Annotated in this window: 57 protein-coding genes, 1 tRNA gene and 1 pseudogene (1 of these 59 running past the window's edge); 32 read left to right on the top strand and 27 right to left on the bottom strand. The window is 34.4% G+C overall.

Annotated elements, in window-relative coordinates:
• The 8 genes from M2098_RS07605 to M2098_RS07570 form a co-directional block, all read left to right on the top strand.
• Positions 1-719, top strand: the 3' portion of a protein-coding gene (locus tag M2098_RS07605) for a [Fe-Fe] hydrogenase large subunit C-terminal domain-containing protein (protein WP_280683220.1). The gene continues 946 nt to the left of window position 1, outside the view; the window shows 719 of its 1,665 coding nt (coding positions 947-1,665); its start codon lies beyond the left edge, outside the window; the stop codon is at positions 717-719.
• Complete coding sequence (locus M2098_RS07600) at positions 712-1,890, top strand: SpoIIE family protein phosphatase (RefSeq protein WP_280683221.1); 1,179 nt, start codon at positions 712-714, stop codon at positions 1,888-1,890. The genes M2098_RS07605 and M2098_RS07600 overlap by 8 nt, the downstream gene beginning before the upstream one ends.
• 13 nt (positions 1,891-1,903) lie before the next feature.
• A complete protein-coding gene (locus M2098_RS07595) occupies positions 1,904-2,746 on the top strand; it encodes a sulfide/dihydroorotate dehydrogenase-like FAD/NAD-binding protein (RefSeq protein WP_134168198.1) in 843 nt (280 codons plus the stop codon).
• A 2-nt stretch (positions 2,747-2,748) separates the two neighbouring features.
• Entirely contained in the window at positions 2,749-4,134 is a 1,386-nt protein-coding gene (gltA, locus tag M2098_RS07590) for an NADPH-dependent glutamate synthase (protein WP_280683224.1), read from the top strand.
• Between the two features lie 148 nt (positions 4,135-4,282).
• Positions 4,283-4,879, top strand: coding sequence for an RNA polymerase sigma factor (locus M2098_RS07585; RefSeq protein WP_280683226.1), 597 nt, complete (start codon positions 4,283-4,285; stop codon positions 4,877-4,879).
• Complete coding sequence (locus tag M2098_RS07580; RefSeq protein WP_280683229.1) at positions 4,818-5,528, top strand: hypothetical protein; 711 nt, start codon at positions 4,818-4,820, stop codon at positions 5,526-5,528. The genes M2098_RS07585 and M2098_RS07580 overlap by 62 nt, the downstream gene beginning before the upstream one ends.
• The gene (locus M2098_RS07575; protein WP_280683231.1) at positions 5,512-6,396 is read left to right on the top strand and encodes an ATP-binding cassette domain-containing protein; all 885 of its coding nucleotides are present in this window, start codon (positions 5,512-5,514) and stop codon (positions 6,394-6,396) included. The genes M2098_RS07580 and M2098_RS07575 overlap by 17 nt, the downstream gene beginning before the upstream one ends.
• On the top strand, positions 6,380-7,909 hold the full coding sequence (locus M2098_RS07570) for a hypothetical protein (protein WP_280683233.1): 1,530 nt from the start codon (positions 6,380-6,382) through the stop codon (positions 7,907-7,909). The genes M2098_RS07575 and M2098_RS07570 overlap by 17 nt, the downstream gene beginning before the upstream one ends.
• A gap of 49 nt (positions 7,910-7,958) precedes the next feature.
• Here M2098_RS07570 and glgP (M2098_RS07565) read toward each other — a convergent pair whose 3' ends face one another.
• Together glgP (M2098_RS07565) and M2098_RS07560 are read right to left on the bottom strand one after the other, a co-directional pair.
• The gene (gene glgP / locus M2098_RS07565) at positions 7,959-10,313 is read right to left on the bottom strand and encodes a glycogen/starch/alpha-glucan family phosphorylase (RefSeq protein ID WP_280683235.1); all 2,355 of its coding nucleotides are present in this window, start codon (positions 10,311-10,313) and stop codon (positions 7,959-7,961) included.
• Positions 10,314-12,251 (bottom strand): alpha-amylase family glycosyl hydrolase, encoded by a 1,938-nt coding sequence (locus M2098_RS07560; protein ID WP_280683237.1) that lies wholly within the window; start codon positions 12,249-12,251, stop codon positions 10,314-10,316.
• 161 nt (positions 12,252-12,412) lie between these two features.
• On the opposite strand from M2098_RS07560, the gene M2098_RS07555 reads away from it, so the two are divergent.
• From M2098_RS07555 to M2098_RS07510, 10 genes are all read left to right on the top strand, one after another.
• On the top strand, positions 12,413-14,080 hold the full coding sequence (locus tag M2098_RS07555; protein WP_280683239.1) for an alpha-glucosidase: 1,668 nt from the start codon (positions 12,413-12,415) through the stop codon (positions 14,078-14,080).
• A 144-nt stretch (positions 14,081-14,224) separates the two neighbouring features.
• Complete coding sequence (locus M2098_RS07550; RefSeq protein ID WP_280683241.1) at positions 14,225-15,901, top strand: histidine kinase; 1,677 nt, start codon at positions 14,225-14,227, stop codon at positions 15,899-15,901.
• Between the two features lie 4 nt (positions 15,902-15,905).
• Positions 15,906-16,697: a response regulator gene (locus tag M2098_RS07545; protein ID WP_280683243.1), complete on the top strand. Its 792-nt coding sequence runs from the start codon at positions 15,906-15,908 to the stop codon at positions 16,695-16,697.
• Positions 16,698-16,805: 108 nt separating this feature from the next.
• Complete coding sequence (locus tag M2098_RS07540; protein ID WP_280683245.1) at positions 16,806-17,936, top strand: ABC transporter ATP-binding protein; 1,131 nt, start codon at positions 16,806-16,808, stop codon at positions 17,934-17,936.
• Complete coding sequence (locus tag M2098_RS07535; protein ID WP_280683247.1) at positions 17,933-19,579, top strand: iron ABC transporter permease; 1,647 nt, start codon at positions 17,933-17,935, stop codon at positions 19,577-19,579. The genes M2098_RS07540 and M2098_RS07535 overlap by 4 nt, the downstream gene beginning before the upstream one ends.
• Positions 19,580-19,591: 12 nt before the next feature.
• Entirely contained in the window at positions 19,592-20,659 is a 1,068-nt protein-coding gene (locus M2098_RS07530; RefSeq protein ID WP_280683249.1) for an extracellular solute-binding protein, read from the top strand.
• Positions 20,660-20,745: 86 nt separating this feature from the next.
• Positions 20,746-21,405 (top strand): deoxyribose-phosphate aldolase, encoded by a 660-nt coding sequence (gene deoC / locus M2098_RS07525; RefSeq protein WP_280683251.1) that lies wholly within the window; start codon positions 20,746-20,748, stop codon positions 21,403-21,405.
• Between the two features lie 30 nt (positions 21,406-21,435).
• Positions 21,436-22,287: a transketolase gene (locus tag M2098_RS07520; protein WP_280683253.1), complete on the top strand. Its 852-nt coding sequence runs from the start codon at positions 21,436-21,438 to the stop codon at positions 22,285-22,287.
• Positions 22,287-23,249: a transketolase C-terminal domain-containing protein gene (locus M2098_RS07515; protein WP_280683255.1), complete on the top strand. Its 963-nt coding sequence runs from the start codon at positions 22,287-22,289 to the stop codon at positions 23,247-23,249. The genes M2098_RS07520 and M2098_RS07515 overlap by 1 nt, the downstream gene beginning before the upstream one ends.
• A 47-nt stretch (positions 23,250-23,296) precedes the next feature.
• Positions 23,297-23,371 (top strand) — tRNA-Arg (locus M2098_RS07510).
• Between the two features lie 254 nt (positions 23,372-23,625).
• Here the strand turns inward: M2098_RS07510 and M2098_RS07505 are convergent.
• The 11 genes from M2098_RS07505 to M2098_RS07455 form a co-directional block, all read right to left on the bottom strand.
• Positions 23,626-24,333 carry a site-specific integrase gene (locus tag M2098_RS07505; RefSeq protein WP_280683320.1) on the bottom strand — a complete coding sequence of 236 codons (708 nt, stop codon included), beginning with the start codon at positions 24,331-24,333 and terminating at the stop codon, positions 23,626-23,628.
• Positions 24,330-24,671: a hypothetical protein gene (locus tag M2098_RS07500; protein WP_280683257.1), complete on the bottom strand. Its 342-nt coding sequence runs from the start codon at positions 24,669-24,671 to the stop codon at positions 24,330-24,332. The genes M2098_RS07505 and M2098_RS07500 overlap by 4 nt, the downstream gene beginning before the upstream one ends.
• Positions 24,672-24,692: 21 nt before the next feature.
• Positions 24,693-24,902: a helix-turn-helix domain-containing protein gene (locus tag M2098_RS07495; protein WP_134168239.1), complete on the bottom strand. Its 210-nt coding sequence runs from the start codon at positions 24,900-24,902 to the stop codon at positions 24,693-24,695.
• A gap of 310 nt (positions 24,903-25,212) precedes the next feature.
• On the bottom strand, positions 25,213-25,926 hold the full coding sequence (locus M2098_RS07490; protein ID WP_134168241.1) for an ABC transporter permease: 714 nt from the start codon (positions 25,924-25,926) through the stop codon (positions 25,213-25,215).
• On the bottom strand, positions 25,923-26,603 hold the full coding sequence (locus M2098_RS07485; RefSeq protein ID WP_134168243.1) for an ABC transporter permease: 681 nt from the start codon (positions 26,601-26,603) through the stop codon (positions 25,923-25,925). Before M2098_RS07485 ends, M2098_RS07490 begins: the two co-directional genes overlap by 4 nt.
• Positions 26,600-27,445, bottom strand: a complete 846-nt coding sequence (locus M2098_RS07480; protein WP_280683260.1) for an ABC transporter ATP-binding protein — start codon at positions 27,443-27,445, stop codon at positions 26,600-26,602. Before M2098_RS07480 ends, M2098_RS07485 begins: the two co-directional genes overlap by 4 nt.
• A 56-nt stretch (positions 27,446-27,501) precedes the next feature.
• Entirely contained in the window at positions 27,502-28,098 is a 597-nt protein-coding gene (locus M2098_RS07475; RefSeq protein ID WP_280683262.1) for a TetR/AcrR family transcriptional regulator, read from the bottom strand.
• Between the two features lie 253 nt (positions 28,099-28,351).
• Positions 28,352-29,674, bottom strand: coding sequence for a transposase (locus M2098_RS07470; RefSeq protein WP_280683264.1), 1,323 nt, complete (start codon positions 29,672-29,674; stop codon positions 28,352-28,354).
• A 269-nt stretch (positions 29,675-29,943) separates the two neighbouring features.
• Complete coding sequence (locus tag M2098_RS07465; protein ID WP_280683266.1) at positions 29,944-30,291, bottom strand: hypothetical protein; 348 nt, start codon at positions 30,289-30,291, stop codon at positions 29,944-29,946.
• 150 nt (positions 30,292-30,441) lie between these two features.
• Positions 30,442-30,798 (bottom strand): VOC family protein, encoded by a 357-nt coding sequence (locus tag M2098_RS07460; protein ID WP_280683268.1) that lies wholly within the window; start codon positions 30,796-30,798, stop codon positions 30,442-30,444.
• A gap of 2 nt (positions 30,799-30,800) precedes the next feature.
• Positions 30,801-31,031 carry a hypothetical protein gene (locus tag M2098_RS07455; protein ID WP_280683270.1) on the bottom strand — a complete coding sequence of 77 codons (231 nt, stop codon included), beginning with the start codon at positions 31,029-31,031 and terminating at the stop codon, positions 30,801-30,803.
• Positions 31,032-31,085: 54 nt separating this feature from the next.
• Between M2098_RS07455 and M2098_RS07450 the strand changes: the two genes are divergently transcribed.
• The gene (locus M2098_RS07450) at positions 31,086-31,478 is read left to right on the top strand and encodes an alpha-glucosidase C-terminal domain-containing protein (RefSeq protein ID WP_166667524.1); all 393 of its coding nucleotides are present in this window, start codon (positions 31,086-31,088) and stop codon (positions 31,476-31,478) included.
• Positions 31,479-31,540: 62 nt separating this feature from the next.
• Here the strand turns inward: M2098_RS07450 and M2098_RS07445 are convergent, their stop codons facing one another.
• A complete protein-coding gene (locus tag M2098_RS07445; RefSeq protein WP_280683273.1) occupies positions 31,541-32,398 on the bottom strand; it encodes an aldo/keto reductase in 858 nt (285 codons plus the stop codon).
• Positions 32,399-32,540: 142 nt separating this feature from the next.
• On the opposite strand from M2098_RS07445, the pseudogene M2098_RS07440 reads away from it, so the two are divergent.
• The 4 genes and pseudogenes from M2098_RS07440 to M2098_RS07425 all read left to right on the top strand — a co-directional run.
• Positions 32,541-32,636: pseudogene (locus M2098_RS07440) on the top strand (MerR family transcriptional regulator); the annotation flags it as partial.
• A gap of 27 nt (positions 32,637-32,663) precedes the next feature.
• Entirely contained in the window at positions 32,664-32,879 is a 216-nt protein-coding gene (locus M2098_RS07435; RefSeq protein WP_280683275.1) for a hypothetical protein, read from the top strand.
• Positions 32,880-32,960: 81 nt separating this feature from the next.
• Positions 32,961-33,926 carry an aldo/keto reductase gene (locus M2098_RS07430; RefSeq protein ID WP_280683277.1) on the top strand — a complete coding sequence of 322 codons (966 nt, stop codon included), beginning with the start codon at positions 32,961-32,963 and terminating at the stop codon, positions 33,924-33,926.
• A 39-nt stretch (positions 33,927-33,965) separates the two neighbouring features.
• The gene (locus M2098_RS07425; RefSeq protein WP_280683279.1) at positions 33,966-34,727 is read left to right on the top strand and encodes a YdcF family protein; all 762 of its coding nucleotides are present in this window, start codon (positions 33,966-33,968) and stop codon (positions 34,725-34,727) included.
• A 38-nt stretch (positions 34,728-34,765) separates the two neighbouring features.
• On the opposite strand, the gene ugpC is transcribed toward M2098_RS07425, so the two are convergent.
• The 4 genes from ugpC to M2098_RS07405 all read right to left on the bottom strand — a co-directional run bounded on the left by ugpC (position 34,766) and on the right by M2098_RS07405 (position 40,776).
• Complete coding sequence (gene ugpC, locus M2098_RS07420) at positions 34,766-35,857, bottom strand: sn-glycerol-3-phosphate ABC transporter ATP-binding protein UgpC (RefSeq protein WP_280683281.1); 1,092 nt, start codon at positions 35,855-35,857, stop codon at positions 34,766-34,768.
• 65 nt (positions 35,858-35,922) lie between these two features.
• The gene (locus M2098_RS07415; RefSeq protein ID WP_280683283.1) at positions 35,923-36,468 is read right to left on the bottom strand and encodes a helix-turn-helix domain-containing protein; all 546 of its coding nucleotides are present in this window, start codon (positions 36,466-36,468) and stop codon (positions 35,923-35,925) included.
• A gap of 15 nt (positions 36,469-36,483) precedes the next feature.
• Positions 36,484-38,838, bottom strand: a complete 2,355-nt coding sequence (gene glgP, locus M2098_RS07410; protein WP_280683285.1) for a glycogen/starch/alpha-glucan family phosphorylase — start codon at positions 38,836-38,838, stop codon at positions 36,484-36,486.
• Positions 38,839-40,776 (bottom strand): alpha-amylase family glycosyl hydrolase, encoded by a 1,938-nt coding sequence (locus M2098_RS07405; RefSeq protein ID WP_280683287.1) that lies wholly within the window; start codon positions 40,774-40,776, stop codon positions 38,839-38,841.
• Positions 40,777-40,937: 161 nt separating this feature from the next.
• Here M2098_RS07405 and M2098_RS07400 point away from each other — a divergent pair, with 161 nt between their 5' ends.
• The 6 genes from M2098_RS07400 to M2098_RS07375 all read left to right on the top strand — a co-directional run bounded on the left by M2098_RS07400 (position 40,938) and on the right by M2098_RS07375 (position 47,573).
• Positions 40,938-41,909, top strand: coding sequence for a LacI family DNA-binding transcriptional regulator (locus M2098_RS07400; protein WP_280683289.1), 972 nt, complete (start codon positions 40,938-40,940; stop codon positions 41,907-41,909).
• A gap of 181 nt (positions 41,910-42,090) precedes the next feature.
• Positions 42,091-43,347: an extracellular solute-binding protein gene (locus M2098_RS07395; protein WP_280683291.1), complete on the top strand. Its 1,257-nt coding sequence runs from the start codon at positions 42,091-42,093 to the stop codon at positions 43,345-43,347.
• A 59-nt stretch (positions 43,348-43,406) separates the two neighbouring features.
• Complete coding sequence (locus M2098_RS07390; RefSeq protein WP_280683293.1) at positions 43,407-44,327, top strand: sugar ABC transporter permease; 921 nt, start codon at positions 43,407-43,409, stop codon at positions 44,325-44,327.
• Positions 44,327-45,181: a carbohydrate ABC transporter permease gene (locus M2098_RS07385; protein ID WP_067421858.1), complete on the top strand. Its 855-nt coding sequence runs from the start codon at positions 44,327-44,329 to the stop codon at positions 45,179-45,181. Before M2098_RS07390 ends, M2098_RS07385 begins: the two co-directional genes overlap by 1 nt.
• Before the next feature lie 22 nt (positions 45,182-45,203).
• Positions 45,204-46,871 (top strand): alpha-glucosidase, encoded by a 1,668-nt coding sequence (locus M2098_RS07380; protein ID WP_280683296.1) that lies wholly within the window; start codon positions 45,204-45,206, stop codon positions 46,869-46,871.
• Between the two features lie 51 nt (positions 46,872-46,922).
• Positions 46,923-47,573, top strand: coding sequence for a hypothetical protein (locus M2098_RS07375; protein ID WP_280683298.1), 651 nt, complete (start codon positions 46,923-46,925; stop codon positions 47,571-47,573).
• A gap of 63 nt (positions 47,574-47,636) precedes the next feature.
• Here the strand turns inward: M2098_RS07375 and M2098_RS07370 are convergent, their stop codons facing one another.
• Positions 47,637-48,113, bottom strand: coding sequence for a helix-turn-helix transcriptional regulator (locus tag M2098_RS07370; RefSeq protein ID WP_134167495.1), 477 nt, complete (start codon positions 48,111-48,113; stop codon positions 47,637-47,639).
• 150 nt (positions 48,114-48,263) lie between these two features.
• On the opposite strand from M2098_RS07370, the gene M2098_RS07365 reads away from it, so the two are divergent.
• From M2098_RS07365 to M2098_RS07355, 3 genes are all read left to right on the top strand, one after another.
• Positions 48,264-48,710 (top strand): hypothetical protein, encoded by a 447-nt coding sequence (locus M2098_RS07365; protein WP_280683301.1) that lies wholly within the window; start codon positions 48,264-48,266, stop codon positions 48,708-48,710.
• A complete protein-coding gene (locus M2098_RS07360) occupies positions 48,704-48,910 on the top strand; it encodes a hypothetical protein (RefSeq protein WP_134167499.1) in 207 nt (68 codons plus the stop codon). Before M2098_RS07365 ends, M2098_RS07360 begins: the two co-directional genes overlap by 7 nt.
• Before the next feature lie 142 nt (positions 48,911-49,052).
• Positions 49,053-49,592, top strand: coding sequence for an ECF transporter S component (locus M2098_RS07355; RefSeq protein ID WP_280683303.1), 540 nt, complete (start codon positions 49,053-49,055; stop codon positions 49,590-49,592).
• Positions 49,593-49,644: 52 nt separating this feature from the next.
• Here the strand turns inward: M2098_RS07355 and M2098_RS07350 are convergent, their stop codons facing one another.
• From M2098_RS07350 to M2098_RS07315, 8 genes are all read right to left on the bottom strand, one after another.
• Entirely contained in the window at positions 49,645-49,896 is a 252-nt protein-coding gene (locus M2098_RS07350) for a kinase to dihydroxyacetone kinase (RefSeq protein WP_134167513.1), read from the bottom strand.
• Positions 49,897-49,972: 76 nt separating this feature from the next.
• Entirely contained in the window at positions 49,973-50,779 is an 807-nt protein-coding gene (gene zupT, locus M2098_RS07345; protein WP_280683306.1) for a zinc transporter ZupT, read from the bottom strand.
• Positions 50,780-50,941: 162 nt separating this feature from the next.
• Positions 50,942-51,724, bottom strand: coding sequence for a hypothetical protein (locus tag M2098_RS07340; protein WP_280683308.1), 783 nt, complete (start codon positions 51,722-51,724; stop codon positions 50,942-50,944).
• Positions 51,725-51,797: 73 nt separating this feature from the next.
• A complete protein-coding gene (locus tag M2098_RS07335) occupies positions 51,798-52,550 on the bottom strand; it encodes a hypothetical protein (protein WP_280683310.1) in 753 nt (250 codons plus the stop codon).
• Positions 52,547-53,281: a sigma-70 family RNA polymerase sigma factor gene (locus M2098_RS07330; protein ID WP_280683312.1), complete on the bottom strand. Its 735-nt coding sequence runs from the start codon at positions 53,279-53,281 to the stop codon at positions 52,547-52,549. The genes M2098_RS07335 and M2098_RS07330 overlap by 4 nt, the downstream gene beginning before the upstream one ends.
• A 132-nt stretch (positions 53,282-53,413) precedes the next feature.
• Positions 53,414-53,953 (bottom strand): DJ-1/PfpI family protein, encoded by a 540-nt coding sequence (locus M2098_RS07325; RefSeq protein ID WP_280683314.1) that lies wholly within the window; start codon positions 53,951-53,953, stop codon positions 53,414-53,416.
• A gap of 90 nt (positions 53,954-54,043) precedes the next feature.
• Positions 54,044-55,645 (bottom strand): DEAD/DEAH box helicase, encoded by a 1,602-nt coding sequence (locus tag M2098_RS07320; RefSeq protein WP_280683316.1) that lies wholly within the window; start codon positions 55,643-55,645, stop codon positions 54,044-54,046.
• 399 nt (positions 55,646-56,044) lie between these two features.
• Positions 56,045-56,926 carry a hypothetical protein gene (locus M2098_RS07315; protein ID WP_280683318.1) on the bottom strand — a complete coding sequence of 294 codons (882 nt, stop codon included), beginning with the start codon at positions 56,924-56,926 and terminating at the stop codon, positions 56,045-56,047.
• Positions 56,927-57,671: the final 745 nt, after the last annotated feature.

Below are 57,671 nucleotides of genomic sequence, written 5' to 3'. Positions count from 1 at the left end.
TTGATATAGATATACCAAACTTAGAAACAACTTTTAAAAGTCGAAAACAAATGACTTACCGAATCAGCGATCAAATGATTAATGAAGTACTTGCCAATATTGGGAAGTTAAAAGCTGAAGATGAATTAAATTGTGGAGGTTGTGGATATAATACATGTCGTGAAAAAGCAATTGCAGTTATTCAAGGAAAGGCAAACTTAGAAATGTGTTTACCGTATCTTCGTGATCGCGCGGAGACATTTTCTGATAACATTATTCGCAACACACCCAATGGGATTATTGTATTAAACGAAGAATTTGAAATCGAACAAATGAATGAAGCAGCATGTAAGATATTTAATATCGAACATAGCTTCGAAATTATTGGTGATCAAGTAGTCCGTTTGTTAGATCCTAAGTTAATTATGGATACGTATTTTGATGGAAAGAATACATATGACAAACAAATCTATCTTGCTGAATTTGATAAGCACATCAATTTAACGGTTATTGCAGATAGAGCGTATCATATTTTAATTTGCATCATTCGTGATATTAGTGATGATATAAAGCTGCAAAGCGAACAAGAAAACTATCGTAAGTCTACGATTGAAATTACAGATCAACTGATAGATAAACAAATGCGTACGGTACAAGAAATTGCATCTTTACTTGGAGAAACAACAGCAGAAACAAAAGTGGCTTTAACGAAACTGAAGGAGTCGATGGCTCGTGAATAATGTATATTTCGATGTTGGAATCAGTCATGTCAATAAACGCGGAGAACAGTTATGTGGAGACCATGTTGATGTTGTGAAAATGGAAGACGGTAGTAAAATCGTAGTCTTAGCAGATGGCTTAGGAAGTGGTGTAAAAGCGAGTATCCTATCCATTTTAACTGCCAAAATCATTTCCACAATGATGGCAAACCAAATGTCTTTAGAAGATTGTGTACAAACTATTATTCACACGCTGCCAGTTTGCAAGGAACGTCAGCTTGCATACTCGACATTTTCGTTTTTGTATTTACATGCAAATTCAAAAGTCGCAGATATTGTACAGTATGATAATCCTAAAGCACTTGTTTTTCGCGATGGAAAACAACTGGGGTATAATGAAACTGTAGAAATTATCGATGGTAAGCAAATCAGTCGAACACGCATCACCTTACAAGAAGGTGATTACATGTTGTTGATGAGTGATGGGGTTCTATTTGCATCCAAAGGAAAAATCTTAGATTTACAGTGGGATGAAAAACAAATTACAACGTATATGGAACAGTCTTTGCAACTACAAGAAAACTTTGATGCAAAGACATTCAGCAGTTTGCTTTTGCAAGAATGTTTGTCACATTATGATAATCAACCAAGTGATGATATTAGTGTTTGTGCAATTCGTTTATGTAAACGCAAAAATGCAAATATCCTAATTGGTCCACCTAAAAATCCTGATGATGTAGATAAGATGATGCGATTATTTTTCTCGCGTGATGGATACCATGTAGTTTGTGGAGGAACTACTTCACAACTATGTGCCAAGTATTTAGATAAACCGATAAAAATGAATCAGGTATATGCAAATACAAATGTCCCGCCTACATGTAGTATTGAAGGTGTAGACTTAGTTTCTGAAGGTAGTGTCACGATTCAAAAAGTATTAGAATACGCAAAAGATCATACACATATGAATGAGTTGTATACTTACTGGACATATCAAGATGATGGGGCAAGTAAAATTGCAAAACTACTTTTTGATGAAGTAAGCGATATTCATTTCTATGTTGGACTTGCAAAAAATCCAGCACATCAAGAACATCAAAGTGTAAGTTATGGACACAAAATGGAAATGATTGAACAACTTGTTGCAGAATTATTAAAATTAGATAAAAAAGTAAAAGTAAATTACTTTTAGATAAAGGAGACCTATGTATAAAATTGTTGAAAAAGAACGATTAAATCCAACGGTTACGAAAATGGTAGTAGAAGCACCAGCAATTGCCAAAAAGGCAAAAGCAGGACAATTTATTATTCTTCGTTCTCATGAAATGGGAGAGAGAATTCCCCTAACTGTTGCAGATTATGATCGTGAAAAAGGACTTGTTACGATTATTTACCAATTGGTAGGTCGTAGTACGATGTTACTAGATAACCTAGAAGTGGGAGATGCCATTCTTGACTTTGTAGGACCACTAGGTGTACCAAGTCATGTAGAAGGTATGAAACGTGTCTGTGTAGTTGGTGGAGGAGTTGGTTGTGCAATTGCCTATCCAACCGCAAAAGCACTATATGATAATGGCACAGAGGTAACTGTAATTACTGGATTTAGAAATAAAGATTTAGAAATCTTACGTGATGAATTTGAAGCAGTTAGTCATCATATGTATACGATGAGTGATGATGGAACTGTAGGAGAGAAGGGTTTAGTCACAAATAAACTACAAGAACTACTTGATGCAGGTGAAGTATTTGATGAAGTCATCGCAATTGGACCACTAGTTATGATGAAGTTTGTCTGCCAACTCACAAAACAATATGATGTGAAAACAACGGTCAGCATGAACCCAATTATGATTGATGGAACAGGAATGTGTGGATGCTGTAGACTAAGTGTAAACAACGAAATGAAATTTGCTTGTGTAGATGGACCTGATTTTGATGGACATCAAGTCGACTTCGATGAAGCGATCGCAAGATCTAGACAGTATGCAGACTTTGAAGCCAAAGCACGTGAAAAAGACTGTCACTTATTTCACAAGGAGGTGCGCTAGTTATGCCAAACATGAGTCCAAATAAAGTACCAATGCCACATCAAGAGCCAAATGTACGAAATAAAAACGTTGCAGAAGTAGCAACAGGATATACCTTAGAAATGGCACAAGAAGAAGCAGAACGTTGCTTGCAATGTAAACACAAACCTTGTGTAAATGGATGTCCAGTAGGTGTGCAAATCCCAGAATTTATTGCTTTGCTTAAAGAAGGGGATTTGGAAGGTGCCTACGATAAGATTAAAGAAACCAACGCATTACCAGCGGTTTGTGGTCGTGTATGTCCACAAGAAGACCAATGTGAAAAGCTATGTGTAAGAGCCATTAAACATGAAGCAGTCGGAATTGGAAGACTGGAGAGATTTGTCGCTGATTATCATATGGCAAATGGAGAAAACAAGATTCCAACAATTGAGAAAAATGGACATAAAGTAGCGGTAGTAGGAGCAGGACCTGCAGGATTAACTTGTGCAGGAGATTTAGCGAAAAAACGATATGAAGTTACTGTCTATGAAGCATTACATAAAGCAGGAGGAGTACTTGAATATGGAATTCCAGAATTCAGACTACCAAAAGCGATTGTAAGTAAAGAAGTACAAGCACTCAAAGACTTAGGTGTTCACATGGAAACCAATATGGTTATTGGAAAAGTGTTTGATATTGATGAACTATTTGAAGATGGAAATGAAGCTGTATTCATCGGTAGTGGAGCAGGACTTCCAAACTTTATGAAAATACCTGGAGAAAACTTAAATGGAGTATTCTCTGCAAATGAATTTCTGACACGTTTTAACTTAATGAAAGCTTATGATGTAGAAGCTGACACACCAATTTTCAAAGGTAAGAAAGTAGCAGTTGTTGGTGGAGGAAATGTTGCAATGGATGCTGCAAGATGTGCAAAACGTCTAGGAGCAGAAGTCTACATTGTGTACCGTCGAGGAACTGAAGAATTACCAGCAAGAAAAGAAGAAGTGGAACATGCAATGGAAGAAGGAGTTATCTTTAAGACATTGAATAATCCAGTCCAAGTACTTGGTGATGACAAAGGAAATGTAAGAGCGATTGAATGTGTACAAATGGAATTAGGAGAACCTGATGAGAGTGGAAGAAGACGACCAGTAGTCAAAGAAGGAAGTAATTTCACACTAGATATCGATTGTATGATTATGTCGATAGGAACTAGTCCAAACCCATTAATTCACAGAACCACAGAAGGATTAGACACCAATAAGTGGGGATGTTTAATCGCAGATACAAAAACCGGAGCAACAACACGAGAAGGTGTATTTGCTGGAGGAGATGCAGTAACTGGAGCTGCAACGGTAATCCTAGCAATGGGAGCAGGAAAAGAAGCTGCACAAGCAATGGATGAGTACATTCAGAATAAATAATCTTAGATAAGATGGAAACCAAACGGAATCCATCTTTTTTATTTAATGATATTTGAATTCTTTGTTTTCTTATGAAAACATGAAATAATGAAAAGAAAAGTAAACTATTTTACTAGCTAAAACGTTATATAGATGAGAGGAGGAAATTATGAATGAAAAAAGAATAATAAAAAAGATTCGTAAAGGTGATCAGGAATCACTAAATCAGTTCATTGAGTTTCTCTATCCTCAAGTATATCGGTTTGTATATCGAAAATTACAAGGTGATGCTGAGTGTGCAGATATTACACAGGAAACATTTGTTCGTTTTATAAGTAATATAACGACTTATAAAGTACAAGAAAAAGTAATTCATTATCTATATCGAATCGCATCGAATTTATGTATCGATTATTGGCGCAAACAAGAACGGATGATGTTTCATGAACTAGAAGTAGAACGTATAGAGGATACGAATATACAACCACATGAATCGATATTGAAAAAGTTAGAAAGTGAAGAATTATTAAAGTGTATTGCAAAGTTGCCAAGTTTTCAACAAGATGTCATACTCTTACGGTATTTTGAACAACTTAACTTTCGTGAGATTGCTGCAGTATTGGAAGTAAATGAAAATACGATTAAAAGTCGACATAAATTGGCATTACACAGGTTAGAAATTATTATGAAAGGAGATCAGTCAAATGAAAAGAGAAATCATAATTCCAAAAGAAAAGATGCAAGAAACAAAGATTGCTTGCACTAAAGTACTTTATGAAGTGCAAGCTAAAAATGAGAATAATCCTTATAAAATTGCTTTTGAATTTCTTCATTATGAATTACATAATTATGTACGATTAACATTCATTGGACTTTTTCTTTTATGTGTATCTAGTTGTTTAGAGATATTTCGAAATATGCTTATTCCGATTATAGTTATATATTTACTCATGATTATTTTGATAGGATTATTTGAAACATATAGAAATTCGTATTATCAAATGGATGAATTACTTGCAACAACAATGATTTCACCAATGCATGCTATTTTATATAAGGTAAGTGTAATCCTAATAATAGAATGTGCTATGTTTGCTTTTCTAGGAATACTTACAAGCATACTGAACATTGATTACTATTTCCAAATTGTAGCAATATTATTATTTCCATTAGTAATTACTAGCTTATTGTGCTTGATATACATGAAAATATTCAAACAGCCAGTTTTATGCATTTTAGCTAGTTTAGTTAGTTATGCAAGTCTATCAATCGCGTGTTATTGGGTATTGTATTTTTCATGGTTATTAGAACAACAACTTATTTTGTATAGTGTGTTCGCACTTGTTTTATACATCATTGTATTTATTAAGATAATGAGAAATAGTAAAGGAGGATCCTATGGAGTATATTATTAAAAATGTGTCCAAAACGTTTAAGAAGCGCTTAGTTGTTAGAGATGTAGAAATAAAACTACAACCAGGAATACATGCTGTACTTGGTGCGAATGGCAGTGGAAAAACAACTCTATTTCGTATTCTTTGTGGTGTATTGAATGCAGATAGTCAGCCACTGATTTCGCTAGATGGAATTCTTTTACACAAACAGCGTGAAAACTATTTATCTTCAATTGGATATCTTCCTCAACAATTTGGATATTATCCAAATTATACAATAGATCAATTCTTATATTATATGGGTGTGGTGAAAGGTTTAAAATCTGAATACATTAAGAAACGAATGGAAACTTTATTAATACAACTTCGCCTAGAACAACATAGAAAAAAGAAAATGAAAAACTTGTCTGGTGGTATGTTGCGACGAGTGGGTATTGCACAAGCATTATTAAATGAACCAAAAGTTTTAATACTTGATGAACCTACAGTAGGATTGGATCCAAAGGAAAGAATCAATTTCAAAAATATACTTACATCACTAGCACAGGATACTATTATCTTGTTATCAACACATATAGTGAGTGATATTGAAAATATTGCAGATGATATTATTGTGATGAAAGAAGGTTCAATTATTTTTCATGACAAAGAAGATCAATTGTTAGAATCAATTCAAGGAAAAGTATGGGAGATACAAATTCCAACAATGCAAACATCTAGTTTACTTGAGCAAAATAATATTGTCGAAAAACATACAATGCAAGACAATACAATCTTGCGAGTTGTAAGCGAAGACACTCCGCATCCACAAGCAAAAGTAATAAAGCCAAAATTGGATGATTTTTATTTGTATCATTTTAGAGAGGTATTAGATGCTAGCACTTATTAGAGAAGAAGCAATAAAACTATTTCGAAAGAAAACTTTATGGATTATATTTATCGTTTTGCTTGGGTATGTTTCGTATGCAACATACGATAATTATCAAGAAGTGATACCCAAAAATCATTACCTACTTAATGAAAGTGGAGAACAACTAACTGGAATTGAGGCGATTCGTTACATTGATGAGAAACGACACGAGCTTGCTGGTAATGTTGATAAAGTCTTCATTCAAAAATACAACGAAAGGTATGATGAAGCGTTAAGGAAAGCTGGATACTATAATCTTGAAGAAGATACAGAACGTATGGATCAACTATACACAGATGAAAATAAAAAAATGCTTGAAAGATATATTGAGGCATCAAAAAACTGGAATTTTGATGATGAATTGCAGAAATGGATTGGTACGTTTGAAATGTATATTTATTGTACAAATGAAAATGAATCGGACATGACATGTTCATTTTTACCATTGTACAAACAAGAAGCAGAAGTACAAACTGTTCATGCAATTTATGATCAAGCAAATACCTTCTTTCCGTTGATAAAACCACAAACTAGTGAGAAACCAACAGATTCAAAGACTTTTTTAGATATTGGATTACAGTATATGATTGATAAGGATACTCATATTATTTTAAAGTGGGGAGATATCGATGGAGTAAATTATCAACAATTCTTTGTGCCTATGAAACCAAACAAAGAAATTGGTCAGTATTTAGATACAAGTCCGTATTGGCAGCAAATGAATAAGGAATATTTACAAACAAATACTTACTATGATTCACTGATCGGTACAGAATTGTACATGAAAGACTTAGGGGAGATAGATAGTGTATTTGGGGTTTCCTTATTATTGTTTTTTGTGCTTTTATTTGGAGATTTGTTTTCATATGACTCACAAACGAAAACGGATCAGATTATTTACTCAAGTGCATATGGTGGAAAACAGTTACGTTTTGCTCGTTGTATAACTGCATGTATTTTCGTCGTCATGACTGTTTTGATTAGTGAACTACTCATATTGCTCATTAGTCATGCAATTGTACCAATTCGTGGACTGGATCTTGCTGTAGTCATGCAGGATGGATTGTTTAATATATATCAAAGTCATTTAAATGTTCAATACGGAACGATGGTATTAGCATCAATTGGGTTGTTTATAATGGCGTGTATTGCGGTTAGTTCATTGACTATGATGTTTTCATACTTGCTAAAAAACCGAATTGTTACAACCATAATAATGTTTATGTTCATCATTATTACATTCTTTTATGTATTTCCATTAGACATATCACTTACAGGGATGCAGTCTTTTCTTCCAAGTGTGATGCTTAAATTTGAGCAGTATTTTCAATATAATGCATCTGGAAGTAATGGGACTTTCTTACCATACATAACAGTATTTGGTCATGTGTTTGGACGCTATCAATTTGTTATTGGATTTTGGATTGCAATAAGTACGATACTTTGTTCAATGATTACATTTGTAAATGTCCATAAAGAGATATCGCATTAATGAAAAAAGTTGAGATCAAACGTCTCAACTTTTTTAATAGAAATTAATGTTAATTTTCAAGTTTCTTTAGTTTCCAAATATCATGTACATATTCTTCAATGGTACGATCACTTGAGAAAAATCCAGAACGAGCAATATTGATTAATGCTTTTTTAGTCCAATTTGTTTGATCTTTATAAAGTTGTTGTACATGCTCTTGTGCTTTGATGTAAGCCTTGAAATCTTTAGCGACTAAGTAGTAGTCATTTTCTTTTTCAAAGTAATCAATGATTGGTTGGAAATCTTTCAACTTCTCAATAAAAGCAAGGATATTTTGAAGTTCTGTATCAGCTTTGATATCATCTTCCACTTTATAATCAGAAGCATGGATTGCAAATACATCATCTTTATGTAAACCAAAGATTTCGATGTTTTCATCTCCAACAAGATCATAGATTTCCACATTTGCACCATCCATGGTTCCAAGTGTGATTGCACCATTCATCATGAATTTCATGTTACCCGTTCCACTCGCTTCAAATCCGGCAGTTGAAATCTGTTCGGAAATATCAGCAGATGGAATAAGTTTTTCTGCATAACTTACGTTGTAGTTAGTTACCATAATAACTTGTAGTTTATTTGAAATACGAGTATCTGCATTGATGATATCGGCTATAGTGCGTATGAGATGAATCGTGTTTTTTGCTAGAACATAACTTGGAGCTGCTTTTGCCCCGAAGATAAATGTTTGAGGATGAAAGTTTTCTCTAAATGTAACATCATCAAGTAAGCGATGATACAAATAAATAATATGGAAAACATTCAATAACTGACGTTTATATGCATGAAGACGTTTGATTTGAATGTCTAGGATAGAACTCTCATGAATCGAAATGCCTTCATGTTCTTGAATATAAAGATTCAATTGGTGTTTGTTTCTTGCTTTTATCTCTTTCAATTGTGTAAGCACATCTTGATTATCCACTTGCTTTTCAAATTCTTTAAACCAAGCAATTGGTTGACTAGAAAGTGCATCATCACTATATTTTTTTACGAATTGATACAGCTCTGGGTTTGCATATTGGAACCAACGTCGATGTGTGATTCCATTTGTTTTATTATTGAATTTGTGTGGGTAATGATCTGCCCATATTTTCATTTCTTTTTCGACAAGAATTTTTGTATGTAAGGCTGCAACACCGTTCACACTAAAACTTCCAACGATGGCAAGATTTGCCATACGTACTTTCTTGTTACCTATAATAGCCATTTTCTTTATTTGCGATTTCGGATAGTTGTATGCTTTTAGTGAATCTAAGAACATATCATTGATATCTTCAATCATTTGATAGATACGAGGTAGTAGTTTTTTCATCATCTTTGCATCCCAAGTTTCTAGTGCTTCTGCAAGTATGGTGTGGTTTGTATAAGCAATACATTTTGATGTAAGTGCATAAGCATCTTCAAGACTGTATCCATGTGTATCTACAAGTGTGCACATTAATTCAGGAATAAGTAATGTAGGATGTGTATCATTGATTTGCATCACTACATAATCAGCTAAGTTATCTAATGTTCCATGTTTTGCTAGATGCTTTTTAAGGATGTTTTGCAGCCCAGCACTAACAAATAAATACTGTTGTTTTAAACGTAATTCTTTTCCTTTGGGTGTTGAATCATCTGGATACAAACAACTCACGATATCCATGATTTCTTTTTCATAAACATCGAAATTCTTTTGGTTTTCTAAAGGTAATACATCATACATCCGTAATGTGTTTGTTGTTTGTGATGCACCAACGATTGGCATATCATATGGCATTGCTAAAACATCAACAGTATCGGTTAATGTATATCGACCATCTTCAGTTTTTATTAGTTTTCCATAGTATGAAACGATGGCAGAATCTTCACTGATTTTATTTTCCCAAACATTTCTGTTATTTAACCAAAGGTCAGGTAATTCGACTTGTTTGTTATCCACAAAGATTTGTTTGAAAAAGCCATGACGATAACGAAGTGTGACTCCATGTCCTGGATAATTTAGTGACGCTATAGAATCCATGAAACAAGCAGCAAGTCGACCTAAACCACCATTTCCTAATCCTGCATCTTCTTCTTCGAATTCGATATCCTTAATTAATATGCCATAGGGTTGTAGAACATCGTCTACTGCTTTTAGTAGTTGCATGTTTTGTAAGTTATTAATAAGTAGTCGACCCATTAGAAATTCCATGGAAAAGTAATACAATTGCTTAGCATCTTGCGTATCTATTTTCTTTGTGGTTTGTGCAACACTGCTAGCAGCCATATTTTGAATCATTGACGCTAGTGCGATATACATTTCATTTTTACTTAGTTCTGAAAAGTCTTTTGAAAATAGTTGTATTGCGCTTTGTTGAAGTTGCACTTTGATCTGATGCATTTAGTTTTCCTCCCAGATAATACGTAAAGCTAAAGGTTCTAATGTCAATGATGTTGTTTCTGTAGTGGAATACAACACCTTATAGTTGTGTAATGGTAAATCAAAGGTACATGCATCTTTCAAATTTGCATTTGCTAGAATGTACAAGTGTTGCTTATCATCTTGATAATGGAAGATGATTTCATCTTTATTTGGTGTAGTTAAATAGGCAACATGCCCTTTTTTTGTAAGTAAGTCACGATAGGTATCTTTAATTGTTGCGATTTGCATAAGCGTATCCATAAATCCTTCGTAATCATTTAGATAATGAAATTCATATTTATCAAACAATGCGAGTTTCTTATAGTATGGATCATGTTGTTCAAGTGCATATAATGTATGTTCATCTACGTCAACACCAGTGTTCATCGCTTGCTTTTCTAACAATTCTTGTCCCGAATTCATAAAAGGAGCAAAATTGTAGGCAAATTGATTAAGAATACTAATAAGCATACTTGTTTTATATCCACCTTCACGTGAGATAAGTCGTGGGGTATCGTGTGTTTCACCTGAGGCAAAAACCAAAGTAGGTAAACTCATACCATTGTAATAGAAATCACGTGTTAATTGCTCATCAAAACGATGGGTGTGATAAAATCCATCACCAATAATAAGATCATAACCAAGACGTTTTGCTTTTGTTGCACTGTTTTTATTTGCTGCTAATTCCTCTGCAATGAAGTAAAAATCAGACTTGCATGCTTTGGCTTTCTTGATAATCAACTCTGTTAGTGGTTCAGGAAGTGCATGTCCCATATCAATTCTAGCCCCATCCAAACCAAAGTTTTCGATATAGTAAGGAAGGATATCACTTAATACATCCCATAATGGTTGATTTGGAATTTTGCCTGGAAATAGATTGGCTTTTATTGTGTCAAAAAGAATGTATGGTGTTGTAATGTCTGTTAAGTGTTTGTCCTTTACAATTTTTGGTTGGTCCATATACATTCGAAAGAATGTTACATCACTCCATGCAGGTTGCACATCATTCAGTTGATCACTAAAGGCAGGCGCAACAGTCATTTGAAATTCTTGACGAATCAATTCCAGTGGATTGTCTTGTGGATTTGCATTATATGTAGCAACAAGTTTTTCCCATTTTTTTGGATTGCGAATACTTGGTGCTTCTTTAAATTTTGCAATATGTTCATGCGTTTCTTTAGCAGCGTATAAAGGCTCGATATATTTTTCTTCAATTGGTGTAGTTGGTGGAATTCCATCAACTCGTGGTGGTTTGTAATCATCTAAATCTTGTAGATCAATCCAATAAAACCAATCTGGATGTGATATAAGCAAAGTTGTATTTACAGAGTTTGTTCGTGGAATAATATCAAGTACAACACGCATACCAAGAAGATGACATGCTTCAATAAATGCTTTGAACTGTTCATCCAGTGTCATTTCCTCTTTTGTGATAGGATCAAATAAATCTTTATCAATGGTAAAGAAATCACTTACTCCATAAACCGAACCAAGTTCACCTTTTTTATCCATGCGTGAATACTGCATGATAGGTAATAAATAGATCACATTGATACCCATTGCTTTTAGTGTTGGTAAATAGGCGATCATTTTAACAAATGTACCAGTTTCCTTAAAACCTTCGCGATTCATTACATCAAGTTGCTTATCTTGATTGTGATCAAAAGTTGTTGATGTGCGTATCATTGTTGAATAGTAATATGCATCTTTATAATCTTGGATTTGTGGTTGTGGATGACTGATAATATAGTCAATTTGTTCCTTATAGTATTGATATGGTTGCACACAAAATACTTTTTCATTTTCATGTTTGTGATGGATATATGTCCATGCTTTAGGAACATAATATGGAGAACATGTTTCATGTTCGTGTGTTTGTAATATATTTCTTAATTTTGTTAGAGCAGTATGTTTCATAGGATAACCTCTTTATCTATTATATAAAAATGGTAGGCTATTCACTGCTGAATTGCAATCGAAATAAATCAAAGTTGAAAGGGTATATATCATTTTATGCAATGAACTTCTTTTTCTATTGATGATATACTAAGTATATTGGAACATGAGGGGTTATAATTATGGACAAACATACAACGTATAAATGGTGGAAAGAGGCAGTTGGATATCAAATTTATCCAAAGACGTTTTATGATGCAAATCATGATGGACATGGGGATATTCAAGGGATTATTGAAAAGCTACCTTACTTTCAAGCACTAGGTATTGATTTTCTTTGGATTTGTCCATTCTTTGATTCACCATTAGATGATAATGGTTATGATGTACGTGACTACTACAAGGTACATGAAAACTTTGGAAGTATGCAAGATATCAAAACGTTGATCACAACAGCAAAAAAATATAATATTCGAATCATTGTGGATTTAATTTTGAATCACACATCAGATGAACATACTTGGTTTATGGATGTAAAAAACAATCCAGATAGTAAATATCGAGATTACTATATTATTCAAAAAGCAAATCAAAAGATGCCACCAAATAATTGGGGAAGTTTCTTTGGTGGAAGTGCATGGGAAAAACTAAATGATGATGAATACTATTTAAAAATATTCTCTAAAAAAATGCCGGATCTAAACTGGGCAAATGAAGAACTAAGAAGTGCACTGTATCAGATTGCTTTGTGGTGGTTAGACCTAGGTGTTGATGGGTTTCGTATTGATGCAATTGCCCATATCGCAAAAGATACAACATATAAAAACTCAACACTTGAAAATGAAACAATGTTTGTCTCAGATTGGTCAAAGTTTTCAAACTTGCCGCAGGTACATACATACATTCGTGAATTTCACGAAGAAGTTTTGGCACCAAATGATGCATTTGCAGTCGGTGAAGTGGGTGGTGATCCAAGTATTGAGGATGTCTTAAAGTATTGTGCGTTTGATCGTAAAGAATTAGATGTTACATTTACATTTGATCATATGTGGTGTAATAACATTGACACAGCAACATCACTAACTGATCTCAAAACAAATGTACAAGAATTAAAAGAGAAACTGGAGTATTGGCAAATATCTTTGATTAAGAAAGCTTGGTATCCATTATATTGGAATAATCATGATTTTAATCGTGTCGTTTCAAATTATGGAAGTCAAAAATATCCGCAACAATCCGCAAAAGCACTAGCGACACTTATGTATGGAATGTGGGGAACCATGTTTATTTATCAAGGTGAAGAAATCGGAATGGAAAACTATCCATTTACGTCAATTGACCAATTTGAAGATGTGCAAGCTAAAGGTCAATATGCAGCAACACCTGCATCACAAAAAGAAGCATTTTTAAAGAAACTCATTATGACATCTCGAGATAATATGCGAACTGCTATGCAGTGGGATGATACAGTAAATGCAGGGTTTTCAGCAGTAAAGACAGATATCTTAGTACATCCAAAGTATAAAGAAATAAATGTTCAACAACAAATGCAAGATCCAAACTCTGTATGGCAATATTATAAAAAAATCATCAAACTTAAGAAATCGAATACAACATTCATCTATGGTGATATTGTTTTTAAAGATGTGATTGATGAACAAGTCATTCAATATGAAAGATTTAATGATACCAACTGCTATCTTATTGTTGTCAATCTAGGTGAACATGATTGTGTAATTGAAATACCAAAAGTAATATCGATTGTACTAACAAATACAAGTGTAACTGCAATTAGCGAAACAACACTTACATTAGCAGCTTATGATTCCTACATTTTAAAAATCAAATAGTAAAATGCACACCTAATAAAAGTAAAAAATACTATAGAAGTATACTACAAATATGTTCATGACATTATGCTTGAGATTCATAGAATACATTTGTACATTACATAATTCATGCTATACTTTTTTTGAAAGTGTAGGGAATAGAATATGGCTGGAAGCAAATTTAAAGAACGTTTGCTTCGTAGTTCCTTATTGAAAATTATTCGATTACTTGTAATCGTTTCTATTATTTTTGCTGTTGGATTTTTGGGAGTGACGATGGCAAAAAATGAATTTAAAGCGGATCATAATTTAGATATGATGCGTGATTTTTTTCAATCGAATTACGATAATGCAAAAGAGTTCTTAACCAATGATGCGCAACAAGAAATATTTAGAGAAATATTAGAAGATGAGACATCACAAATCGTTTTAGAAGGTAAGTTAAATCAATACAATAATAAAAATGATCTTACAGCAAAAGCGATATTGTTTGATTTGCATGGAGAAGTTAAGTATTCAACATATAGTGAACATGAGCTATCAAGAGCTTTATTATCACATAGTATCCTTGTAAGTAATAATGCACGAGGATTAAAAAAGGAAGATGTTTATACTTCTACGTATTTTAAACAATCACGCGGCTTTTCAGATTACATTATGATGAAAGAAATCGCAGATGAACAAGGGCAAACTCTTGGGTTTATGACGTTGTATTTGTCTGGTGAAGACTGGAGTTATTATATGTCATTTTATAACTGTGATGGAGTGATTACGGATAGTAATGATATTGTCATATTTTTTAATGAACCAAAAGTACTGCAAAATGATTACTATTTTTACACAAATAATAAAAGTGTAAAGATTCGTGATGATCGCTATTGGGTAATAAAGAAATACTCGCAAAAATATGATGTGAATTTCTATTCTATGGTATTTAATCCAACAAGTTATGAAATTCCTTTTGCTTTGATGATGGTCGCTATCATAGGAATTTTGTGGTATCGTGCAATTAAAGATATGGCAAATACAATGGCAGATAAGAATTCTAAATCCATTAGTTTGCTTGCTAGTGAGATTGATATTATTAAAGATGAGAATCCTGAACATCGTATTGCAATTTCAACACAAGATGAATTTGAAGCGGTCGCAAACCAAATCAATACATTGCTTGATAGAGTACAAGAATTACATAATGAAAATACACAATTACTGGAACTAAATAATATGGTCGAGATGAAACAACTGACAGCTCAGTTTAATCCCCATTTCTTATATAATACACTAGAGATTTTAAGGAACTTATGGGCAGTGGACAAAGAGCGAGCAGATCACCTGATTTATCAGTTAACACAAGTATTACGATACAGTATCAATAATGCAAAACGCGATGTACAACTTGCAGAGGATATGATTTATATCAATCACTATTTAGAAATACAAAAATTACGTTATGGTGAACGATTTGAATGCAGTATTGATATTGAAGATGATTGCTACACATGTGTGATTCCAAAGTTACTATTACAACCAATGATAGAAAATAGTATCAAGTATGGATATTTAAAAGTAAAGAAACTCAAGATTCAAATTCGAGCATATATGAATGATAATGTGCTATACATTATGATCAAAGATAATGGGCATGGAATGGAACATGATCGAGAACTTGAAATGCAAAAATATATTAAGGGGACACAAGAAGCTGATGAATCTTTTGGATTATATAATGTAGCTAGACGTTTAGAATTGCAATATGCAGGAGTCAGCGGAATTGAACTTGTCAATGAACAGGGAATTGGCTTAGAAGTATGGATAAAAATAGAACAATCAAAATTGGGGTGAAAATGTGGTATATAAAGTATTAGTAGTAGAAGATGAAGAAATTATCAGAAAAGGGTTAATCTACAATACAAACTGGGCAGCATTGGATTGTGTTGTAATTGGTGAAGCAGGAGATGGTGAAGAGGCAATTGAAGCAATCAAAAGTAAAGAACCAGATATTGTGCTTGTGGATGTAAATATGCCTGTAGTGAATGGATTAGACATGTTAAAGGCAACAAAAGATTACTCATATGTGGCAATTGTACTTTCTGGATATGCTGAGTTTAGCTATGCACAAGAAGCAATACGACTTGGAGTCACTCGCTATTTAACCAAACCTGTGCAGGAACAAGAATTGGTTGCAGCGATCAATAGTGCAAAAAAGAAAATTCAAAAAAATCGTTTCGTATCAGAGAATCAAGAAGAACTACAAAAAGTAAAAGAAATGGAAGTTATAGCAATTCCAAAAGCTGCACACAAGGATGAATTGGTAGAAAAAATGCTCAACTATATTGATATGTATTATCAGGACCGTATTCAAATGCGTGATTTAGCAGATGCATTTAATTACAGTGAGGTATTTCTTAATAAACGCTTTAAACATGTAGTAGGGACAACCTTTATTGATTTCTTAAATAAATATCGTGTCCAAGTTTCATTGAAGTATTTAAAGGAGAAACAATACACACTTGAAGAGATTGGTGCATTTGTTGGTATACCTGATCCAAAGTACTTTCGTGTTGTATTTAAGCGCTATGTAGGATATAGTCCACGCGAGTTTATTACAATTTTAGAACAAACAACAGAAACAAGATAGGTGCCCCTTTCTTGTTTTGTTTTTTATCCAATTGTTATTTATTTTGAGTGTAAACGCTTACAAATTGTTGGTAAGATACAAACAGTTAGAAAGTAAGAGGTGGATTTTATGAGTGTTGAGATTTCAATTAGAAACGCTGTAAAAAGATATGGGGAGAATACAATCATTGAGGATTTATCATTAGATGTAAAAAATGGGGAGTTTTTTACCTTACTAGGTCCTTCAGGATGTGGAAAAACGACACTGCTTAGAATGATTGCTGGATTCAATACGATTGAAGGTGGAACGTTTAAATTTAACGATACCTTAATCAATACAATGAATCCAGAAAAAAGAAATATTGGGATGGTATTTCAAAACTATGCCATCTTCCCAAATATGTCTGTAAGAAAAAATGTTGAATTCGGATTGAAACATAAGAAGAATTTGAAAGTGGACATCAAAGAAGAAACAAATAAATTCTTAAAATTAGTAAAAGTTGATGGATATGCAGATCGAATGCCAGATCGTTTATCGGGTGGACAACAACAACGTGTTGCACTTGCTAGAGCTTTAGTTATTAAGCCAGATGTATTGTTGATGGATGAGCCATTATCAAATCTAGATGCAAAACTTCGTGTAGAAATGCGTACAGTAATTAAGGAGATTCAAAGAGAAGTTGGGATTACAACGATTTATGTAACGCATGATCAAGAAGAAGCGATGGCGGTATCTGATCGAATTGCAGTAATGAAAGATGGAGTGATTCGTCACTGTTCGACACCGCAAAAGATTTATCAAAGACCTGCAGATGTATTTGTTGCTACATTTATTGGAAAATCGAATTTACTACAAGCTAAAGTAGTTAAAGAAAATGATACACAATATGTAGAATTTCTAAATGGATATAAAGTTGTATTCAATGATATGAAAGATGCAAACCATGAGGAAAAGGTTACAATTTCTGCTAGACCAGAGGAGTTAACTGTACACAAAGAAGTGCAAAAAGATGGAATCAAAGGAATTGTAAAAGATAGTGTATTCCTTGGGTTGAATACACATTACTTCGTTGACCTTGAAACAAATGAAGAAATTGAAATTATTCAAGAATCAGAAATTGGAGAAATTATTCAACCAGGTAGTGAAATTACATTAACAATCAATACCAAAAAAGCGAATGTATTTAGCGAAGATGGAAGCAGTCTCATGCATGGTGTAGATAACATCACTACAAAAGAACAGGCGGATAAAGCGCTATGACAAATACAAAGAAACGAGATATATGGACGTATGTGTCCATTGGACTAGCCGCTTTATTTATTTTATTTCTAGTATTTCCATTAGGTAAATTATTAAAAGAAGCAGTATATACAAATGGGGAGTTCTCACTAGATGCATTTGTGAAGTTCTTTCAAACACCGTACTATTACACGTCGATATTCAATAGTACGAAAGTTGCATTAACTGTAACTGCACTAAGTTTACTATTGGGGATTCCATTCTCCTATTTCTATACCTTCTTTAAAATGAGAGGGAAGAAAATACTCTTTGTGCTTGTCTTATTATCGACAATGTCTGCGCCATTTATCGGAGCCTATGCATGGGTATTATTGATGGGAAATTCGGGATTAATTACAGAATTTCTAGCAAAAATAGGAATTACGGATTTCTCAATATATGGATTTGGTGGAATCGTATTTGTACAATCGATGAAGCTTTTCCCATTAGTTGTTATCTATATGAATGGAGCATTTAAAGATATTGATAACAGTTTACTTGAAGCAGCAGAAAGTATGAATTGTACAGGACTAAAAAAATTCAAAGAAGTTATTATGTCATTGACTATGCCAACCATTTTAGCTGCTGCATTACTTGTATTTATGCGTTCATTTGCTGATTTTGGAACACCGGTTTTAATTGGACGTGGGTATTCAACATTCCCAGTATTGATTTACCAACAATTCTTAGGTGAGAATGGTACGGATTATCACTTTGCATCAGCAATTAGCGTTATTGCAATCTTAGTTACTGGATTAATCTTTATTATTCAAAAATACGCGACAAACAAATTTAAATTTACAATTAATGCAATGCATCCAGTGCATCCAAAGAAAGCAAAACGTTTTCAAAATATGTTTATGCATGGATTCAACTATATGTTAGTTGCATTAGCGATGTTGCCACAATTTTATGTCATTAACATGTCATTTAGAAATTATCGAAATTCCATCTTACAACCAGGATATTCACTAGTGAATTACCAAAAAGCGATGGAAAAAGATTTATTTAGATCACTTGGTAATACATTACTGATTAGTGTAGTTACATTAACTGTTGTAATTATTATTGCTGTTCTTATTGCATACTTGGTAGTAAGACGTAAAAATGCATTTAACAATGCAATAGATGTTGTTTCCATGTTGCCATATGTAATGCCAGGAGGAGTTATTGGTATTGCAATGATTATTGCCTTTAGTGGAAAACCATTCTACTTAACAGGAACAATTGCGATTATGGTTATTGCTTTGGTGATTCGACGAATGCCATTTACCAGTCGATCCGCAACTGCCGCTATGATGAAAATACCTGAGAGTATTGAAGAAGCTGGAATTAGTTTAGGAGCTTCAAAATTACAGACATTCGTTAAAGTTACCATACCAATGATGTCGAGTGGAATTATTGCTGGTGCGGTATTGAGTTGGGTATCTATTATTACTGAGATGTCATCAGGAGTTATGTTATACAACAATAAAACGATTACATTAACATTAAGTGCATATGCTGCCATTAACAATGGTACATATGGAGTTGCAGCGGTGTTTGCGACAATAACGACAATCTTTACAATTATTAGTTTAGTGATTTATTTGAAATTTGCCAAAACCGAAGATGTTTCGGTCTAAAAGGAGGACATTATGAAAAAATTAAAAGGATTATTTTTAGTAGCAATGCTGTTATTAGCAGCATGCTCAGGAAGTGGAGGAGATGGTGATTCAAGTGATAAATCAGATGAAGCAAAACGTCCAGAATGGGCGCGTCCAGTTGATGAAATAACTGGAACAATCACGGTTTACACGACAATGGAAGAAACACAACAAGAAGCATTAAAAGAAATTTGGAATGATATTTATCCAAATTCAAAAATTGAAATTCAAACAGATTCATTAGGAACACTTGCAACTCGTATTCGTAGTGATGAAAAAAATGATGCAGATGTAATCGTAGGGGGATTGTTCCAAGCAGATGGTGATACATACCACGATATCTTAGAAAAATATACATCTCCATTAGATGAAGAACAAGGGGACTATGTTGATCCAAATGGATACTACACATACTATGATGTACAAGTAATGAGTTTGGTTGTAAACCCTAAACTTGCAGAAGACTTAGGTGTGGAAATTAAAGGATACAAAGATTTATTAGATAAAAAATTAAAAGGAAAAATTATTCTTGCAGCACCAGATGCAACTTCATCAGGATGGCGTCAAGTACAAACGATGTTAGCTGTTATGGGTGATGAGTTTGATGATGGCAAAGCTTGGGAATACATTGAACAATTAATGCCACAAGCATTCAGTACAACATCATCAAAAGATGTGTACAATTTAGTAACAAATGGTGAATATGTAGTTGGATTATCATACGAATCAACAGTAGATGCATTAATTCGTGATGGTGCACCAATCGAAAATGTATACATGGTAGAAGGAAACACAGCAATGGCTACAGCTGGAGCAATTGTAAAAGATGCACCAAATAAAGATGCAGCTGAAGCAATGATGGATTTATTAGCATCACGTGAATTCCAAGATATCCGTGCGGAAAGATCATCAGGTAGAGGAACAAACGTTAACAGTAAATTAGTTGATTTACCAGAAGAAAAAGAATTGAACTTAACAAAATTAGACTTCGATTACCTTATTGAAAATAAAGCAAAAATCATGGATCGTTGGAACACACTTTGGAATGAAACACACTAGTTAAAAATTAACATATGAGGTGATGTAAAAAACTAGGGGTATACAATCTCTAGTTTTTCTTTCATCATCTATCAAGGAGAAAAGAAATGAATAAATTAATTGATCACACATTACTAAAGGCAAATGCAACAAAAGAACAAATACTAACATTATGCAAAGAAGCAAAAGAATATGACTTTGCAAGTGTTTGTGTCAATTCCTATTGGGTGCCTACGTGTAAAGAAGCACTAGCCAATTCTAATGTAAAAGTATGTACTGTTGTGGGATTTCCGTTAGGCGCAATGAGTAGTGCAGCAAAAGCAGAAGAAACAAAAATTGCCATTGAACAAGGAGCGCAAGAAATTGATATGGTATTAAATATCGGTGAATTGATTGCAGGTAATGATGAAGTAGTACGTAAAGATATCGCAGCAGTAGTCGATGCAGCAGATGGTCACATCGTAAAGGTTATATTTGAAACATGTTTATTAACAGATGAGCAAATTGTAAAAGCATGTCAGTTATGTGTAGAAGCAAAAGCAGGATATGTAAAAACAAGTACTGGATTTAATAGTGCAGGTGCAAATCCTCGAGTTGTTAAACTTATGAAAGATACAGTAAAAAATCAAGCGTTGGTGAAAGCAGCTGGAGGGGTTCGCTCAATTGATGATTTACAGGAAATGGTAAAAGCAGGAGCAAGTCGTATTGGAACAAGTTCTGGAGTTGCCTTAATGAAAGGTGCAAATACAGATCCAAGTTCTTACTAAAAAGAAAGTTAATCTGGGGAGGAAAATAAGATGAATGAAATGGAAATGCAAAAGGTACAGTTATTAGCAGATAAAACACGACTTGATGTTCTAAGGATGTTAAAACATATTGGATATGGACATGTTGGAGGCTCATTATCCATTGTTGAAGTGTTAGCTGTACTTTATGGAAAACAAATGCACTATGATCCAAAAAATCCAAATTGGTCTGAGCGTGATATGTTTGTTTTATCGAAAGGACATTCGGGACCAGGATTATATAGTGTACTAGCAAATAGTGGTTTCTTTGATAGAGAAGAGTTATTAACACTTAATGCAGGAGGAACAAATCTACCTTCGCATCCTGACCGCTTGAAAGTTGTTGGAGTTGATATGACGACGGGTTCTTTAGGACAAGGTATTTCTGCTGCGGCTGGAATGGCAACAGGTTTAGCCATGCGTAAGAAAGATCAATATGTATATGCAATTGTAGGTGATGGTGAATTGAATGAAGGGCAAGTGTGGGAAGCTTTTCAATATATTGCACATCATGCATTGCATAATTTAATTGTATTTATTGATGCAAATAAAAAACAATTGGATGGAACTACAGATGAAGTAATCAAACAATTTGATATTGCCAAGAAAATGGAAGCTTTTGGATTTTATACACAAACGGTTAAAGGTAGTGATATGGAAGCAATTGACCAAGCAATTGAAAAAGCAAAAGCATATGAAGGTAAAGCATTATGTATTGTACTTGATGGAATTAAAGGGGCAGGCGTTCCATATTTCGAGACATTAAAAGCAAATCATTCCGTTAAGTTTACAAATGATGAAATTAATCAAGCAACAGATGATGCAATTGCTAAACTAGAAGCAAAAATAGGGGGAGCAAACTAATGTTTACACTGGATAGAGAAAATAAAAAACCACGACGTGATTTACGCATGGCAGTGGTAGAAACATTAATTGATGTTATGGATACAAATCCAAATGTAGTTGCATTAGAAGCGGATTTAGGTGATGCAAGTGGATTCAATAAAATCAAAGCTATCCATCCAGAACGTTTTATCAATGTGGGGATTGCTGAAGCAAACATGGTTGGCGTAGCTGCTGGACTAAGTCTTATTGATTATGTACCTTTTATTCATTCATTTGGACCATTTGCTTCACGACGTGTATTTGATCAATTGTTTCTTTCTGGAGGGTATGCAGATACAACAATTAATGTATATGGTTCCGATCCCGGATTTAATGCAGGACCAAATGGAGGAACACATACGACATTTGAAGATGTAGCACTTATTAAGATGATTCCAAATTCGATTATTTGTGATGCAGCGGATGATGTACAAATGGAATGGATAGTTCGTGAATTAGCAAAGTTAAAAGGTGTACACTATATCCGTGGAAATAGAAAAGCGGTAAGAAATGTATATGCGCAAGGGTCTACATTTAATTTAGGAAAAGGAAATGTTGTAAAAGAAGGAAGTGATGTCTTATTAATTACTGCTGGACAAATCCTTTCAGATGCACTTGATGCAGCAGAATCACTTCAAGAACAAGGGATTTCTGTAGAAGTAATTGATATGTTTACAATCAAACCATTTGATACAGATCTCGTATTAGAAAAAGTAAAAAATAAAAAAGTGATTGTTACATTCGAAAATCATTCAATCTATGGTGGAATAGGAAGTACAGTTGCAGAAATTCTAGCTGAAAATACAGTGAATGTACCACTCTATCGAATGGGAGTAGATGAACGCTTTGGACAAGTTGGCAGCCAAGAGTATCTACAAAAAGAATTCAACTTAACTGCAAGTGATGTAATTGATACAATAAAACGTGCATTAAGTTTATAAAAAGATGAGAAAAATATATCCATTTGTAGTATGATAATATAGGTCATGCCTCCGTAGTTAAATGGATATAACCCGCCCCTCCTAAGGGTGAATTGTGAGTTCGATTCTCGCCGGGGGTGCCAGTAAACAACGCTGTAAGCCTTTATTCGTAAGGGTTTGCAGCTTTTTTGATTTTTGGAACAGAGAAGCTGACTCACAATTAATAACGGATAAATCTGTCCCCTATTCTGTAATGCTTCGTTCATATTTGCTAATTAGATTCGAACACTTTCCCACATTCTTGCTAAGAAAAATGCTTATTTGCTAATCCCAGAATTTTGGTTAATCAGAGCTGCCAACGTGGTTGCCAGTTCGGGGGACTTCTGAAGCTGCTCAATCAGGGCATTGATATCCAGTGCTGGAGCCTGTGTTTTTTTTCCGGTGGATGCACATTTCTCAAATCAGGATTAGAATAGAAAGCGGTTTCAAATTTTAGAGCATTCACTTTTCTATCTTCATCCAAGATATGAGCGTAGACTTTGGTAACCATATCAATCTCAGCATGTCCGGTATCGCCCTGAGTGGCTTTCAGGTCGCCGTGGTTGAGCTTTAACTTGTAAGTGGTACTAGAATGTCTAAGCGAGTGAAAAACCACGTTAGGAAGCCCTGCACGTTCTTTGAGCTCTGCAAATGCTTTGTGAATCAACCGTTCATCACACGGGCGCCCATTCGGCAACGCAATCACAAGATTATAATCCTGATACTCTTCACCTAAGAATCCTCTTAGCTCATCCTGTACCGATTTCCATTCTCGCATGATGTAGGCAACTGTTTTAGGCAGCCATATTTTCCGGATGCTAGAAGTTGTCTTTGGCTTTTTCAAAATTACCCGTGTGCTTGTATTTGGCATAAGCGGTGTAAAAATGTGGTAGATATCCTGCTCACCAATCATTTCAATTGCACGCTTTGAGCAACGAGTGAGCTCCTTATCGATATAGATATAAGCATTATCGTCAGCAATATCTTCATCTGAAACATGAACATTATCCCACGTCAAACCCAGACATTCACCCATTCGCAAGGAACAAGCAAAGGCCAGGTTCATTGCAATATAGAGTTTCCCGTCACGGCATTCATCCAAAGCAACCCGAATCGTGTTTGCATCCCATATATCACGTTTTTATATTCAACCTTTGCTAGAATTGTGTGTTCAAACGGATTCTTACCAATCATTTCCCAACGCACTGCCTGATGAAAGGCGCAGCGTAAAAGTTTGTTGATTTGTGAAATGGTTGAATTGGTGACATACTGAGTTTTTGCTTTTCTTTTCATGGCTTCTTTATGGGTATGCCATGTTTCCCATTTTTGTTTTGTTTCGCCTTTTTCATCCACATAGTTATACACCAGTGAATACGATTTTTTTCTTTTTATAATTGAGGCCATACGTCTTTCTTCCTTTCGTGACTATAGATTTTGTTTATCTAGCCAATCATCAAATGATTTTTTTGAAATTCGTATGGCAGTACCGATGCGTACTGTTTTGAAATGCCCCTCCTTGACCAAGGTATAAGCGGACGTTCTGCCGATATTCAAAATTTCAGCAATATCCTCTACTTTATATGTTCTGGAGTTTGAGGCACAATTAGCATTTACGCATTGCAATGTGCTGTCCATAATGTCCTCCTTTCGGACACAGAGCAGTGCGTGTAAAATAACTTCCATTTATACTTTACCGCGTCTCTACTCAAATGTCTGCTAAAAAAGTAATCGAATTATCCATAAGCATAAAACGGACAGCTACTGGCATACCTAAAGGTATTTCCTTTGGGCACAGCTCCACGGGAATTTCACCCCTCCGGCGGTCTGATACATTTCAGATTCAGCCGCCATAAACCCATACTTTGTGTAGAGAAAAACGAAAGCCACTACCGTCTAAAGTGCGGTTCTGTGCTTACAAATCTGAATTATAGGTGTATTTTTCGACTCAAGCTATTTTCTTATTAAATCGTTTTGTCGGTAATACCATCCACATAAGAACTGCGAATAGTGCAATCCCTATCAATATATAATCACTTTCCTTGACGGCTTTCGCTAGCCAGTATGACGGAAGCACCGAAAAAATACACTGCGCTTTTTCGTTTATGAAAAAAGGTGCTAAAGCTCCAAGCGTAAACAGCATTGTAAACTTGCCCACCGCCATTCCCTCAACTTTATTTGCGGAAAACGCTACAATTAGCAAAGCTGAGCAAACACCTTGCACCGTGCTTACGATTGCCAATCCAATTAACATTGCCGTATTCATGCTTACATGGTGGAAAAGTGCAAACACAATGACACTCATAACCATTGAGATAATTCCTGTTAGACCAAACCGCGATAATAAATATCCTGTTTTCCCCAATGGCGTTACTGCCAAATAGGATATTAGCCGTTCATCAGCTTCCTCTAAAACCACCATTGCGATAACAAAATTATACATTGACGGTGTGAGCATAACTAAAAATAAATCCAGTAATCCGTAGTATGGTGATATGATGTGTTCTATAGCCAGATAGTTAATAAGCTGCATTTCGACTAAGGGAATACCAAACCGAAACAGTAGTCCCACCAAAACCGGCACAAATGCAATAACCAAGAGCATAGGGTCTTTTTTCATCTGCCGGAGCATTTGGGAATAACTCAGTAAAATTGCTTTCATAGCTTTACACCCCCAAGCCTTTTCCACATTTTCTCTGTTGAACCATAAGCAAGAACAAGTAAGAGCGTAAATACAAGTGCAAGGATAGCTATATCATAACCGGCACCGTGCGTACTCCCTGTAATTAAGGCCATGCTACTACTCAGCGGATAAAATCGCAAAATATCTGCCGGATAAAATAGATAAATAAGCGGCGGCACAAAGCATATAATTTCTACAGGTACGGTTGCCATCAGATACCCATTCAAGCTACTTATTCTCGTGGCTACAATCAGTCCCAACAGTGTAAAAATGCCCGAAGTTAAGGCGACAGAAAGCAAGAGCATTGGGATATTATTGCTATCCGCCACTACTGCCAGCACCAAAGAAACCAACACGGATATAACGGCGAGTGAAAGCACTTTAGATAAAATATATTCTATTGTCGTTACAGGGGATACAGCCAGTGCGTTTAATACCCGCTCACTCTTTTCCAATAGCACAATCGCACCCATAAAGAACAGCCCAAGAGCCGCCGGGTCGGAATATATCATCACACTTGCAGCCTTTTCTCGCCATGCTTCGGGAAAAAACAATAGCAACATAATATAGACGACTGAAAAAGTCACATAAAGAAAGTAGAAGCCATACTTTATTTGAAATCGCATATCCCCAAGCAGGAGCTTTATAAACCTCATTTTAGCGTCCTCCCGGTAATTTCAATGAAAATGTCATTCAACGTAGGTTCGCTGCTGTGAATAGACTGTATGCGATTGCTTTTCAGCAATTCTATCAATCTATTGTCCGCCGATGTCTGTGCCAATGGACATTCGGCGGTATGCTCTGTACCATCATGGAATGTGTACTTTACGGTTGCCGCCCCTTTCCGCATTATCAAATTGTGGGGTGTATCCAAGGCTTTAACGTGACCGTCAACTATGAAGGCAACCCGATCACAAAGCTCGGTAGCATCCTGCATATTGTGCGTTGTGAGCAGAATGGTCTTTCCGTGTTTCTTTTCGTCCAATATCAAATCTTTCATTATGCGACTGTTAGTAGGGTCAAGGCCGCTTGTCGGTTCGTCAAGGAATAAAATATCGGGGTCATGTAATAGGGCTTTAATAAAATTTAGCCTTGATCGCATTCCTTTGGAGTAGTCCGACACCTTTTTATCACCGTCGTTTTGAAGCCTCACGCGCTCTAAGAGGGTATCAATGTTTCGGGGCGGCTTTGTATATAGAGAGGCAAAGAATTGTAGGTTTTGGCGTGCGGTCAATTTTTCATATAAGGTCGAATATTCAAAATCAACACCAATGCTTTCATAGAAAGATTGCTTATGCGTTTTGCATTCAACGCCATTAAGTATTGCGCTTCCGTTATAAGTTGTTATTAAGCCGGTCAATATTTTTTGGAGCGTTGTTTTGCCTGCCCCGGACGGGCCGAGGAATCCGAATATTTCGCCCTTTGCTACATGAAAACTCATGTTTTCGATAAATGGTTTATTTGTATAGCTGAAGTCTAGCTTTTCAACAGTTATCATAAATACCTCCCGTATTGACTGAATAAGTCTTTTTGGTCAAATAAAAAGCAAATTTTTTACTTTCCCTGTATTAGCTGTATAACAAGCCCCTTAATTGTCAGCTTTAATGCTTCATCAAAATATTTCTCGCCCACTCCACGCTTGTATACCATAGCGATAAAAAGATTTCGCAATGCCGTTGAAAGTGCATCAATATTATCATTGCCCGGCAAAGAAAGTATGTTCATCACATCTTTAACAAGATCGCTATCGTGCCCAAAATGCTTCTGCATAATTTCTTGTGGTAGCTTGCGATACAACAATTCTATTTCGCCAGTTGTCAAGAGCTTTAGAACACCGGAATCGTCTACGGACTTATAATACCGATAAAGAATGTTGGTCAATCCATCAACTGACACTTTTCCTTGAAGTCCACGCATTTCATCCAAAAGCTGTTTTTCAAGCATATCGTGCTGGTCTTGCAATACTTCAAACAATAGCAATTCTTTTGTCTTGTAGAATAGGTAAAAAGTGCCTTTCGGTATTTTTACACGGTCAATTAAATCATCAACAGTTGTACGCTTCACGCCGTAATTCAGCAGACAATATGTCGCCTCTTCTTTAAGCCTCTTTTTGATATAGGAACGTTCATCATCAGAATATGTTTTTGGCATATATGCACCTCTTTTTGACTAAGTTATTCTTCATAGTCAAAATAGCACTTTTCCATTATTTTGTCAATATATTTGCTGAAAAACGAGCAGATTCGTTTGCAAGGTTTTTCATGGGTCAATGAATATTGCTTGTGCATTTGAAAACGAAAATGACGAATACACTTTTGCTTAGTCATTTGAAACTGTCCAAACATCATGCATATCGTCATTTTTTGCATTATAAAAAAACTTATATCCTTAACCTCTTTAGGTTCTAGTTAAAATTATACATACTCATATAATTTGTTTGTTTTTTCTCGACATGAGTCTTCGCCATCGATAGCATTACTAGATTTGCTAACTGAACTCTCACTCTAATTGTATCTAAGTTTCGCAAATAATGATGCTCAAATCCATAATCACAATCCAACCTTGCATTATACCTTTCAACTGCGGTACGCCCTTTATAGAGTCTTTTAAACTTCTTTGATCCTCTTGCTACTTCGTTGAATATACGCTCATCATCTTTTAGATATAGTCGATATACTTTTCCATTATGCTCATATCTCATGGCTTTTCTTGTTTTGTCATAGCCTAAGTATTTCATAGAATCCGCTTTACCTGTTTCAGGATTTGCGTAATATATATCACCATTTTCATAGTAGTATATGTTCGTATCTTTGTATTGTGTTCCATCTTCATCTTTTCGCATTTTCCTTGCATCAACGATAGGTCTAATCCCTAACCCTCTTGCTTGATTGAATAATTCCTTTCCATCATATCCTTTATCAAGCATTAGATATTTAGGCTTGTGACTTAACTCTTCTACCATTTCCTTCATTACCATACGTTCACTGATATTGGCTTTATCAATATGTACGTTAATTGGGAGTCCAGTTAATACATCCACAATTACGTGCGCTCTAAACCCAAAGAAACTATGTTTTTTAATCTTTTCTTTTCCATTTTTATCTGTAATGAAATTTTCTTTAATAGATACCGATGCATCATTCTCGCTACGGCGCTCTCCATCTGCATGTTCATTTACTCGATTCGCATAACTCTGAATATATTTTCCATCTCCTGCTAACTTTTCTCCAAATCCTTCCACATTCTCATAAAAATACTCTACCAGATTCTTTTGAATAGAATCTAGTTCCTCTTGATAATTTTCCAACCTTTGGTAGAATCGCGTAAAGACTGCTTCTCCAGGAACTTTCTTTTTAATCCCATCAATATAATCAATATCTCTTAACCAACATATCTTTCGCAAATCTCTATTTCGGTTTAATTCTCTTATAAATGAAGCAGTAGAATTATGTCCTAATACAATTTTTGCGAGAGCTAGATTCAATATCACTTCATTTGGATAATCATTTCTTCCTTTTCCACGCTCACGATTCGGAGCAGTTACCAATGTAGAAACATCTAGTCCCTTGAAACAATATTCTAAACGCAAAAAATCATCACTTACTTCAAGATCTAAACACTCAAAGATATCCATTTGAGTATGTTGCCTTCGGAATTTCTTCAAAAGTGATTTTTCTTCAGGAATTAGTAACGATTTTGGTTGTTCTTGTGGTACAATTGTTTGCATAAGAGGTCTCCTGTATTATGTATTGTTTGGTACTTATATTTTACCATGGATTGGCCTCTTATGCCTTTAAATAAAGGGTTTTTGAACCTTTTTTCAATTTGATACGTAAAAACGATGGATTTCACTCATTTCAGAGATAATCCATCGTTTTCTTTGTGGTTTTGGTGCGAAACGAATTTCTCACGTCTCATTTCAACCTGTATTCATCGTGATTATTTAACTAACGAATTGACTCTTTGTGAATGTTAATCTAGAAGAATTAACTATAATCAAACAATATTCTCTCCAAGTATTATTTTTGGCATCGTAGTTAAACATCTTGTCCATCTTTTGTAAAACTGTTCTATTCCTAATTTTGAAACTCTTGCGTGAGTTTCTTCATCCTCAACAACCCAGTATAGTACATAGGTCACTTTACCTACATATCGTGTTAAAGGGATGGGATTTTCGCCAGCTTTTACAGCATTAAAGTCTTTTTGCCTGTGAGTACGCTTTATGTACTTTACCTCGATAACACCTTTTTGTTGCAAATAAAATTGCGCAACCTCTTTCATAAGTTGTTCGATTTCATCTTGTTTGTTGATTTTTGCTTCATATATGCATATCTCATTAAACATATTTGCTCTCCCTTTAGAAAATAATCATTACATATATTATAAAGCGCAGTAGATCTTATAGCAACATGGAGCATATTGCACATTATGTCATTAAAGAGTTTCATACAGCAATCTCTGATTTTGTTAGAAATTTTAGGTTATACTTTACTTTTAGTTGCAAAATTCAACAACAATGCCTGCAGGATCTGTAATTCTAAAGTTAGTTGGCATGGGCCCTTTGTCGTGAATTGGACCAGGTTGATATCCAAGTTCCATTGCTTTCTGATGTAAGGTAGATAAGCTGCCTTCATAAGCAAATGCGATTACCATACCTTCACCAATAAAAACAGATCCATTTTTAAACTGAATGAGTTCAATCATGGTTTCACCATTTTGATTTGCAAGAAAAACGGTTTCTCCTACTGGTGGATGAATTGTAAACTGTACAGATAAACCAACAAGTTTTGTATAGAATGTTATAGATTCCTCTATATCAGGGACAAGAAATGTAATGTGTTTTAGTTTCATAATTACCTCCATGGTTGTTGTGATGATTGCAATGTAGATGTTGTGCTTTGTACATCAGAAATAGGAATAATAGATGTTTTGTATACATCTTTCAAAATAAATTGGCTTACAAAAGCACTAAGTGTATATGCAACAGGAAATGCTAACCAAACGAATTCGACTTGTCCGCTTAAGGATAAGAAATACACAAGTGGTACAATCAATATGTCGTTGTTGATAAAACGACCAGTCATGAATATATGATGCGCTACTTGAATAAATCAAGTCGCGATCAAGGAAGAACACCCATGCAGTGGAATACAGAGATACATGCAGGATTTTCAACCGCAGAACCATGGTTGAAAGTAAATGATAATTATTCACAAATCAATGCAGAAAATCAAATGCAGGATGAAAACTCCATTTTCAATTACTATCGAAAACTAATTCAATTTCTAAAAGAAAGTGATATAATTGCATATGGCTCATATGTAGAATACTGTGCAGATCATCCAAGTATTTACGTATATGAACGTGCATATAAAAATGAGAAAATCTTTGTGCTATGTAATTTCAGTGCAAATGAAATTACATATGATCCATCTTTATTCCCAAAAGAGAAACATACGATTTTAGCAAACTACAAAGATCAAAAAGGTGGTATCCTTCGTGCATATGAAGCAATTGTATGGAAAGCATAGAGAAAGGGCAAGACGAGTTTTGATAACTTGTTTTGCCTTTTTGCAACTCATAATATTTGAATTTATTGATTTTTTCTAGCATGAATGAGATTTATGAACATATCTACAGCTTCAGGTGTTTGATGGTTAAAAAATAAACTTTCATTGGTATCGAGTGTACTGATTGTATGCATATCATCATCGGATAGGACAAAATCAAAAATATCAATATTTTCTTTCATTCGTTCTTTATGTACTGATTTTGCTAAAGTCACGACGTTTCTTTGAATTAACCAACGTAAGATGACTTGGGCAATACTTTTTCCATATTTCTTTGCGATTGTTTCTAAAGTTTCGTTTGTAAATATATCATTTTTTCCTTCACCAAAAGGTGCCCAAGCTTCTATTTGCACATTGTTTTTTATCATGTTGGATTGTGCGTCGACTTGTTGGTGAAAAGGATTTACCTCAACTTGATTCACTTGTGGTATCACCTGATTAAAAGCACAAATATCGGAAAGTCGATCTGGATAAAAGTTACTAACTCCAATTGCTCGGACCTTTTTCTGTGCATATAAATCCTCTAACGCACGATACGATCCATAATAATCACTAAAAGGTTGATGTAATAAGATAAGATCAATATAATCAATCTTTAGTTTCTTCATTGACTCATGAACGGATGCGATTGTCCTTTCATATCCGTAATTATCAATCCAGACTTTTGTAGTGATGAATAATTCTTCTCTTGGAATACCACATTCTTGAATTGCTTGTCCAACTTCTTCTTCGTTGAAGTACGCTTGTGCTGTATCAATTGAGCGATATCCAACTTGAATTGCATCTAGTACAGCTTGTTTTGTTTCTTCTTTAGGAATCTGAAATACTCCAAAACCTAATATTGGCATTTTCACACCATTGTTTAATTCTACATAGTTCATCTTATACCTCCTTGACGATTATCGTTTGATTCGATATATTTACTATATATTCCGGTAGTTACAACCGGTCAAGAAGGAAATGAGGGAAATATATGTACACAATGAAAGAAACTTGTCAAAAGGTTGGTATGACTTATGAAGCATTAAAATTCTATTCAATCAGGGTTTAGTACCAAATGTAAAAAGAAATGAGAATAATCATAGAGTATTTGATGATAAAGATGTTGCCTGGATATCAAATCTATCATGCTTGAAGGAATGTGGAATGACCATTCAGGAAATGAAAGAGTATGTGGAGTTATGTCTTGAAGGTGAGAAATCAATTCCAGTACGAAAAGTAATTTTGGATGATAAACGAAGAGAATTAATGCAGAAGTTAGAAGCAATTGAAGAAAATATTGCATTTATTGATACAAAACAAAAGTTTTATGATGATGTACTTGATGGAAAGATTGAATATGTAAGCAACTTAAAAAAATAGAAAAGTTGCTTTTTCTTTTTGATTTTGCTTGACCGGTTGTTGCAACCGGGTGCTAGAGTGAGTGTAGAAAAGGAGATTCAAATGGAATATTTTACAATTGGAAATTCAAATAAAGAAATATCAAAATTATGTTTAGGTTGCATGACTTTTGGTGATGTTGAAAGTGGATTTCATAGTTGGACATTAAACTATGAAGACTCTAAGGACATGATAAAACATGCATTGGATTTAGGAATCAATTTCTTTGATACTGCAAATGTATATTCAAAAGGAACAAGTGAAGTATACTTGGGAAAAGCATTAAAAGAACTGAATGTTGATAGAAAAAAGGTGTTTATTGCTACTAAAGTGTATTTTAATGATGGAAAACTCTCAAAAGAAGCAATCCTTCGAGAAGTTGATTTATCCTTAAAAAGACTTGAGATGGAATATCTTGATTTATATATCATTCATCGTTTTGATAAGGATACACCTATGGAAGAAACGATGGAAGCTTTAAATGAATTAGTTACATCAGGAAAAGTGAGACATATAGGAGCAAGTGCAATGTATGGATATCAATTCCATAATATGCAAGAAATTGCAGAAAAGAATGGATGGGCAAAATTTGAAACGATGCAAAATCATTACAATATGATTTATCGTGAGGATGAGCGAGAACTTATTCCTGTGTGTAAGCAGTACGGGACTTTGTTGACTCCATATAGTCCATTAGCAGCAGGACGTTTAGCACGTAGTGAATGGCATACAAACACATTACGAAGTAAAACAGATGAAACTGCAGTAGGTAAATATGATGCATTTGAAGAAGCTGATAAAAAGATTGTTCAAAGAGTTATTGAATTATCAAAAACGCATCATTGTACAATGACACAGATTTCATTAGCTTACTTATATGCAAAAGGTGTATCTGCACCAATCATTGGAGCAAGTAAGGAAAAATATATAGATGATGCCGTAGGTGTCTTTGATGTTAAATTAACTCCTGAAGAGATTGCATACTTAGATGAATTGTATGTGCCTCATAATGTAGTAGGTGCGCTATAAAATATTCGTAAACACATGATTCTGTGATATATTAAATGTATGAATAACAAGAAGCAATTAGATGTATTCCAAACTGCGAAATACAGATTTTATTTTGTTGTAGGTATACTATGCATAGTGAATACCATTTTGTCGTTTAACTTATTTACCATTTTATTGGGACTGGGTGGTATCGCCTTAGTATTGTATGCATATACCTGCTTACACAAACAAAAAAATATACTTAAAGATTTACCAAAGCCATTTCAATACATATGTCGAATGGTTGTTGTATGTTTTATGGTAAGTTTTCTATGTATTGAATCACTTGTAATCTATCAAGGAATGCAAACAGATGATATAAAAACGGATTATATTGTCGTACTAGGAGCAGCGATTAAGAACGATCAACCAAGTACTGCACTTCGCTATCGTCTAGATGAAGCTTATGAGCAATATAAAAAGAATCCAAGTGCGAAGATTATTTGCAGTGGTGGTAAGGCAAAAAAAGATGCATATAGTGAAGCAAAAGTAATGCAAATGTATCTAGTGAAACAAGGTGTTCCAAAAAGTAGCATTTTGCTTGAAGAGAAATCTAAGAATACTTCACAAAACTTACAATACTCGTATAATCTAGTTCATGATGCGAATGCAACATTTCTAATTGTGACAAACAATTTCCATGCATATCGAGCAAGTATTCTTGCTAGTAAAATTGGAATGCATGCGTATAGTGCACCATCGCAAAAACTCATAAACGGTTTTACTGCCAATTATATACGAGAATATTTCTCCGTCATAAAATCGGTTATATTAGATTAAAAAACCAAAACCCTTGAAATTGGGTTTTGGTTTTTATGTTATACGATACGGTTTGTTGTTTCTGCGTCGTAAAAGTGGATTTTACTTAAGTCAAATGAGATTTTAATATCGCTATGTGCTTTAATTCCTAAGCGAGTAGCTACTTTAGCAATTACGTTTTCTCCATTAATGAGACCATGTAAAATACTTTCGTGTCCAAGTAACTCACTGATATCCACGTGGAAATCAAATTGTGTACTTGGATATGTATCTGCTACGATATTATCACAGTAAATGTCTTCTGGACGAACACCCATAATAACTTCTTTACCGTTGTATGGTTCTAAGTCTTTGACCATACTGTCGAGAACTTCTATTTTGTGATCACCGAAGGTAAAGTGTCTGTCTTCATAAGTTCCGGTTAAGAAGTTAGTTGCTGGTGCTCCAATAAATCCTGCGACAAATATATTAGCAGGGTTACTATAAATTTCTTTAGGCGTTCCAATTTGTTGAATGTATCCATCTTTCATTACAACAATACGAGTTGCCATTGTCATGGCTTCTGTTTGGTCGTGGGTAACATAGACTGTGGTTGCATCTACGCGTTCGTGTAGTTTAATAATTTCTGAACGCATTTGCACACGTAATTTTGCATCTAAGTTACTTAAAGGTTCATCCATTAAGAATACTTTTGGATTTCGAACAATTGCACGACCTAGAGCGACACGTTGTCGTTGTCCACCTGAAAGTGCTTTTGGTTTACGATTCAAGTACTCTGTTAAACCAAGAATTTCTGCTGCATGATTTACTCTTTTTTTGATTTCTTCTTTGTCCATTTTTTGAAGTTTTAAGGCGAATGACATATTGTCAAACACACTCATGTGTGGATATAGTGCATACGATTGGAATACCATTGCAATGTCGCGATCCTTTGGTTCAACGTTATTCACCAACTTTTCATCAATGTATAAATTACCTGATGTAATCTCTTCAAGTCCTGCAATCATTCGAATCGTTGTACTTTTTCCACATCCTGAAGGTCCAACGAATACGATGAACTCATTGTCTTCAATTTCTAAATTAAAATCGAATACTGCTTGTACGTTATTATCATAAATTTTATTAATATTTTCTAGTTTTAATGTTGCCATATTATGTATCTCCTATGTACTTTTATTATAACTTTAACAATGGAGAACGACTATGTGCACAGTGACTAAATTTTTAAAGCAACAAGCAAATATGCCAGCGCATGGATACTTTTTGCTTCGTTGAGTTCTAAATCAAAGTGCTGTTCCAGCTTATGTAAACGATATGTCATCGTATTGCGGTGTACATAGAGTTCTTTTGCGCTTCTCATCGTATTTCCATTATTTTTGATGTATGTATGTAAGGTATTTCGCTCTTCGTAATCCAATTGTATGATTTTATTTCTCATCATGTTACATAAGGCCTCATCCTGTTGAAAAACAAGGCAATGAAACAAATAATCAGAAATTCCATAACTTCCTAGTGGCTGTTGTTTTAAGAATGTTAGCACACTAGTTGAATCAAATGGGTTGCTTGTATTCGTAAACAAGATTTTTACATTGATTGAAAAATCAAGAACCAAGTTACTGACCAGTGTCTTTGGATCATCAATGAAGGAACTGCGAAGGATTAGTAGCGCATGCTCCGCAGTTCCAATTCTTTGACAATCATATAGAGATAAAAGAGCTTCTTCCACAAATTTTTGATTTGGGTAAATATAAAGTGTTGTCATAACACAAGTATATCGTTAATCTACTAACTTTTCCAATTTCCAAATATCATTTACATAATCTTCAATTGTACGGTCGCTTGAGAAATATCCAGATCGTGCAATATTGATTAGTGCTTTTTTTGTCCAAGCTTGTTGATCTTTGTAAAGTGCATTTAGATGTTCTTGCGCTTTAACATATGCCTTGAAATCTTTAACAACCAAATAATAGTCATTTTCTTTTTCAAAGTAGTCTAAAATTGGTTGGAAATCTTTTAGCTTTTTAATGTAATCCAAGATGAACGTAATCGTTTCATCATCTTTGATATCATCTTTCACCTTGTAATCTGATGCATGGATTGCAAACACATCATCTTTTAATAGACCAAATATTTCGATGTTATCATCACCAACAAGTTCATGAATTTCTACATTTGCTCCATCCATAGTACCTAAAGTAAGTGCACCATTCATCATGAACTTCATGTTTCCTGTTCCACTCGCTTCGAATCCTGCAGTAGAAATCTGTTCAGAAATATCTGCAGCTGGAATCAGTTTTTCTGCATAACTTACGTTGTAGTTTGTAACCATAATTACTTGTAGTTTGTCAGCGACACGTTCATCTGCATTGATGATATCTGCCATCGTACGAATCAGTTGAATTGTGTTTTTTGCTAATACATAGCTTGGAGCAGCTTTTGCACCGAAGATAAATGTCTGTGGATGGAAGTTTTCTTTGAAAGTTTCATCATTAAGTAAACGTTGGTACAGATAAATGATATGAAAAACATTTAGTAGTTGTCGTTTATATGCGTGAAGACGCTTAATTTGGATATCTAATATGGCATTTTGATTAATAGAAATTCCTTCGTGTTTTTGGATATATGAGCTTAATTTCGTTTTATTTGCTGCTTTAATATCCATTAGTTGTTGAAGGACTACTTCGTTATCTAGTTGTTGTTCAAATGCTTTAAACCACTCGATTGGTTTCTCCATTAAACGATCGTCACTGTGACTTTTTACAAGTGATGATAAGTCTGGGTTTGCATAGTGGAACCAACGACGTTGTGTAATACCGTTCGTCTTGTTGTTGAATTTTGTTGGATAGTGATCAGCCCAAATTTTCATTTCTTTTTCAACAAGGATTTTTGTATGTAGAGCTGCAACTCCATTCACGCTAAAGCTACCTACGATAGCTAAGTTTGCCATGTGAACTTTCTTTTTTGCAATAATTGCCATTTTTTCTACTTGTTCCTTTGTGTAGTTGTATGGCTTTAATGATTCTAAGAACATATCATTGATATCTTCAATCATTTGATAAACTCTTGGTAATAGTTTTTGAAGCATTTTTGCATCCCATGTTTCGAGAGCTTCCGCCAAGATGGTGTGGTTTGTATATGCAATACACTTGGAAGTAAGCGCAAATGCATCTTTAAAATTGTATCCATGTTGATCTACAAGCACACACATCAATTCAGGAATTAACAAAGTTGGATGTGTATCATTGATTTGCATCACTACATGATCAGCTAGATTATCTAACGTTTGGTGTGTTGCTAAGTGCTCTTTTAGAATGTTTTGTAGTCCAGCACTTACAAACAAGTACTGTTGTTTCAAACGTAATTCTTTTCCTTTAGTTGTTGAATCATCAGGATATAAACAGCTAACAATATCCATAATGTCTTTCTCATATGTATCGAAGTTTTTTTGGTTCTCAAGTGGTAGTACGTCATACATACGCAAACGATTTGCTGTTTGTGAAGCACCTACAATTGGCATATCATAAGGCATTGCCAATACATCAACTGTATCAGTTAGTGAATATGAACCATCTTCTGCTTTATGTAGGTTTCCGTAAAATGACACGGTTGTTGCATCATCACTGATTTTGTTTTCCCAAACGTTACGGTTGTTTAACCATAAATCTGGTAATTCAACTTGTTTATTGTCAACAAATGTTTGTTTGAAAAAACCATGACGATAACGTAAGGTAATTCCGTGTCCTGGATAATTCAAAGAAGCGATTGAATCCATAAAGCATGCAGCAAGTCTCCCCAGACCTCCGTTACCTAAACCAGCATCTCCTTCTTCGAACTCAATATCTTTAATTGAAACACCGTATGGTTTCAGTACTTCATCAATTTCATCAAAGATATTCATGTTTTGTAAGTTGTTAATGAGCAAACGTCCCATAAGAAATTCCATTGAGAAGTAATACAGTTGTTTAGCATCTTGTTTCTTCGTTAAAACTGATGTGTTTTCGATTTCTTTTGCCGCTAAGTTTTGTGTAAGTGTTGCAACTGTAATGTACATTTCATTTTTACTTAGTTGTCCAAATTCCTTCGAAAAAAGTTGTGTGGCAGTTTCCTGCAGTTGATCTTGAATAGTTAGCATTTAATTTTCCTCCCATATAATTCGTAACGCTAAAGGTTCTAGTGTTAATGAAGTTGATGTCGTTGTTGAGTATAAAACTTCATATTCTTGTATTTGCAAATCAAATGTCTTTGATTCATGCATGTTTGCATTTGCTAGTATATATAAATGTTGATTCGCATCTTGGTAATGAAAGATCACTTGATCTTTGTCTGGCGTTGCAATGTATGCAACGTTTTCTTTGTTGCGTAAAAGATTTTTATATTTTGTTTTGATCTTAGCAATTTGAAATAAAGTTTCCATGAATGATTCATAAGCACTGTCATAGTGAAATTCGTATTTATCAAACAATGCAAGTTTCATATAATACGCATCATTTTCATCAAGTGCATACAGTGTATTTTCATCGACATCGACTCCTGTATTCATGGCTTGTTTTTCAAGCAGTTCTTGACCCGAGTTCATAAATGGGGCAAAGTTGTATGCAAATTGATTCAGTATCGTTATCAATAACGTTGTTTGATATCCACCTTTACGAGAAATGAGCCTTGGTGTATCGTGGGTTTCACCCGCAGCAAATACCATTGTCGGAAGACACATACCGTTGTAATAGAAATCACGTGTTAACTGTTCGTGAAAGCGATGTGTATGATAAAATCCATCACCGATAATTAAGTCATAGCCAAGTGCTTTTGCTTGCTCGGTACTTTTTTTAGTAGCGGTTAGTTCTTCTGCAATAAAATAAAAATCTGATTTACATGCTTTTGCCTTTGTGATAATTTTTCTTGTTAGTGGTTCTGGTAAGGCATGTCCCATATCCGTTCTTGCCCCATCTAAGTCAAACTTCTCAATGTAATACGGTAGGATATTACTTAAGGTATCCCATAAAGCTTCGTTTGGTATCTCTCCAGGAAATAAGTTTGCTTTGATTGTATCAAACAAGATATATGGAACCTTTGTGTCCGTAAGTTGCTTTTCTGTAACGATTTTTGGTTGGTCCATATAAAGACGGAAAAATGTAACATCACTCCAAGCAGGTTGTACATCATTAATTTGATCACTGAATGCCGGAGCAACTGTCATATTGAATGTTTCGCGAATTAACTCCAATGGATTCAATGACGGATCTGCTTGATAGCGTGCAACAAGTGCATCCCATTTTTTTGGATCACGAATATTAGGAGCTTCCTGAAACTTTGCAAGATGTGCTTTTGTCTCCTTTGCAGCATACAGTTGTTGTAGATATTTTTCTTCTATTGCAGTTGTCGGTGGAATTCCATCAACTTTTGGTGGTTTATATCCTTGCAAATCATCAAGTCCAATCCAGTAAAACCAATCTGGATGAGACATAAGAAGGGTTGTATTTACAGAGTTTGTTCTTGGAATGATATCAAGAACAACACGCATTCCTAAAACATGACATGCTTCAACGAAGGCAGCAAATTGCTCGTCCAGACTTAATTCATCCTTTGTAATTGGATCAAATAGTTCTTCATCAATAGCGAAAAAGTTACTGACTCCATAAACGGATCCTAATTCACCTTTTTTGTCCATCCGAGAATATTGCATGATGGGTAATAAATAAATGACATTGATACCCATCGCCTTTAATGTTGGTAAGTATGCAATCATTTTCACAAAGGTACCAGTTTCCTTAAACCCATCTGTATTTATTAGCTCAACTTGTTGATCTTGATTATGATCAAAGGTCGTTGAAGTCCGGATCATCGTGGAATAATAATATGCATCGCGATAATCTCTAAGTAGTGGTTCAGGATGATCTAAGATATAGTCGATTTGCTCCTTGTAGTATTGATAAGGGTTTACTTTGACAATCTTCTCATCAGTTTTTTTGTGGGCAATATACGTCCAAGCTTTTGGTACATAATAGGTTTGACAATCGTCTTTTTCATACATTTCTAAGACATTTCTTAGCTTTCTTAATATGGTTTGTTTCATCGTTTTTCCTCACTAATTCAAGTTCATTATACAAAAATGGTAGGGTTTTCATAGGATAAATACGTTGGAAACAATTCCAAGTTTTTGTTTTGCATGAAACTTGTAGAAATGAAGCCATTTTAGAAATAATTGATGTTATACTATAACTATAGGAGGTGTTTATGGCTAGTATAAAAGATGTTGCAAAGCATGCAAATGTAGGAATTGCAACGGTTAGTCGTGTGCTAAATGAATCGGGATCCGTCTCAAAAGAAACACGTGAACTTGTCTTGCAGTCCATTAAGGCACTTGGTTATGTACCAAACGAACTTGCTCGTAACTTTCAAAAAAGACAGACAAACTTTATTGGTGTAATTGCACCAAGTTTAACACACCGATTTACTTCGGAATTGCTGTCTCAATTGGAACGTGATCTAAGCGACCTTGGTTATTTTCTTTTGTTATTTGTGTCAAATCGTGATGTGAATAAAGAAATTGACTATCTTGAACGTCTTAAGTCGCAACAGGTTGCTGGGACAATTATCGTTGCTCCATTCATTAGCGTGGAACGTTCGTATCAGTTCGCCGATTTACCACTAGTTGCTTTTGATCGAATCATCAACCCCAAGATTCCTTGTGTCCATGTAGATAACTACAAAGCAGCAAATGATCTAAGTGTACGCTTACTATCCAAAACAAAAAAGAAAGTGTGTTTTGTAGGGTTTGCCGCTGATCCAAAAAGTGATGCGCAAAAACGTTTGCTTGCATTTAAGGATGTTTGTAAAAAAGCAAATCGTGAATTTACCGTGTTTGATATGATTGGTTATGCAAGTGACTTTGAATTTTTAAGTGAGGTCTTTCAACAAACAAAAGACTGTGATGGATATTTTTTCGCATGTGACTATCATGCACAGTTATTTTTAAACATTGCACTAAATCACGATATAAAAATCGGTAAGGATATTTTTGTGGTTTCATTTGATGGTTTAAAAGGAACGAAAAACATTCGCCCATTGTTGACAACAGCAGTACAAGATATGCCTGCTATTTCACAGGCATTAATCAGTGCTTTGATGCGTCGTATCAATAATGATCAAGATGTTCCTGAAGAAATCGAAGTACCATATTACATTCAAAAAGGAGAGACTTGTTAACGTAAAACAAGCTCTTTTTTTTTGCTATATAGATAATAAGGGGTCATTTTTTACAAGATTTTAACACAGTATAAGTTGGAAACTTTTCCATGAGTTTTCGCGTTGACTGGTAGCGCTACCAATGCTATATTGTGGATGAAAGAAATTTCAAAATATTCTAAATCTAGGAGGAGAGAATGAAATGAAGATCAAAAAACTTATTAAAACTTCAATGGCTGCACTGATGACATTGTCACTGGTAGCTTGTGGAGGGGGATCAGATGATGGTGGTAGTGATAAGGCAACAATTAAAGTCTTAAACTTAAAACCAGAAATTGATGAAGCTTTAAAAGACTATGCAAAATTGTATAGCGAAAAGAATGATGTAAAAGTTGAAATCGAAACATGTGGTGGGTCTAACTGTGATTATGCAGGAAAACTTGACCAATACATCTCAGCAGATAAAATCCCTGACATCTTTGTCTTAGAAGGACGAGCAGGATTTGAAGACAATAAAGAAATTCTTGCTGACATGGAAGGTGAAGAATGGGTAGCTGATACTGACTACGCTTACGAAATGGACGGTAAGGCTTACGGATTCCCATTAGGTGTTGAAGGATTTGGATTAACGTACAATAAAGACATTCTTGATAAAGCAGGAATTGATCCAGCAACATTAACAAGTTACGATGCTTATGTTGAAGCATTCAAAACATTAGATGCGAAAAAAGATGAGCTAGGAATTACAGCTCCAGTTGCAATGGCAACAGGAAGTGGTATGTACTGGGTAACTGGTAACCACAGTTTTAACTCATATTTAAGTGGAAACTTAGAAATTGGAGATACACATGTTCTTGATGAATTAAATGAAGGAACAGTTGAAGCAGATCGCATGTCAGATTATGCAGATATGATTGAACTTATCTTCAACAACTCTGACAAAACAGTATTATCTGCTGCTGGTGACCAATACGCAAACCAAGTAAAATTATTTACAGATGGAAAAACAGCATTTATTCACCAAGGTAACTGGATTGAAGGTGACGTAGCCGATATGGAAAACATTGGAATTTCTCCAGCTCCATACGGAGATGACAACGCGATTTATATCTCAGCACCAAGCTACTTTGCAGTATCAAACCGTAGCAAAAATGTAGATGCAGCAAAAGCATTCTTAAACAGTATTTATGCAACTGAAGAAGGACAAAACTTTATGTATGTGGAAGCAGCTTCTGTTTCACCATTTAAATCAATTGATATTACACCTACAACAAGTCTAGCTAAATCAGTACACGAATCACTAGTTTCTGGAAAAGGATGTCCATGGAACCAAAATGATATGCCAGCCGATTTCGGTATGCAAAAATTAGGACCTGTTCATGAAGCCTTCGCAAAAGGCGAAATCACAAAAGATGGATTTGTGGAACAAATTACGAAGTTAATTGTAGGACTTAAATAATACGTATATGACAATGAGATAGGCTATCGCCTATCTTGTTGTTTATAAGGGAGGTACATATGTTACAAACAGTAAAAAAATTAATGAATAAATCAACCTCGTTTTGGTTTTTATTACCAACAGTGGCCATGTTTATCTTAATCATTATTGTTCCATTTTTAAGAGGGATTTACCTGTCATTTACAGATTGGAACAATGCAGTACAATCTACATTTAACTTTGTAGGTTTAGACAACTATCTTGGGGTCTTAAAAGAACCACAATTCTTATATTCAGTACAGTGGACATTTATTTACACAGCAGTAAATGTCATCGTTGTGAATGTGATTGCAATAGGATTGGCAATACTCGTTACTCAAAAATTAAAACTAACCAATTTATATCGTGCAGGATTCTTTATTCCTAACCTCATTGGTGGAATCGTTCTTGGTACGATCTGGATGTTTATTTTCAATTCAGCAATCCCGTATATCGGGGAGGCACTTGGCAATAGTTTTCTAGCAGAGTCATTTTTAAATAATGCAGGAACTGCTAAATTTGCTTTAATTCTTGTTGGAACTTGGCAATACATTGGATACATTATGATGATTTATATTGCTGCAATTCAAAATATCCCTAAGGATTTAATTGAAGCAAGTAGTATTGATGGAGCAAATGCATGGCAACGCTTTCGTAATGTAGTCTTACCAATGATTCGTCAATCCATCACAATTGGGACATTCTTGACATTGGTAAATGCGTTTAAACAATATGATTTGAACTTAATGTTAAGTAATGGAGGGCCTGCACAATTTGGAGCAGGTGGAAGTATTCAAGCAACACAATTATTATCATTAGACATTGTAAAACGTGGGCAATTAGGAACCATTGAAAACATGCGTGCATCAGCACAATCAGAAGCAATTATTTTCTTCTTGATTCTATTCGTGATTTCGATGCTTCAAATGCACTTTACAAAAAGTAAGGAGGTAGAAATGTAATGTCAAAAAAGATGAGACGAACGTTCCTTGAAGGAACTGCAATGATACTATTCTTTATTTTTATCATTCCATTTATTCTACTTGTGATTAACTCATTTAAAAGTAAAGATGCAATCCTGGACAATCCCTTTTCGTTGAGTGGAATTTTGGAAACTGGATTTGATAACTACATCAATCTATTCTCTGATAGTACCATCAATATTGGAAGTGCATTTCTTACAAGTGTATTTGTGACAATTGTTGGTCTAGTACTTGTTGTCTTGTTTTCTTCGATGGCAGCTTGGGTGCTTGTGCGATCAAAGAAATGGTGGAGTAAGATTATCTTCTTGATGTTTGTTGGATCGATGGTTATTCCATTTCAAGTAATTATGTTTCCTTTGATTTCAACGCTTTCTTCATTTTCGAAAGCAACAGGAATCGAAACATTGGGGAATGTGTTCTTCCTTCCAATCGCTTATTTGGCATTTCAATCGTCATTATCAATTTTCATGTACCATGGATTCATCAAAGGAATTCCAAAGGAATTAGAAGAAGCAGCAATGATTGATGGGTGTAGTCGTTTTCAAACATTCCGTTTGATTATTCTACCCATCTTAAAACCAATTACTGTAACCGTGGTTTTATTGAATGGAATATGGTTGTGGAATGATTACCTTTTACCACAAATGTTGTTATTAGGTAGTGACACGATTACTTTACCGATTGCCATTAACCGTTTGGCTTCACAATCATACGGAACAAATTACGCAGTTTTATTACCTGCAGCAGTATTAACGATCTTACCAATTATTTTACTGTTCATTAAAGCTCAAAAACATATCATCAAAGGGATGGTAGAGGGAGCAGTAAAATAAAAAAATAATAGGAGATGGACTTATGGGTGAACATAACACATATAAATGGTGGAAAGAAGCTGTTGGATATCAAATTTATCCAAAAACATTCTTTGATGCAAATAACGATGGATATGGGGATATCCAAGGTATCATTGATAAACTTCCATATCTCCGCGAATTAGGCATCGACTTTATCTGGATTTGTCCATTCTTTGATTCACCTTTGGATGATAATGGCTATGATATTCGTAATTACTACAAAGTACATGAAAACTTTGGGAATATGCAGGATATCAAAACATTGATTGCAAAGGCCAAAGAAATGGATATTCGAATTATTGTGGACTTGGTCTTAAACCATACATCAGATGAGCATGAATGGTTTGTGAATGTAAAAAAACATTCAAATAGTATGTATCGAGACTACTATATTCTTAAGGAAGGTAAAGCAGGCAAACCACCAAATAACTGGGGAAGTTTCTTTGGTGGAAGCGCTTGGGAAAAACTAAATGATAAAGAATACTATTTAAAATTATTCTCAAAGAAAATGCCAGATTTAAACTGGTCAAATCGCAAACTTCGCACAGCATTATATCAAATCGCATCATGGTGGTTAGAATTAGGTGTAGATGGTTTTCGCATTGATGCAATTGCACATATTGCAAAAGATACTAGCTATAAAGATTCGACATTAGAAAGTGATACAGAATTTGTCTCCGACTGGTCAAAGTTTTCCAATTTACCACGAGTTCATGAATATATAAAAGAATTTCATGAAGAAGTCTTAGAACCCAACAATGCGTTTGCTGTGGGAGAAGTGGGAGGAGACCCCAGTGTTGAAGATGTTTTAAAGTATTGTGCATTCGATCGTAATGAGTTGGATGTAACCTTTACTTTCGATCATATGTGGTGTAATAACATCAACGAAGCATCCTCTTTAACAGAATTAAAAACCAATGTGAAAGAATTAAAAGAAACACTTGAACACTGGCAAGTATCCTTGATAAAGAAAGCATGGTATCCGTTGTATTGGAATAATCACGATTTCAATCGTTTGGTTTCAAACTATGGAAGTGTGAAATATCCACAACAATCAGCAAAGGCACTTGCAACGTTAATGTATGGTATGTGGGGAACCATGTTTATTTATCAGGGTGAAGAAATTGGTATGGAAAACTATCCATTTACTTCGATTGACCAATTGGAAGATGTGCAAGCAAAAGGTCAATATGAAGCAACACCGTTACCACAACGTGAAAAGTTTTTAAGAAAACTGTTTATGACTTCACGAGATAACATGCGAACAGTAATGCAGTGGGACGATACAAAGAATGCGGGCTTTAGCAGTGCTAAACCAAGCATGCTTTTAAATCCAAATTACAAACGTATCAACGTAAAGCAACAAATGAGTGATCCAAATTCTGTTTGGCATTATTATAAAAAAATCATTCATTTAAAAAAATCAAACATGACCTTTATTTATGGTGATATTGTGTTTGCTGATGTGATTGCTGACCAGGTTATTCAATATGCAAGATTCGATGATCATAATCGATATCTTGTAGTTGTGAATTTGGGAGAGAATGATTGTGAAATTGAAATTCCAGACATTCAATCGATTATTTTATCAAATGTTAAAACAACAAAACCAATGGGAAACATATTGAAGTTATCTGCTTTCGATTCATATATATTTAAAGTAAAGTAACATATGTAAAGCACATCGAAAGGGTGTGCTTTTTAAATAAGGATAATCAAAATGAAAAATATACAAAACATTGATGACAATAAATGGAAAGATATTTCCATTGAAGCATTTGTCTCACTGATCAAGAAAACAGGTGAGCGGCCACTGGTTTTGATTGATGGACTAGCTGGTTCAGGTAAAAGCACACTTACTGCCATGCTTGCTAGTCACCTGGAAGCTAGTATTGTTGCTAGCGATGATTTAACATGGCATGCAGATCCAATCACCTGGAGTGAGATGTGTGTACGTGAGGTAATAAAGCCGTGGCAGGCAAGTAAAAGTGTACGGTTTAAGCCAAATGCGTGGCATACACATCACCGACCAGGATGTATCTTTGCCGATGGAAAGAAACCATTACTTATTGAGGGTATGTCAGTGTGTAGAAAAACACTTAAGCAATTTGCAGATTACACCATTTGGGTATACGCAGATGAAGTCGTTGCACGTAATCGTGTTATTTCACGTGATCTTGCAAATCAAAGTAATGGTACAACTCGAAAAGAAGTTGAAGAATTTGCAGCTTGGTGGGATGCGCAAACACACCCATTTTTAATGATAGAACAAGCTTGGAATCACGTTGATGCAATAATTAAGATAAAGCAAATACAACCAACGGTAAAACTCCAAATACAACAAAATCCCAAGCATGTCGCTTCATTATAACTAAATGCATATACGAAAAAGAGGAATTATAGAAAATAATTCACATCTCATACTTTTGCTTTTTTAGTTGTCTTCGTTAGCAATTGAAGTTTTCTCTATCCATAAGTTCAAGGAATCTACAATAAGTGACATTTTGTGTAGGTTTTCTTTAATCGTGTTAAAATCTTCCATCTCATCGTGTGAGATCACTTCATCAGCAACGATATTGATAAAACGTTCTTTATTGTTTGATAGTTCATTAAGTGTCGATAGCATTTCAAGCGATATCTGTGATAATGATTTCTCTTTAATTTCAGCAACTTGATCTTTACCTATTTCACAATCATGTGAACAATAATAATTGCATAATGATGGATTTTTATAACATGTTGCCATTGCCTTAGCTTCTTCAGGATATGGCAATGATTTATCATATTCTATTTTTTCTAAACGACTTTTTGATATTCCTAATGTATCTGCAGCTACTTCACGTGTAAGGTTTGCTTTCTCACGACTTTGAAAGTAGTAATTTTTATTCTCTTTGATTGAACGTTGTCCCATAATCCCTCCACTAGACACACTCTAATACGTTTTTGTGAAAGTGTTAGAATGCGCTAATAACTACAATTGCAAGTTTCTCTTCTTTTGTATTCATTATAGACTATTTGTATATCAAAACAAGGTATTGTTTGGAGGGGATTGATTATATACATGACAAATCCAGAGTTAAAAAGAGAAATCAAGGAAGCTAAAGATGCCGGAAATAGAGCACTTACTAGTTTAGAGAGTGCGCTTAAACAACTAGAAAGTGCAAGTTCTTGGGGACTATTTGATATGCTTGGTGGTGGTCTTATATCAGGGATGATGAAACACTCAAGATTTGATGATGCTAGCGAGTATATGGAACAAGCAAAATATGAATTACAATGCTTTCAAAAAGAATTGTTAGATCTTAGCATTCCTGAAGATTTTGGCATTCATATTGGTAGTTTTCTAACTTTTGCTGATTTCTTCTTCGATGGAATTATCGCAGATTGGATGGTCCAATCAAAAATCAGTGATGCACGTTTACAAGTTGAACAAGCCATCGAAAAGATCCAAGTGATTATGCAAGATTTAGATGCGTGGGATAGTAAGATAGGTGAAGAAGTATGTTAACATTTTTATTTTTAATTATTTTTAGTCGAATTATATGGGTAGCAGTGAAAGCCACTTGGTCAGTTACAAAGATCGTATTATTTATCTTTTTTATGCCACTACTTTTTATTGGTGCAATCATTGGTGGTTTGATGTATGTAGCAATTCCATTACTTGTGGTGGCAGGAATTATTTCTCTAATCACAAGACCAGTAAATTAGTAACCAGTCCGAGGTTATAAGATGTAATCTCGGTTTTTATATAAATTCTGTGTGTATTTTTCCACAAAAAGTTATAAATTCATGTATAATTTAGACTTGTCTACTAGATATTACACATACATATATGTGTTTAAGGAGAAATATGATTCAGAATAAAAAGATTTTATGGATTACGCAAACCGCTGTGTTTGTTGCGTTATTAGTTGTTGTGCAAGCAGCAACGGCACCTTTAGGAAATACCCTAATAACAGGTAGTTTAGTAAATATGTTACTAATTATTTCAGTTATGACGTGTGGTGTATTTTCGGGAATGAGTGTTGCTCTTATCTCACCAATTATGGCTAAGCTTGTTGGTATTGGTCCACTTTGGTCGATCATTCCATTTGTGGCACTTGGAAATATCTCATTAATTCTTGTATGGTATTTTGTGGGGAATCGCAAGATGTCGAGTCTATATGTATCATACATTGTTGCCTGTGTTTTAGGTGCAATTGCTAAGTTTGTTGTTTTATATATTGGAGTAGTAAAAATTGCAGTACCAATTATACTTGCATTGCCAGAACCACAAGCAACTGTAGTCTCTACAATGTTTGCATTACCACAATTGTTTACAGCATTACTTGGTGGAGTTGTAGCTCTACTTGTATTACCAAGAATCAAACAAGCACTTAATCAAGCCTAATAAATAAAAAGATGTAAATCTTCTACACGTTGTAGTGATTTACATCTTTTCTTTATCCTTTTAAACCTCTTGATTGACGGTCCATATCTTCAACTACGATATCATAGATTTCACCAAGAGTTGCGCAATACTTAAGCACATCCCAAGGTTCATTCGTATGATAGTGGATTTTGATAAGTTCATCATCTCCGACGGCTAATAAACTATCTCCTTTGAAGTTATTTGAAATATAATCAAATATCACATCTTCATTTAACTCATGTCCTTCAATGAGTAATTGTGTATCATATCTAAATTCTGTCATACATATACCTTCCTTTGTTTTATTATGGTTTGTTTTTACTCAATAGTCAAAAGAAAAAGCATCAGTGATGCTCATTCTATAAAAAGAGTAATAAACTTACTGCCATTACGATCATTCCAAGAATTAATCCATAAATGGAAATATGATGTTCTCCATATTCTCTGGCAGCTGGTAGTAATTCATCAAATGAGATGAATACCATAATTCCGGCAACTCCGGCAAAAATACAACCAAAGACAACATCATTCATAATCGGCATTAATACTAACCAACCAACTAAAGCCCCAATAGGCTCTGCTAATCCGGATAAGAATGAATATTTAAATGCTGTAGCTTTTGAACCTGTCGCATAATAAATTGGTGCAGATACTGCAATTCCTTCGGGAATATTGTGGATTGCGATTGCTACGACAATGGGGATTGCAAGCGTTGGATCTTGTAAAGCAGATACAAAGGTTGCAAGTCCTTCAGGAAAGTTGTGAATTCCAATAGCTAAAGCGGTCATCACTCCCATGCGGTGCAATTTCTTTTTATCTCGTTCGACTTTTGTTTCTAATTGAAAATCAACTTCTTTTGGTTCATGTGGATTTTCTTCACTTGGTACCAGTTTATCGATAATAGCGATCACAAACATTCCCACGAAAAAGGAAATGACGGTAATCCAACTTCCAAGTTTTTCACCAAGTTCACCAATGAGTGTATGTTGTGCACTTGCGAATATCTCAATCATGGATACATAAACCATGACTCCAGCAGAGAACCCAAGAGAAAATGATAAGAATTTTTTATTTGTTTGTTTTGCAAAAAAGGCGATACAGCTTCCAATACCAGTACATAAACCAGCAATTGCTGTAAGCATAAATGCAATCATTACGTTACTCATGTATATTCTCCTCTTCTAAAAGTTAGTTATATCTAACTTAATCCAATACTATCACTTTGATAGGGGGTGGTCAACTCTTATAACTTTATATATATATTTAATCATAGTTTAGAAGAATGCTAAAGAAACATGCACGTAATAAAAAGCAAGCGTCAAGCTTGCTTAGTGTCTGTTGCCGTGGTGGCGATTTCCTTGTCCATTTTGATGGTGTTGATTTGTATTTTGTTGGTTGTAGTAAATACAGTCTTCATTATGTCTAGCAGTTCCATCACAGTTTGGATTGCAGCAATTCGCTGGACAATTTGCATGCTGTTGATGGTGGCTATACATAGGTGTTGTTTGTTTTGTACTTGTGTTTGTATTTACTTGTTGATAGTTTGGATTGTAGACACAATCCGCTTTGTGTAAACCTGTACCATCGCAGTTAGGATTGCAACAATTCATTGGACAGTTTTCATGTTGTTGATGTTGCATAATCGGTGTTGTTTGTTGATTTGTTGTATCGATACTTGGAGTGCTAGTTGTTTGTGTTTGGTTTGGATAGATACAATTTTCATTGTGCAATGCATTTACATGTTTGTGTAGATGGGTTTGTAGTTCTTTTTTGTATGTCCCATCAAAACAATTTCCTTTAAATGTGACTTGTACATCATTTGCATCTACGCCTTCAAGATATCCTTGTTCATGGTACTTAGTCAGTAGCGAAGTGAGTACTGTCGTTGCTGTACGATCTTCATAAGTAATATCCTTAACTACTGCTTTTGCCTTTTGATCTTTTGGCTCCATTTGGACAACTTTACCATCTTGATCCACTTGTAATTCTACAGATGGTAGTGTTTTTAATAAGATGGTACCACTACTTGTTGGGTTGCTAGTGATTGCACTACAACCGATGCACATGGTAAACATAAGTAAAGCTGCGCATACATATTTTATTCGTTTCATTTGATGAACCCCCTTTGTTTGGTCACTATACCTTACGTAATGCAAAACAAATAAGTGGGGTCAAAACGAAAAATTACTTATTATGTTGTTTCTTTTCTTGCTCGCGTTTTTGTTCATGTGTTTCTTCTTGGGTATTGTGTTGCTTGTTATTTTGTTGCCTATTGTTTTGTTGTTGTTGGTGTTCATCAGGAGTCGTACTAGGATTTCCTTGGTTTTGATGTTGTTCTTGCTTGCGCTCATGTTTTTTAGAGATGTGTTCAATTTCATAATCGATTTCTTTATGACATAACTTCTCATTTAAGTTTAATTCAAGGTTATTACTAATACTATCGTATAGTTTCTGGTCATCTGTATCAATATATACCTCAATGGTTTTTCCGTCGACTAATGTATCGTTTTGCATTCCATAATCAATAATTGCATTGGCAAAATCAATGTAACTTTTGTGTTTACAGTTCATACTTTCTAGTGCTTCTACAGCATCTGGATTTAGCCCTTCTACTTCAAGTATATTTCCATCTGTATCAATATCGATACGGTATTCAGGATTGTAACTCAACCAGATACTTGCAGCAGCAACTGGTGTATTAAAGGTTGGAATGATGAAAAGTATAAGTGCAATACATACACTAAGAACAGCAAACCGAGGAATCCATTTTCGTCTTTTGTGTGTCACTACTTCTTGTGTTGTGATATCTTCATAAGGAATGATTGCATCAATTTGATCACCAAGTTGATAATTGAAATTTAAAGCTAGACTAAATGTACCTGCTTGGTCAAGAACGACAACGTAGCTTTCATGTACTTCTATTACTACGTATTTCATGAAATCACTCCTTTCGTTTTTGGTTGTGTAATTTTGTGTAAATGTTCACGCATAAACTCGTATCCATTAGAATAAATAATTAATAATGCAATGATATAACTTCGATGACGTTCAATAATTTTTCTATCAATGTTTACAAGTTGCAGGATATCTTTTATTGGTAAACGTTTGGATTCTTTGAGTTGCATAATTAATGAAGGCTTTTCTATTGCAACATATATAATTTGTCTACATGCTTCAAGTGTCCGTGTTTGTTTTGGAGCCTGTTTTGCAATATCTGTTAGTTGCAAAGAAAAACTTTGTAGTTCTTGTTGGAACTCGATTAGTTCTGCTTGAATTGCTGTTGTTGCTGGAATGGTATATCGATACGTGTTAGATGGAATATGATCTAACAAGGTTTGATTTTCTTCATCACTTTCATCTAAAGATATATGTGTATGCTTTTTTTCACTACGAAGATAATCGATAACTTTGTGTTTCATAACTCGTGTTGCATAATTTAGGAACGTACCTTTATCAGATTCATACGAATTTATGGCATGATAAAAACCCAACATTGCAAAACTTAGTTCATCATCAACACCATAAACAACATGCCGTTTACATACCTCACTAGTTATCGTAGCTATAAACGGTTTATATTGTTTGATTAATGCATCAGCAAGAAGTGGGTTATGCTTTGCGGCTTTTACTTGTTTTTCAATTGTGTTATCAACGCGCATTTGTTTCATGTATCATCCTCTATAGACTCATCATAGTACAACAACTAGAAATGGTAAATAGATATTCCTTCTACCTATAGTATACGTATGAAATATTTTAAAAATGGGGTAAAAAAAGAGGAAATTGCATTCCTCAAGGTTTTATTTCTCGTAATATATTTCTGCTTTGATTTTTTGTTCCTGTGCATCACCTTGTAAGGTTTTGATAATTAGAAAACCAAAGTCGATAACTGCTGCAGCACTACGTCCAGTAATAATCTTTCCATCAATTGCTGTATATGTATCTACATACGTACCACCAAAGTCTTCATTCATACTTGTAAAACATGTGTAATACTTGTTTTTTAAGTAACCAAGACGACCAAGGATTGTTGGTGCAGCACAAATTGCGGCAACATATTTATCATGTTTCATAAAGTAGTCAATGATATTTGTTACTTCTTTACTGTCTTCAAGTTCTTTCCAGTGGGGACCACCAGGTAAAAACAACATATCGTATGTTGTATAATCTACATCTTTTAATGATTGGGTTTTTGAAACGGTAATATCAAAACGTCCAGTTGCTTCTGTGCCGTGTAATGAGGCAATATCTACTTCCAATCCAGAACGTCTAAGTAGGGCAATTGTTCCAACCGCTTCAAGTTCTTCGAAACCATTACTCATAATTGTTAAAATTTTCATGTTATGTTCCTCCTAAGCAAGCTTAGTATAGCACGTTTTGGCAGGGAAAATGTATCTGTTGACTAAAGAAAAAAACTTGGTTTCCCAAGTTTAGTTAATCATTTCTTTTTTATAGAAGCGAGCATTGATTGTACGTTTGTTGATTGATGCACCATCTAACTGGCTTACTGCTTGTTTTGCGATTTTCTTATCCACATTTACAATACAGTATTTATTACGTAAATCAATTTTACCAATTTGGCTTGATTCCGCTTGTGTGCTAATTAAGATAGCATCTTCAATTTGCTTTGGTGTCACACGGTTGTTTTTACCAATCGATAGTTTAATATCAATTCCACCCTTTAAAACTGGACGTTTGATTTTTTGCATTTGTGGCATAGTTGTACTAGCTACAGGTGCATCCACTGTATTTGTAATCATTGCAAGTAATGCAGCAATAATGCCTTGATGACCTAAGCCTTCTGCATATAACTCATTGATTAATTCAAAATCAATTGCTGTTTCATTCATTGTTTTTGCAATACTCACGATTTCTTGTTTAAGTTTTTCTTTGCGAATGGCATCAATATCCACTTTTGTCGGTATTTCTTGACGGGTAATTTCCGCTTTAGTGAATTTCATCAATCCTTTTAATTGGTTAAATTGACGATTTCCTTGCACTAATGTAATCGCTTGTCCGTTTTTACCAGCACGACCGGTACGTCCAATACGGTGTACATAGATTTCGTTATCTTGTGGTAAATCGTAATTTACAACCAAATCGATGTTGTTCACATCAATTCCACGTGCTGCAATATCCGTAGCAACCAAAATACATTGTTTTGCATTTTTGAAGTTATTCATGATTTTTGTACGACGTTCTTGTTTAATATCACCATGTAATGCATGTGCTTTGTGATCAGATTTGCTTAAGGATTCCACTAAATCATCAACTCCAGCTTTTGTATTACAGAAGATTACACATAACTTAGGGTTATAGTAACTAAGTAAGGTTTGTAAGACTTCACGCTTTTTCTCACCACGAGGGATATCGTAGAATACTTGTTGAATGGCATCTACGGTTTTGTGTTTACTTTTAATTTCGATTTCTACAGGATCCTTCAAATACGTTACAGCGATTTGACGGATTGGTTTTGGCATTGTAGCACTAAATAGAATGGTTTGGTGTTCAGGTTTTGCCTTGCTTAAGATAAATTCAATATCTTCACGGAATCCCATATTTAACATTTCATCGGCTTCATCTAAAACCACACAATCACAGTCATGTAATTTGATTGTTTTACGACGAATGTGATCATTTAGTCTTCCTGGTGTACCAACAATAATTTGGACACCTTTTTTGATCGCGCGGATTTGGCGGTCGATTGGTACACCTCCAAATACACTTACGAGTTTAATTCCTTCGATGTATTTACAGAATTTACGAAGTTCTTCTTCGACTTGTAATGCAAGCTCTCTAGTTGGACAAACAACCAAAACTTGTTTCATTTGTTTCTCACTGATTTGTTGAATCAATGGAAGACCAAAAGATGCTGTCTTTCCTGTACCTGTATTTGATTTGGCAATAATATCATGACCAGCTAACACAAGCGGAATTGCTTTTGTTTGAATTTCGGTTGGTTCTTGATATCCTTGCTCGCTAATTGCGTGTAATAATTGTTCGTTTTTTAATAGTTCGTTAAATTTGCTCATTTGTCCCATACTTTCTTTGCTTGCGCAATTCGCTAATTATATATGTGAATGCGAAAAATAGCAAGAAATACTTTGAAAAGTAAGCAGATTCGTTCCTAAGGTTTTTCATGGGTCGATGAATATTGCTTGCGCATTTGAAAACGAAAATGACGAATACATTTTTATCTGGTCGGTTGAAGCTATCCAAATATCATGTATATCGTCATTTTTTGCGTTTAAAAAACTTATATCCTTATATGCAAGTTTCTTGATATGGATAACAATGAATGGTTGTTAATTATTTTGAGAGAACTCAAGACTCTTCATTTTACCATTGCAAGAAATGCTTTAAAGACACAAAGATTGTTTAGTACTTATCAGTGATTTATCGAGACTTGGTACGCACCGGTTGAATTAAGCCTAACTATTTAAAAAAGATTCTTTAATTTCTTTTATCTGAATCAATTTTTCAAATTCGTTTCTGGAACGATAATTAGTATTTACAATCCAATCTATCTTTAGCAAAACACGTGCATACAACCTTATTTTTTTTGCATCATCTTCAGCCACACAAGAAGTATAGTTAATCATAGATATTTCATAAATTTTATTACTTTCTTTCCTTACTTTTTTATGAATTTCTTCAACCATATTGTTTTTACTATATTTTTCAAAATCTTCTTGATTTCCATATGGCGATACAGCAGATAAAACACGTAAAACATCATCTAAATTAAGTTTCTTTTTTGAAGCCACTTCCATTAAATTAGAACGCCAACTTGTTGAATCGTGCATTTTGTCTGCAGAAACATTTTTGATAGTTTTAGAAGCTTGTATTACTGTTATAACAACACCACCAAACCCAATAATTGAAGAAACAATAGTAACGACGTTTTCATCAATTTGTGACAGATCAACTATCATTATAAAGTTATATGCTTTAAGTAATATTATAAATAACACTACTAATTGAGGCACATATTTTAGAAACATATATAAAGAAGTGAATAACTCTGCATTGTTAATGTTTCCGATTGCTACAAATGAGTTTTTTATCCATCTTAAAAGAAATTTTCTAGAAGCATACCATATCATTAAACATCCAACTACTTTCGCTAAGTATACACAACTATCAAAATTAAGTTTCATTAATTTATAAAAATAAACAAACTCTCCAGTTCCTCTTGCATCTTTTAATATCCAAGTTAACATGGCAAACGGTATCACTATTAGTAATGAACTGTATATCATTAAAGCAATAACGCTGTGTTTATTTGACAACTCCTTTATAATATTAATCATCTCCTTTATTTTTTTATCATCTATTTTTACTTCTTCTTACTTATTAATAATACCATAAAATCTATATTATGGGGTATCGGCAATACCTCTTTTAAACTTATATTTTCAAGATTTTCTCTTATAATTACTCCTTTTTTAGTTTAGAAAAAGTAACGTATTCATTACCTTCATTTACTTTTCTTATACTTATTCTTTTGGATCCACCACTATTGTGCAGCATATCTTTCGTATGTTACAATATCATAGAACTTATTGTGTACTGTATATATTTAGGGAACACACAATAGGGCAATCGTATTCTTTGATACTATCCTTTCAATATACTGTTTTCTTAGCATACGTAGAAAGGATTATATTTTATGAGTTTGTTACAATATGCAACTCTTTGTTGTCTTGTTATCAATACCGCGATTAATATTCTAAGGTATTGTCAAGGCAATTAAAAGTTAAGAAAAGCACCTATTGCGAGTAGGTGCTTTTTTTGATCAAATATATGATCTCTCCTCTTAAAAAGATATTATATCCTTTTGAGTTAATACAATATGTTAGATAAGTAAGAAGTTGTTTGTTTAAACTTTCTCATTTATCTAGTTGTATTATATCAAATGCAATAACTTTTAACAAGTTTTTACACATTTCTATTATAGAAACCTCAATTATTTTTTTAATTGCAACACCTCGTTGCAATCAGATGATACAAGGTATAATATAAGTGACTTTATGTTTCGGGACAATTGAAAGGAGG

This window comes from Breznakia sp. PFB1-19 (assembly GCF_029893935.1).
GTDB classification, from domain to species: domain Bacteria; phylum Bacillota_I; class Bacilli_A; order Erysipelotrichales; family Erysipelotrichaceae; genus Breznakia; species Breznakia blatticola.
This window is presented reverse-complemented; position numbering and strand designations above follow the sequence as displayed.

Bases quoted from the DNA above. Each gene is read 5' to 3' on its own strand.
- M2098_RS07595 (WP_134168198.1), top strand. From the start codon at position 1,904: ATGTATAAAATTGTTGAAAAAGAACGATTAAATCCAACGGTTACGAAA.
- gltA (WP_280683224.1), top strand. From the start codon at position 2,749: ATGCCAAACATGAGTCCAAATAAAGTACCAATGCCACATCAAGAGCCA.
- M2098_RS07585 (WP_280683226.1), top strand. From the start codon at position 4,283: ATGAATGAAAAAAGAATAATAAAAAAGATTCGTAAAGGTGATCAGGAA.
- M2098_RS07580 (WP_280683229.1), top strand. From the start codon at position 4,818: ATGAAAAGAGAAATCATAATTCCAAAAGAAAAGATGCAAGAAACAAAG.
- M2098_RS07575 (WP_280683231.1), top strand. From the start codon at position 5,512: ATGGAGTATATTATTAAAAATGTGTCCAAAACGTTTAAGAAGCGCTTA.
- M2098_RS07570 (WP_280683233.1), top strand. From the start codon at position 6,380: ATGCTAGCACTTATTAGAGAAGAAGCAATAAAACTATTTCGAAAGAAA.
- glgP (WP_280683235.1), bottom strand. From the start codon at position 10,313: ATGCATCAGATCAAAGTGCAACTTCAACAAAGCGCAATACAACTATTT.
- M2098_RS07560 (WP_280683237.1), bottom strand. From the start codon at position 12,251: ATGAAACATACTGCTCTAACAAAATTAAGAAATATATTACAAACACAC.
- M2098_RS07555 (WP_280683239.1), top strand. From the start codon at position 12,413: ATGGACAAACATACAACGTATAAATGGTGGAAAGAGGCAGTTGGATAT.
- M2098_RS07550 (WP_280683241.1), top strand. From the start codon at position 14,225: ATGGCTGGAAGCAAATTTAAAGAACGTTTGCTTCGTAGTTCCTTATTG.
- M2098_RS07540 (WP_280683245.1), top strand. From the start codon at position 16,806: ATGAGTGTTGAGATTTCAATTAGAAACGCTGTAAAAAGATATGGGGAG.
- M2098_RS07535 (WP_280683247.1), top strand. From the start codon at position 17,933: ATGACAAATACAAAGAAACGAGATATATGGACGTATGTGTCCATTGGA.
- M2098_RS07530 (WP_280683249.1), top strand. From the start codon at position 19,592: ATGAAAAAATTAAAAGGATTATTTTTAGTAGCAATGCTGTTATTAGCA.
- deoC (WP_280683251.1), top strand. From the start codon at position 20,746: ATGAATAAATTAATTGATCACACATTACTAAAGGCAAATGCAACAAAA.
- M2098_RS07520 (WP_280683253.1), top strand. From the start codon at position 21,436: ATGAATGAAATGGAAATGCAAAAGGTACAGTTATTAGCAGATAAAACA.
- M2098_RS07515 (WP_280683255.1), top strand. From the start codon at position 22,287: ATGTTTACACTGGATAGAGAAAATAAAAAACCACGACGTGATTTACGC.
- M2098_RS07505 (WP_280683320.1), bottom strand. From the start codon at position 24,333: ATGAACCTGGCCTTTGCTTGTTCCTTGCGAATGGGTGAATGTCTGGGT.
- M2098_RS07500 (WP_280683257.1), bottom strand. From the start codon at position 24,671: ATGGCCTCAATTATAAAAAGAAAAAAATCGTATTCACTGGTGTATAAC.
- M2098_RS07495 (WP_134168239.1), bottom strand. From the start codon at position 24,902: ATGGACAGCACATTGCAATGCGTAAATGCTAATTGTGCCTCAAACTCC.
- M2098_RS07490 (WP_134168241.1), bottom strand. From the start codon at position 25,926: ATGAAAGCAATTTTACTGAGTTATTCCCAAATGCTCCGGCAGATGAAA.
- M2098_RS07485 (WP_134168243.1), bottom strand. From the start codon at position 26,603: ATGAGGTTTATAAAGCTCCTGCTTGGGGATATGCGATTTCAAATAAAG.
- M2098_RS07480 (WP_280683260.1), bottom strand. From the start codon at position 27,445: ATGATAACTGTTGAAAAGCTAGACTTCAGCTATACAAATAAACCATTT.
- M2098_RS07475 (WP_280683262.1), bottom strand. From the start codon at position 28,098: ATGCCAAAAACATATTCTGATGATGAACGTTCCTATATCAAAAAGAGG.
- M2098_RS07470 (WP_280683264.1), bottom strand. From the start codon at position 29,674: ATGCAAACAATTGTACCACAAGAACAACCAAAATCGTTACTAATTCCT.
- M2098_RS07465 (WP_280683266.1), bottom strand. From the start codon at position 30,291: ATGTTTAATGAGATATGCATATATGAAGCAAAAATCAACAAACAAGAT.
- M2098_RS07460 (WP_280683268.1), bottom strand. From the start codon at position 30,798: ATGAAACTAAAACACATTACATTTCTTGTCCCTGATATAGAGGAATCT.
- M2098_RS07455 (WP_280683270.1), bottom strand. From the start codon at position 31,031: ATGACTGGTCGTTTTATCAACAACGACATATTGATTGTACCACTTGTG.
- M2098_RS07450 (WP_166667524.1), top strand. From the start codon at position 31,086: ATGCAGTGGAATACAGAGATACATGCAGGATTTTCAACCGCAGAACCA.
- M2098_RS07445 (WP_280683273.1), bottom strand. From the start codon at position 32,398: ATGAACTATGTAGAATTAAACAATGGTGTGAAAATGCCAATATTAGGT.
- M2098_RS07435 (WP_280683275.1), top strand. From the start codon at position 32,664: ATGACCATTCAGGAAATGAAAGAGTATGTGGAGTTATGTCTTGAAGGT.
- M2098_RS07430 (WP_280683277.1), top strand. From the start codon at position 32,961: ATGGAATATTTTACAATTGGAAATTCAAATAAAGAAATATCAAAATTA.
- M2098_RS07425 (WP_280683279.1), top strand. From the start codon at position 33,966: ATGAATAACAAGAAGCAATTAGATGTATTCCAAACTGCGAAATACAGA.
- ugpC (WP_280683281.1), bottom strand. From the start codon at position 35,857: ATGGCAACATTAAAACTAGAAAATATTAATAAAATTTATGATAATAAC.
- M2098_RS07415 (WP_280683283.1), bottom strand. From the start codon at position 36,468: ATGACAACACTTTATATTTACCCAAATCAAAAATTTGTGGAAGAAGCT.
- glgP (WP_280683285.1), bottom strand. From the start codon at position 38,838: ATGCTAACTATTCAAGATCAACTGCAGGAAACTGCCACACAACTTTTT.
- M2098_RS07405 (WP_280683287.1), bottom strand. From the start codon at position 40,776: ATGAAACAAACCATATTAAGAAAGCTAAGAAATGTCTTAGAAATGTAT.
- M2098_RS07400 (WP_280683289.1), top strand. From the start codon at position 40,938: ATGGCTAGTATAAAAGATGTTGCAAAGCATGCAAATGTAGGAATTGCA.
- M2098_RS07395 (WP_280683291.1), top strand. From the start codon at position 42,091: ATGAAGATCAAAAAACTTATTAAAACTTCAATGGCTGCACTGATGACA.
- M2098_RS07390 (WP_280683293.1), top strand. From the start codon at position 43,407: ATGTTACAAACAGTAAAAAAATTAATGAATAAATCAACCTCGTTTTGG.
- M2098_RS07385 (WP_067421858.1), top strand. From the start codon at position 44,327: ATGTCAAAAAAGATGAGACGAACGTTCCTTGAAGGAACTGCAATGATA.
- M2098_RS07380 (WP_280683296.1), top strand. From the start codon at position 45,204: ATGGGTGAACATAACACATATAAATGGTGGAAAGAAGCTGTTGGATAT.
- M2098_RS07375 (WP_280683298.1), top strand. From the start codon at position 46,923: ATGAAAAATATACAAAACATTGATGACAATAAATGGAAAGATATTTCC.
- M2098_RS07370 (WP_134167495.1), bottom strand. From the start codon at position 48,113: ATGGGACAACGTTCAATCAAAGAGAATAAAAATTACTACTTTCAAAGT.
- M2098_RS07365 (WP_280683301.1), top strand. From the start codon at position 48,264: ATGACAAATCCAGAGTTAAAAAGAGAAATCAAGGAAGCTAAAGATGCC.
- M2098_RS07360 (WP_134167499.1), top strand. From the start codon at position 48,704: ATGTTAACATTTTTATTTTTAATTATTTTTAGTCGAATTATATGGGTA.
- M2098_RS07355 (WP_280683303.1), top strand. From the start codon at position 49,053: ATGATTCAGAATAAAAAGATTTTATGGATTACGCAAACCGCTGTGTTT.
- M2098_RS07350 (WP_134167513.1), bottom strand. From the start codon at position 49,896: ATGACAGAATTTAGATATGATACACAATTACTCATTGAAGGACATGAG.
- zupT (WP_280683306.1), bottom strand. From the start codon at position 50,779: ATGAGTAACGTAATGATTGCATTTATGCTTACAGCAATTGCTGGTTTA.
- M2098_RS07340 (WP_280683308.1), bottom strand. From the start codon at position 51,724: ATGAAACGAATAAAATATGTATGCGCAGCTTTACTTATGTTTACCATG.
- M2098_RS07335 (WP_280683310.1), bottom strand. From the start codon at position 52,550: ATGAAATACGTAGTAATAGAAGTACATGAAAGCTACGTTGTCGTTCTT.
- M2098_RS07330 (WP_280683312.1), bottom strand. From the start codon at position 53,281: ATGAAACAAATGCGCGTTGATAACACAATTGAAAAACAAGTAAAAGCC.
- M2098_RS07325 (WP_280683314.1), bottom strand. From the start codon at position 53,953: ATGAAAATTTTAACAATTATGAGTAATGGTTTCGAAGAACTTGAAGCG.
- M2098_RS07320 (WP_280683316.1), bottom strand. From the start codon at position 55,645: ATGAGCAAATTTAACGAACTATTAAAAAACGAACAATTATTACACGCA.
- M2098_RS07315 (WP_280683318.1), bottom strand. From the start codon at position 56,926: ATGATTAATATTATAAAGGAGTTGTCAAATAAACACAGCGTTATTGCT.